Origin of the sequence: Pseudonocardia sp. N23, assembly GCF_002583555.1 — a bacterium.
Taxonomy (GTDB): domain Bacteria; phylum Actinomycetota; class Actinomycetes; order Mycobacteriales; family Pseudonocardiaceae; genus Pseudonocardia.
In genome coordinates, this window is sequence record NZ_BEGX01000052.1 from 321718 (window position 1) to 379388 (window position 57671).

Consider the following 57671-nt stretch of genomic DNA (forward strand, 5'->3'; position numbering starts at 1 on the left):
CCGCGCATCTTGGCGCGCGGGTTGGTGGCAAGCGGCAGCATGACGGTGCGGGCCGCGACCTCCCCGGCGTCGATCACACGCTGGCTGATGCCGACCGTCGCGATCTCGGGGCGGGTGAACACGTTGGCGGCCACGGTGCGCAGCTTGATGGGGGCGACGCCCTCGCCGAGGGCGTGCCACATCGCGATGCGGCCCTGCATGGCGGCGACCGAGGCCAGCATGAGCATGCCGGTGCAGTCTCCCGCGGCGTAGACGCCCGGCACGGACGTGCGCGACACCCGGTCGACGGTGACGAACCCGCCGCCGTCGGTGTGGACGCCGACCTTCTCGAGCCCCAGCCCCGCGGTGTTGGGGACGGAGCCGACGGTCATGAGTGCGTGCGAGCCGCGGACCTCGGTCCCGTCGGTGAGGATGACGACGACGCCGTCGCCCTCGCGCGTGACCGACTCGGCACGGGCGTTGGCGAGGATCTCGACGCCGCGCTCGGTGAAGACCTCCTGCAGCACCGCGGCGGCGTCGGCGTCCTCGCCGGGCAGCACGCGGTCGCGGCTGGAGACGAGCGTGACACGGCAGCCGAGCTCGACGTAGGCGGACACGAACTCCGCGCCCGTCACCCCGGACCCGACGACGATCAGGTGCTCCGGCAGCGCCGGCAGGTCGTAGAGCTGGCGCCAGGTCAGGACACGCTCGCCGTCGGGGACGGCGGAGTCGAGGATGCGCGGGGTCGCGCCGGTGGCGACGAGGACGATGTCGGCAGGCAGCGACTCCTCGATGCCGTCGGCGGTGGTGACGTCGACGACCTGCGGGGACCCGGGGATGGGCTCGCCGAAGCAGGCGGTGCCGTCGATGATCCGGACGCCCTCGCCCGCGACGCGGTCACGGATGTCGGCGGACTGGGCGCGGGCCAGGCTGAGCACGCGGCCGTGGACCTTGGGCAGGTCGACGCCGGCGGTGTTGCGGTCGAGCAGGACGCCGAGGTCCTCGGCCCGGTGCAGGTCGACGCGGACGGCGGCGGTGGAGATGAAGGTCTTGGACGGGACGCAGTCGTCGAGGACGCACGCGCCGCCCATGCCGTCACGTTCGACGACGGTGACCTCGCTCCCGTGCTGCGCGGCGACGAGTGCCGCCTCGTAGCCGGCAGGTCCGCCGCCCATGATCACGATCCGGGTCACGCAGGTTCGCCCTCCTCGGCGTCGAACGGGACGCCGCAGACAGTACGCCCGTCCTGTGAACGGGGTGTGGCCCCCGGGTGAGGTCGTCGATCGTGGCCCGGGGGCACATGACTAGTCTGTGCGGGTGCCGCTCTACGCCGCGTACGGGTCGAACATGGACCCCGCCCAGATGAAGGAGCGCGCCCCGTACTCGCCCATGGCGGGATCGGGGTGGCTGCAGGGCTGGCGGCTGACCTTCGGCGGTGAGGACTTCGCCTGGGAGGGCGCCCTCGCGACGGTCGTCGAACACCCGGGTTCGCAGGTCTTCGTCGTGCTCTACGACGTGCCCGACCAGGATGCGGCCACTCTCGACCGTTGGGAGGGTGGCGAGCTGGGGCTGCACAAGAAGCTCCGGCTGCGCGTGCACACCCTCGAGGGCGATGTCCTGGCCTGGATCTACGTGCTCGACGCCTACGAGGGCGGGATGCCCTCGGCGCGCTACCTCGGTGTCATCGCCGACGCGGCGGAGCTGGCCGGCGCCCCGGACGACTACGTCGCCGCCCTGCGCAGCCGGCCGTCGAGCAAGTCCGTCTGACCGTTCCGGCCGGGCTCGCCACGCCGAGCGACCGATAGTTGTCAGACATCTGACTGCTCGCCTAGGCTCGCGGGATGGGCCTTCCCTGCGACCAGCCACTGCTCGAACGGCTGGCCCGCTCCTTGTTCCCGCCGGGCAGCTTTCCCGAGGTCGTCTACGCGCGCGCCGCCGACGAGGTCGCACACCACAGCTGGGTGCGTCAGGTCCTGTGCCGCGAGGTCCCCGAGGAGCCCGGCACGGATCCCGTCGCCCGGCTCGTCGACTCCCCGCACGGGACGGCATTGCTGGACGTCATCTCCGACGCCGCGGTGCGGGCGGCCCTCGAGGCCGCCCGCACCGAACACGTCGCCGCGGGCCCCTTCACCGCGCCTGCCTGACCCGGCGGACCTCAGGCCACCGAGGCGCGGTACTCCCCCGCGATGTACTCGGCCTGCCGGATCGCCAGCGCCACGATCGTCAGCGTCGGGTTGGCACCGGCGCCCGTGGTGAACTGGCTCCCGTCGGAGACGAACAGGTTGGGCACGTCGTGCGCCCGGCCGAACCGGTCGACGACGCCGTCCTCCGGCCGCTCGCTCATCCGCGACGTGCCGAGGTTGTGCGTCGACGGGTACGGCGGCGTCTGGATGATCCGCTTCGCGCCGACGGCCTCGTAGACCGCAGCGCCCTGCCGCTGACCGTGCTCACGCATCGCGACGTCGTTGGCGTGGTCGTCGAAGTGCACGTCGGCGACGGGCAGCCCGTGGGCGTCGGTGACCGCGGGGTTCAGGGTGATCCGGTTGCCCTCCTGCGGCATGTCCTCCCCGATCACCCACATCCCCGCGGTGTTGCGATAGTCGTCGAGGTACATCGCGAGGTCGGGACCCCACGACCCGGGTGCGACGAACGAGGAGAAGAACGCCGGTCCGAGCGAGATCGTCTCCATGTAGTACCCACCGACGAACCCGCGGTCGGTGTCGAGCCGCGACTCGTCGGCGATCACCCCGGCCATCGTCTCGCCGCGGTGCATGTTGACCGGCTTGTCGTACTGCCCCCACACCGTCGCGGTGGTGTGGCGCATGTAGTTGCGGCCCACCTGACCCGACGAGTTGGCGAGACCGTCGGGGAACAGCGCGGACGCGGACAGCAGCAGCAGCCGCGGGGTCTCGATCGAGTTCCCGGCGACGCACACCACCGACGCGCGCTGCCGGCGCAGCACACCCTCCCCGTCGACGTAGAGCACACCGTCGGCGCGACCGCGGCCGTCGTGGAGGATCTGCACGACGTGGCTGTCGGGGCGCAGGTCGAGGTTGCCGGTCTTCTCGGCCTTCGGCAGTTCGGCGACCAGCGTCGACCACTTCGAGCCGTTCTTGTCGCCCTGGAAGTTGAACCCGTCCTGGACCGACGCGGGACGACCGTCGTACGGCTCGGCGTTGGTGGCATAGGGCCCGGTGGAGACCCGGCTGTACCCGACCTTGCGGGCACCGTTGGCGAAGACCTTGTAGTTGTTGTTGGCGGGCAGCGGCGGCCGGCCGTGGACGTGGGTGACGCCCATCTTGATCTCGGCCCGGTCATAGTAGGGCGCGAGATCGTCGAGGCCGATCGGCCAGTCGAGGAGGTTCGCGCCGGCGAGGTCGCCGTAGACCGACCGGGTGGTGAACTCGTGCGGTTTGAACCGCGGGCAGGCACCGGCCCAGTGGGTGCTGGTGCCGCCGACGGCCTTGACGATCCACGCAGGCAGCCCGGGGAAGTCCGTCGCGACCTGCCAGCTACCCGACGCCGTCCGCGGGTCGGTCCAGGCCATCTGCGCGAAGGCCTTCCACTCGTCGTTCTCGTAGTCGGCGCCGGTGAGGTGCGGGCCGGCCTCCAGCACGACGGTGCGGATCCCCTGCTGACACAGCTCGTTGGCGAGGGTGCCGCCGCCGGCGCCGGAGCCTACGATGACGACGACGTCGGAGTCGTCGTGGTCGAAACGGCTCATGCCGATTCCTCCTCGTACTCGATCTGGGGGTCGGGCAGCCAGTCGAGGTCGTCGAACCCCCGGTTCACGTAGCCACCCTGGTCGAACGACGGACCCTCGTAGCCGAGCAGGTCCCAGACCTCGTGGTCGTCGTAGAACCTCACGAGGGCGGTCGCCTTCACCGCGCCGAAGAAGGCGGTGGTCTCGATCTCGCGGAGCAGGGCGAGGGCCGCGGCGTCGTCGAGGTCGGCGAAGGGGCGGTCACGGAGCCGGTCGAGATCGGTGAGGCCCTGACAGACCTGGGCGCGCGTACGGGCGTCGCCGCCGACGACCGCCTCGGCGGTCCGTTCGTAGGGGCCGTCGGGGAACGTGGGGTGCGGGAACATCACCCGGAGCATCCGGACCAGCGTGGCGTGGTCCGCGGGGGCGACAAGTGACATGGATACCTCTCCGCGTCGAGAAGACTTCGAGCCCGGATCACAGCCCCTCGGTGGCCCCGGTCACAAGCCCCGGCTGATTCTCGCTGATCGAGACAACGGACCTTTCGGGCGCCGGTGGTGTCGCCCCGACGAGGACCCCGCGCGACCCCAGACGGACCGGGGACCAGCACGTCAGAGCCCCGTCGGCCGGGTCCGTCCAGCCCTGTCACCCTCCGCCGTCGTCTCCGGTCGGGTGGCAAGAGTTCAGACATCTGATGCCTGAACTTCCACCCGATCGGCGCAACGCCCGAGAAGAGGAGCTCAGGTCGTCCGGAACATCTCGAAGATCACGTCGAAGTTCGCGACCGTCGCCGCCGTCGCCGCCGCCGGGTCGCCGGACCGGATCGCGTCGAGGAGCGCCGCGTGCTCGTCGGCGGTGTCGGGCAGCGGCTCCTGGTCGACGAGCGCGGCCAGCGCGTGGGCCAGCGACTCCCGGAACCGGTCGAACAGGTCGAGCAGCAGGCCGTTGCCGGTCATGGCCACCACCCCACGGTGGAAGGCGGTGTCGGCCTCCACGAACGCGGCGGTGTCGCCCCCGACCAACGACTGACGCCGGGCCAGCACCTCTTCGAGGGCGTCGATGTCATCGGGCGAGGCCACCTCGGCCGCGATGCGTGCCGCCTCGACCTCCAGGGCCCGGCGCACCTGGTAGACCTCCAGGATCCGGGCCCGGCGGAGCAGCTGCGACGTGCCCGCGTCGGCGTCGGCGGTCAGCCCGACGGCCATCGGAACCGGCAGCCGGTCGGCGACGAACGTGCCGTTGCCGTGCTGCACGACGAGCAGGCCCTCGCGGGTCAGGAGCTTGATCGCCTCGCGCAGCGACGACCGCCCCACCCCCATCTCGCGAGCCAGGGCGGGTTCGGCCGGGAGCTTGTCCCCCGCCGCCCACCGGCCGTACGCGAGGTCGTCGCGCAGGGCGTTCTCGACCCGTGTGACGACGCTCGAGCTCCCGAGATGCCGCTGCTGCGGACCACCCGTCTGCATAGGACTCCTCGCGTCGGCGGAGCCGCAGTGTACGGCCGACGCGAGGAGTCCGAGACCTCCGCGCACGACCTGACGGTCGTCGCCCGGCCCGTCAGGCAGGGGCCGGGTCTGCGGCGGACACTTCCAGGCGGCACAGCAGCGCGTCCTGCGCGACGCTGTCGCCGATCTTCACCGGCAGCTCCGTCACCGTTCCGGACACCGTGGCGCGCACGGCGTTCTCCATCTTCATCGCCTCGACGACGGCGACGACGTCGCCGGCAGCCACCTGCTGACCCTCGCTCACCGCGAGCTGGACGACGGTGCCCTGCATGGGCGAGACGAGCTGCTCCGGCGACGCTGCGGCGCTGCCGCCGCGGTCGGCGCCCGCGAGCAGCCCCGCCCGGACGGCCTCGGCCGACGCCCCCGTCAGCTCGGCCATGCCCGGCAACGACACCCGCAGCGTGCGCCGGCCCAGCCGCAGCAGTCCGACGGTCGGGTCGGGCACGGGCGGCTCGCGGCGCGGGAGGTACTCCTCCTCGACCCAGCGCGTGTACACGCCGAGCGAGTCGGTGCCGGTGAAGGCCGGGTCGGCGAGGACGTCGCGGTGCACGTCGAGCACCGTGCGCACCCCCTCGACCCGGATCTCGGCGAGCACGCGCCGCGCCCGCGCGAGCGCCTGCGCCCGGTCGCGGCCGCTGACGATCACCTTGGCCAGCAACGAGTCGTACTCGGCACCGACCCGTCCGCCCGGCGCGATGCCGGAGTCGACGCGCACCCCGGGACCCGACGGCACGTCGAACCGGGTGACGGTGCCGGGTGCGGGCGCGAAGCCGCGGTCGGCGTCCTCGGCGTTGATCCGGAACTCGATCGCGTGCCCGCGGACGGGGACGTCGGCGGGCAGGTCCAGCGGTTCACCTGCGGCGATCCGCAGCTGCGCGCCGACGACGTCGACACCCGTGACCTCCTCGGTCGCCGGGTGCTCGACCTGCAGCCGGGTGTTGACCTCGAGGAACGTCGTGGTGCCGTCGTCGGCGACGAGGAACTCGACGGTGCCCGCGTTGGTGTAGCCGGCCTCCCGGCAGATCGCCGTCGCCGACTCGTGCAGCGTCGTGCGGAGGTCGTCGGACAGGAACGGCGCGGGCGCCTCCTCGATCAGCTTCTGGTTGCGGCGCTGCACCGTGCAGTCGCGGGTGCCCAGCACGGAGACGGCGCCGTGGCTGTCGGCGAGGATCTGCACCTCGACGTGGCGCGCCCGCGGCAGGAACCGTTCGACGAAGCACTCGCCGCGGCCGAACGCCGCGGTCGCCTCGCGGACGGCGGACTCGAACGCGCCCGCGATCTCCCCCGCCTCGTGGACCACCTTCAGCCCGCGGCCCCCACCCCCGAACGCCGCCTTGATCGCGACGGGGAAGCCGTGCTCGGCGGCGAAGGCCTCGACCTCGGCCGCCCCCTCGACCGGTCGCGTCGTGCCGGGCGCCATCGGGGCGCCCACGCGCCGGGCGATCGAGCGGGCGGACACCTTGTCCCCCAAGGCTCGCATCGACTCGGGCGACGGACCGACCCACACCAGTCCGGCGTCGATCACCGCCTGCGCGAACCCGGCATCCTCGGACAGGAAGCCGTAGCCGGGGTGGACCGCGTCGGCTCCGGCGAACGCGGCGGCGTCGAGGATAGCGGCGGCCGACAGGTAGCCACCCCCCGACAGCGCGACGGCCTCGTCCGCCAGCAGTGTGTGCGGCGCACCGGCATCGACGTCGGAGTACACGCCGACGGCGCGCAGCCCCGCGTCGTGACAGGCCCGCACGATGCGGACGGCGATCTCCCCGCGGTTGGCGACGAGAACGGTTCTCATGAGCTCTCCCCCGCGCGCGCCAGCACCTGGCGCGCGAGCTTCAGGTGCACGGCATCGACCATCTCCCCGTCGACGACGGCCACCCCGGCCGACTCGGCCTCCAGCACCCGCCTCGCGCGCGCGATCTCGTCCGGCGACGGTGTGAACACCTCGTGCGCCAGCGCCACCTGCGACGGATGGATGCAGATCTTCCCGGCGAACCCGAGGTCGCGGCCGGCAGCGGCGTCGGCGAGGAAGGCCTCGGCGTCGTCGATCGCGGTGACGACCTGGTCGAGCAGCGGGATGCCCGCGAGCCGCCCCGCGAGCACGGTCTGGCTGCGCGCGTAGAGCACCTCCAGGCTCCCGGGGCTGCGGCGCCCGCCGATGTCGGCGATGTAGTCCTCGGCGCCGAAGAACCCGGTGTCGGCGTGGGCGAACAGCTCCCGGGAGTTGACGACGCCGAGCGCGGACTCGATGCCCGCCATCAGGATCCGGCCCCGGGTGCGCTCCCGGACGTCGGCGAGCACCGCGGGGTCCTCCGCCTTGGGGACGATCACCCCGGCCGCGCCGCTGCTCAGCGCCGCGTCGAGGTCGTCGTCGAACCACGGGGTTCCGGGCGGGTTGACGCGCACCAGGACGGTGGCGCCCCCGGCGTCGAGCGGCGCGTCGCACAGACCGGCGCGCGCGGCGTCCTTGCCCGCGACGGCGACGGCATCCTCCAGGTCGACGGCGACCGCGTCGGGAGACCACCGGGGGACCTTGGCGAGCAGGTCGAGCTTGTCGGCCGGGACGAACAGCAGGCTTCTCATACCGGGCTCACGACGTGATGGCGCTGGTCGTGGGTCCGCTGCCAACCGTCGGCGGCGGCGACGCGGGCGATCAGCTCGGCCCGCAGGTCGCCGGGCTGGACGACGGCGTCGACGACCAGGTCGCTGCCCATCCGCAGCAGGTTGACCTCCGCCTCCTGCTCGGCGACCCGGCGGGCCACGAACGCAGCCCGCTCCCCCTCGTCCTCGATCTGGGCGATCCTGTTGGCGTACATGGCGTTCGCCGACGCCTCGGGAGCCATGGTGCCGATCGTCGCCGTCGGCAGGGCGAGAGTGGCGCGCGGCTCGAACCCGGGCGCGCACATCGCGTAGTAGCCCGCGGCGTAGGCCTTGCGCAGCACGACGGTGAACCGCGGCACCTCGGCCGAGGCCATCGCGACCAGCATCTTCGCCCCGTGCCGGATGATCCCCTGCCGCTCGACGGCGACCCCCACCATGAACCCGGGGACGTCCTGCAGGAACAGGATCGGGACGTTGAAGGCGTCGCACAGCGAGATGAAGCGGGCGGCCTTGTCGGCGGAGTCGACGAAGATCGCGCCGCTGCGCACCGACGGCTGGTTGGCGACGATGCCGACGACCCGCCCGTCGAGCCGGCCCAGCCCGCACACCATCTCCGTCGCCCAGCCCGACTTGATCTCGAAGAACGAGCCGGCGTCGACGATCCGGTCGATGACGTCGTTGACGTCGTAGGGCTGGTTGGGGTCGCTCGGCACGAGGTCCTCGGGCCAGTGCGGCAACGCGGGCGGGCAGGACTGCGTCGTCGCAGGCCGCTTCTCGAACGAGTCGGGCAGGTAGGTCAGCAGCAGCCGGGCCGCGGCGATGGCCTCACCGTCGGACCCGAAGACCTCGTCGCCGCAGCCGGAGACGGTGGCGTGCATGCGCGCGCCGCCCATCTCGTCGAGTGTCGTGATCTCGCCGGTGACCTTCTCCGCGACGCGCGGCGAGGCCAGGTACATCGACGCGTTGCCCTCGACCATGCCGACCCAGTCGGTGAACGCCGGCATGTACGCACCGCCCGCGGCCGACGGACCGAGCAGGCAACACACCTGCGGCACCCGGCCCGAGAGCCGGACCTGCAGGTGGAAGATGCGTGAGGCGCCTCGGCGGCCGGGGAAGAAGCCCATCTGGTCGTTGAGCCGCCCACCCGCGGAGTCGACGAGGTAGACGACGGGGAGCAGGTCGCGGTCGGCGCGTTCGAGGATGCGGATCTGCTTCTCGCAGCCCAGCTCACCCCACGAACCGGCCTTGACCGTGAAGTCGTGGGCGATGACGGCGACGAGCCGCCCCTCGATCCGGCCGACCCCGGTGAGGACGCCGTCGGCGGGCAGCCGTTCGCTGCGCGCGTTGGCGAGCAGCCCGTCCTCGACGAACGTGCCGGGGTCGAACAGCAGCGTGAGCCGGTCGCGGACCGGGAGCTTCGCGGGCCAGCGGGAGGTGTCGAGCCCGGCGAGCGCGGCGTCGCGGGCGGCGGCGACGTCGTCGGCGTCCGGGGCCGCGGGGACCGGCGTCCCCGTGTCGAGCGCGGTCACGACGACGCCTCCGGGGATCGACGGATCAGGCCGGTGCGACGGGCCTTGCAGACCAGCTCGTCACGCTGGTTGTGGGCGCGGTGCTCGAACACGACGATCCCCTGCGTCGGCCGGCTCTTCGACGCCCGCGCGGAGACCACCTCGGACTCGACGCGGATCGTGTCGCCGACGAACACCGGCTTCGGGAAGGTGACGTCGTCCATGCCGAGCTGGGCCAGGATCGTGCCGTGGGTCAGCTCCGGCACCGACAGCCCGACCACGAGCGCGACGGTGAACATGCTGTTGACCAGCACCTGCCCGAACTCGGTGCTCTTCGCGTAGTCCGCGTCGAGGTGCGCGGCGGCCGGGTTCATCGTCATCGTCGTGAACAGGACGTTGTCGGTCTCGGTGACGGTGCGCCGGATCGCGTGCTCGACGACGAGCCCTTCGGTGAGCTCCTCGAACCAGAGCCCGGACACGACCCGGCCCTGCGCGTCACGTTTCTGCTGGAAGGTCATCGGGCTCCCTGGAAGTTCGGTGCGCGCTTGCCGGCGAACGCGGCGAGACCCTCGCGGGCGTCGGGGTTGCCGGTGAGGTGGTCGACGACGGTGCGCTGCTCGGCCGCGAGCGCCTCGCGGTAGGGCGCGGCGAGCCCGTCGGCATACATGCGTTTGACGCCCGCGAGCGCGGACGGGCTGTGCCGCATCAGCCGCGCGACGATGCCGCCGACCGTCGACTCCAGCTCGCCGGGCTCCACGCACCAGCCGACGAGCCCCATCGCGGCCGCGGTCGCGCCGTCGACGATCTCGCCCGTGTAGAGCAGCCGCCGGGCCAGTGCGGCGGGCAGCGCGCGGGGCAGCCGGACCGAGCCGCCCGCGCCGGGGATCATCCCGTACTCCATGTGCCGGTCGCCGATCCTGGCCTCGGTGGAGGCGACGACGAGGTCGCACGCCAGCATCAGCTCGCAGCCACCCGCGACCCCGTACCCGTCGACGATGCAGACCGAGACGAACGGCGCTGCCTCGATGGCATCGAGCGCGGCGCCGATCTCCGCGATGTAGGCGGCGACAGCGTCGCGGTCGTCGCCGAGTCCGAGCAGGTGGGGCAGGTCGGCCCCGGCCGAGAGGGCCCTGCCGCGGCCGCGGACCGTCACGACCCGGCAGCCCGCGTCGGTCACCTTCTCCACCGCGGACTGCAGCCCCTCCACCAGGTCGGGGCTCATCGCGTTGTGCGCCTTCTCCCGGGTCAGGGTGATCGACGCCGATCCGCCGTCGATCACGACCTCGACCGCACTCATGCGTTCCTCCGCACCGTGATGCCCGCCTTCTCGCGGTCCCACAACTCGTCCCTGCCCTCCACCGCCGCCGCCTTCAACCTGAACTTCTCCACCTTCTGGCTCGGGGTCTTCGGCAGCTCGTCGATGAGCTGCCAGTACCGGGGCACCATGAAGTACGCCATGTTGTCGACGCAGTAGCCGACGAGCTCGGCGAAGTCCGGCGACGCACCCTCGGCCGGCACGACGTAGACCATGACGTCGTCCTCCGAGAGGTCCGACGGCACCGCAACGGCCGCCACCTCGTGCACGTCGGGGTGCTTGCAGAGGATGGTCTCCAGCTCGTATGCGGAGATGTTCTCCCCGCGCCGGCGGATGGCCTCCTTCTTGCGCTCGGAGAAGTACAGGTAGCCGTCCTCGTCGAGGCGCCCGCGGTCGCCGGTGAGGAACCACAGGTCGCGGATCGCGCCGACGGTCGCCTCCGGCATGTCGTGGTAGCCCAGCATGATCATCCCGGGGCCGTTGGGCCGGATGCAGATCTCGCCGACCTCCCCGACGGGCAACGGCACGCCGTCGTCGTCGGCGATCTGGACGTCGACGTGGTCGCGCACCCGCCCCGCCGACGCCGCCTTCTCCGGCGGGTCGTGCGGGCCGAGCACCGTCACCGCGCAGTTCTCGGTCATCGCGAACACCGAGGTGACGGTGATGCCGTAGCGCTGCTTGAAGCCGTCGACGAGCGGGCGTGTCGTCGGGACGACCATCGCGGAGCGCACCGAGTGGTCGCGGTCGCCGGGGCCCTCCGGGAGCTGCCAGATGATGTTGGCCATGGCGCCCAACGCGTTGAACTCGGTCGCGCCCGACTCGCGGATGTCGGTCCAGAACGAGCGCGCCGAGAACCGCGGGGCGAGCGCGATGCACGAGTCGCCCCACAGCGCCGCGTACACCGAGTACCAGATCGCGTTGCCGTGGAAGAGCGGCAGACAGGTGTAGAGCACGTCGTCGGGCCCGTACTCGCAGTGCCGGGCCATCAGCTCGCCGACGGCGTGGCCCTGCGAGTGCGGCGAGACCACGCCCTTGGACGGCCCCGTCGTCCCGGAGGTGTACATGATCAGCATCGGGTCGGAGGGCTTGACCTCCGTCGCCGGGGTCTCACCCCCGGTCGCGGCGACGTCGGCGAGATCGTGGACGTCGACGCCCGGCCGCACGGCGGTGTCCGTCCCGCCTCCGCCGGGCCCGTGCACGACGAGGCCGCTCACGGTGTCCGCTCCGCGCAACGCCTTGTCGAGCGTCGGGAGGAAGTCCGCCTCCGCGACCACCCACTCCGATCCCGACTGGCGCAGGTAGTACTCGAGCTGGTCGCCCTTCGCCGCGGTGTTGAGCGGGACCGAGACGGCACCGAGCTTGCCCAGCCCCCAGCACGTGTAGAGGAACTCCGGGCAGTTTCCCAGCATCACCGCGACCGTCGTCCCCTTGCCGACCCCGAGGGCGGCGAACCCGCGGGCGTAGTCGTCGGTGATCCGGTGCAGGTCGGCGTAGGTGACGTCGGTCCAGCGGCTCTCGGCGTCACGGAAACGCAGGAAGGGCCGGCCGCCGACGCGCTGCGCCTTCTCCGCCAGGACCCGGCCGATGGTGCGCTCCTCGCGCGGGTACACGTGCACGTCGCTCATCCCTCCGGCTTCCGGGCCACGAGCGCCTTCAGGTCGGCGACGCAGCGCTGCTCGTCGCGGTGGTTCAGCACGACGAACCGGTAGGTGACGACGCCGTCGCCGTCGGGGCGCTCCGCCACGTCGAGCACCTCGGTCTCGACGCGGACGGTGTCCCCGATGACGGTCGGCGCCACGAACCGCAGCCGGTCGAAGCCGTAGAAGGCCTTCATCGCCGGCGGCCAGAACTCCACCAGACCCAGCCCGAACGAGATCACCAGCGCGCCGTGCGCGATGCGCTGCCCGAACCTCGGGTCCGCGGCGGCGTACTCCTTGTCGGTGTGGATCGGGTGCCAGTCACCGGTGACCATCGCGAACTGCACGAGGTCGGTCTCGGTGATCGTCCTGGCCCGCGACACCGAGGTGTCGCCGACGCGGATGTCGTCCAGGTAGGTCGTGATCACGCGGCTCTCATCCCTGCTGTTTCTGGAGGTCGGCGGCGGACGGGTCGTCGAGGTCCGCACTCCCGCGGGCGATCGTCTTCGCGCTGATCGCCCAGACGCACACCAGCGAGATCAGCGACATCACGCACACGTAGACAGCCACCGAGAGCACCGTGCCCGTCGCTCGCACCAGCGCCGCGGCGATGATCGGCGCCAGCGCCCCACCGAGGAGCACGCCGATCTGGAAGCTCGTCGACGCCGCACTGAAGCGCACCCGGGCGTCGAACATCTCGACGATGTAGGTGGCCTGCGGGCCGTAGGAGATGCTGAAGAAGACCGCGCCCACGAGGTAGGCCCCGATGAGCAGCCCCAGGTTCCCGCTGTCGACGGCCAGCATCGTCGGATAGATCCAGACCGCCATCGCCGCCAGGCCGGCCAGGATCATCCGTCTGCGGCCGAAGCGCTCCGACAGCGCGCCGAACACCGGCAGCATCGCCGCCGCGACCGCCGCGGATATCAGGATCGCGACCAGCATCTCGTTGCGCGAGAACGTCTTCGCCGACGGCCCGTAGCTCAGCGCGTAGGTGTTCACGATGTAGAAGTACGAGCCCGTGCTGACGATCGAGCCGATGGCCAGCAGGATCTGCAGCGGGTACGTCCTGATGGCGAGCCACAGCGGCACGCGGGCCTCGGTCCGGGTCTCGCGGACCTTCTCGAACACCGGCGTCTCGGTGAGCTTCAGCCGGATGAACAGCCCGATCGCGACGAGCACGATGCTGATCAGGAACGGGATGCGCCAGCCCCAGCTGCGGAACTGGTCGTCGGGCAGGCCGCTGACCGCCAGGAACGCGAGGGTCGACAACAGCAGACCGGCGGGGACGCCGATCTGCGGGAGGCTGCCGTAGAGGCCGCGTTTGCCCTTCGACGAGTACTCGACTGCTGTGAGCACCGCGCCGCCCCACTCGCCGCCGACCCCGAAGCCCTGGAACAGCCGCAGCACCACCAGCAGGATCGGCGCCCAGATGCCGATGGTCGCGTACGTCGGCAGCAGGCCGATCAGGAACGTCGCGACCCCCATCATGGTCAGCGACATGACCAGAACCTTCTTGCGGCCGATGCGGTCGCCGAAGTGCCCGAACACGATCCCGCCGATGGGGCGGGCGCCGAAGCCGATCGCGAACGTCGAGAACGCGAGCAGCGTGCCCGCGAGGGGGTCGACGTTCGGGAAGTACAGCGGCGCGAACACCAGGGCGGCCGCCGCGCCGTAGAGCTGGAAGTCGTACCACTCGATCGTCGTGCCGATCAGCACCGACAGCGCCACCCGGCGCATCGGTGGCCGCACTTGCGTCCCCACGGGTGTCGAACCCGCCGGGGTCGATGCTGCAGGCGTCGCCATGTCGTCTCCTCGTCGGACCGCGCGGTCCGCCCGTGGTGGGCGGGCCGCGGACTTCGTCGTCGTCCACGGTCAGGGACTGGCGCGGGGGCCGCGTGGCAGGAGCGGCCGCTCGCGGGGCCCGGCGACTGGCCTCGCCGACGGGTCTCGTGCTGCGTTCCGGGTGGTTCCGGGTAGCGCTGTTCCGTACTGGGACACGCCCTGCCTGAATTAACGTTCATTCAGGGCGGAATCCACGATAGTGTGACCCGCGTGACGCGGTCAACGCCTGTCTCCTCGGAGACGGTCCACCAGGCGGCGCGCGACCTCTTCGCGGCGCAGGGCTACCGCGGCACGTCCATGAAGGACATCGCGCAGGTACTCGGCGTCTCCGCGCCGAACCTCTACAACCACGTCCCGTCCAAGCAGGACCTGCTGTTCTCGATCATGGACGTCGCCATGGACCGGGCGCTCGACGCGCTGGCCGCCGCACTGACCGGGGTCACCGACGTCGCCGAGCAGCTCCGCGCCGCAGCCGCCGCGACCGTGCTGGACTTCCTGGAGAACCCGGCCGAGGTGACGGTCTGCAACACCGAGATCCGCAGCCTCGTCGAGCCCTACCGGACCACGATCATCGGCAAGCGCGACGCCTACGGCGCTCGCATCCGCGGCATCGTCGAGCGCGGCTGCACCGAGGGCCGCTTCCACGTCGCCGACCCGCGCACCGCCAGCTACCTCATCCTCGAGATGGGCAACAGCGCCAAGGCCTGGTTCCGCCCCGCAGGCACCTACACCGCCCGCCAGGTCGCCGACCAGTACGCCGACTACGCACTCCGGATCGTCGGCACGGTGACTTAACGATCGTTCAGCGAAGGACGTCCTCACCGGCTCGCGTGCAAGTCTGCCGCAGCGCGAGTATCGCGGTCTCGGCGCGGCTCGAATGCAGTGCCCCGTCGGACATGGAGCCGCCCGGGGCTCCTGTGGGGGAGCCGCCGGGCGGCGGGAGGGGCCGTCGGGGGCCGGCCCTCTGTGGTTCGCAGTGGATCAGGCGGGCGGGACCTCGAAGGCCGCCAGCGCCGACTGCACCAGGACCCGGACGCCGACGGGCAGTGCGCGCTCGTCGAGGTCGAACGTCGGCTGGTGGATGTCGCGCATCGGGCCGACACCCGACCACACGCCGAGCCGTGCCATCGCGCCCGGCGCCTCCTCGAGGTACCAGGCGAAATCCTCGCCGCCGGAGGACTGCTCGGTGGTACTGGCCGCCTCGGGGCCGACCGAGGCGATCGTCGCCTCGCGCAGGATGCCCGCGCTCACGGCCTCGTTGACCACCGGCGGGACGCCCCGGATGTGGTCGAGGACGTAGCCGACACCCGTCGGCGCCAGTACCGACGCCACGAGCGAGCGCAGCTTGGCCTCGACCTCGTTCCACGTCGCGTGGTCGGCGGTGCGCAGCGTGCCGCGCAACGTGCCGCTGCGGGGGATGGCGTTGGCGGCGTGGCCGGCCTCGACCGCCCCCCACACCAGCACGGTTCCCGAACGCGGGTCGACCTGGCGGGTCAGCAGCAAGGGGAGCTGGGTGATGAGCAGGCCCATGGCCTGCACCAGGTCGGCCGTCAGATGAGGACGGGCCGTGTGGCCGCCGGGCGAGGTCAGCCGGATCTCGATGAGATCGCACGCCGAGGTGATCGGCCCGACGCGGGTGCCGACCTTGCCGACCTCCAGGCGCGGGTCGCAGTGCAGCGCGAAGATGCGCTCCACGCCCTCCATCGCGCCGTCGGCGACCATGTCGAGCGCGCCGCCGGGCTGGACCTCCTCGGCGTGCTGGAAGACCAGCCGCACGCGCCCCGGCAACGACGGCGCGGCCGCGAGCGCGAGCCCGGCACCGAGCACCATCGCGGTGTGCGCGTCGTGCCCGCAGGCGTGCATGACGCCCGGGACCGTCGACGCGAAGGGCAGCCCGGTGTCCTCCTGCAGCGGCAGCGCGTCGAGGTCGGCGCGCAGGCCGACACAACGGTCGCCGAACCCGACGTCGCACACGAGGCCGGTGCCGCCGGGGAGCGTGCGCGGCTCGAGCCCCGCGGCCATGAGCCGGCGGGCCACCATCTCGGTGGAGCGGCGCTCGGCGCGGCCGAGCTCCGGGAGTGAGTGCAGGGATCGGCGCCAGGCGACGACGTCGCCGCGGCGCGCGTCGAGCCACGCATCCAGCCAGTCAGGTCCGGTGCCGGCTCCGAGGTCGGTCACCGGGAGGTCACCGAGCGCCGCGAGTCCGGCGTCCGCCTCCAACAGCGTCACGCCTCATCACCGTCCCTCGGGTCCGTGTGCGCTCCGTGTGGAACGCCAGCCGTGTGAACCATCGACTCATAGTCCTCACCCGGTCGGCGGTTCACCAACGGAAAGTCGGCACGATGCCGAAATGCGCGGCGAGGGGTCGCCGGTCTGCTGCGGGCGGGCGAAGGGTCGCCGCTCGGCGACGCCGGCGACCGGATCCCGGGTGATCGTCCTCACCCACCACTGCATTCGGGCCGCTCACCGCGCCGCGACGGCCGCGCCGACAGTTCGTCGCACCACAGGGACCGGCCGCCTGCCCGACGACCGGTGGGCCGGATGGATCCCTCGCGTACCGTCAGACGGCTGTCACGGTGCGTCATCGGCCCGGCGGCCGATCGGGGGTTGCTCGTCCGGTGTCGGCGGGGTGCGGCGACAATGGGCGGGTGTCGAGCCCCGTAGAGGACGGCGAGCGTCGCGTCGGCGGCCGCTACACCCTGTCCGCGCAGCTCGGCAGTGGCGCGATGGGCACCGTGTGGCGCGGTTACGACGAGGTGCTGCGCCGTGCCGTCGCCATCAAGGAGCTCAAGGTCCCGCTCGGCATCCCCGAGCGTGAGGCGTTCGCGATGCGTGAGCGCATGCTGCGCGAGGCGCGCGCACTGGGCGGCCTGTCCAACCCGCACATCATCACCGTCTACGACGTGGTCGACGTCGACGGCGCGCCGCTCGTCGTGCTGGAGATGCTGCCGTCGCACAACCTGGCGACGATGATCGGCGAGCAGGGCCGGCTCAACGCCCAGCAGGCCGCAGTCGTCGGCTACGCCACCGCGGGCGCGCTGCGGGCCGCGCACCGGGCCGGCATCACGCACCGCGACGTCAAGCCCGGCAACGTCCTCGTCGCCGACGACGGCCGCGTCAAGCTCACCGACTTCGGCATCGCCCGCAACTCCGCCGACGCGCCGATGACCACCGCCGGGCTCGTCCTCGGCTCCCCCGCCTACATCGCGCCGGAGGTCGCCGCGGGCGCGCCCGTCACCCCGGCCGCCGACCTGTGGGGCCTGGGGGCGACGCTGTTCGCCTCCATCGAGGGCCGCCCACCCTACGACGTGCGGGGCGATCCCGTCTCGACGATCACCGAGGTCGTCGACGGCGACGTGCCGCGTCCCCGCGACGCCGGCCCGGTGTCCGAGGTCATCGCGGCCCTGATGGTCAAGGACCCCTTGCAGCGCATGCCGCTCGACGAGGTCCGCAACCGGCTGCGGCCGTTGATCGCCGACCCGGACGACCCGCTGTACCCGGGGTCGCCCGACTCGCCGACGGTCTCCGCGGTGCCGGCGCACATCCGCGGGCCGGAGCCTGCGGATGTGCCGGACCCCGCCCCGTCGACCGGGGTGCCGTTGCCCCGCCCGCGGGTGTCGGCGTCGGGTCCGATCCCGGCGGGGGGCTCCACGCCGCTCGCCGCGGCACCGGGCAGCTTCCCGGGCCTGCGACCGCCCCACGAGTCGGGCACGTTCGCCCGGCAGGGCGCCCTCGAGAGCAGTGGCCACGGGCCGGCCGCGCCGCCGCGGCCGGCCCCGGTCGCGACGACGGGCGTGCAGGCGTCACGCCGGCAGACGGCCGCGGTCGCCGCGACCCGCGAGATGCCGAGCTGGTGGGCGGCGCCGCTGGTCGTCGCCGGTGCCATCGTCGTCCTGCTCGGTGCCGCGGGCGGGTGGGCGGCGACGCGGTCGATCGCGGGGCAGTCGCCGATGTCGACGGTCACCGTCACGACCGACCGCGCGCCGATGGTGCCGCACACCGATCTGCTGGGCTTCTCCGTCGAGGTCCCGGAGACGTGGGCGCAGTACCGCTACGACGCCGCGGGGACCACCGGGGTCCGCTTCGTCAGCCCCGACGGCTCGGAGGAGCTGTCGGTGCAGCGCGGCTCGACCGCCGACGCGGTCCTCGGTGGGCTCACCGCCGACGGGCTGGGCGTCGACACCGTGAGTGCCGACCCCGCCGCCCCGGTCGCGGGGACGTCGGCCGGCGTGCAGCAGACGGTGTACCGCACGACGTCGGGATCTCAGGACCGTACGACGTGGCTGCGGATCGTCCCCGGCACCGACGGGGTGTGGGAGCTGCGGCTGAGCATCCCGGGCGACTCGGCACAGACCACGTCCGCCGACCTGTTCACCGCCATCGCGCGCGGGTTCACCGTCACCGGCGCCTGACGGGCCCCCGGCCCACGTTGATCTACCCTGCCTGCATGGGCACCCCGGGCGATCCCGCCGCGCAGGCGCAGGCCGCGGCCGCGGCGCTGGCGACGGCGACCGGGGTCGGGTCACACGACGTCGCGCTCGTCCTCGGGTCGGGCTGGCGGCCCGCGGCCGACCTCGTCGGCCCGCCGGACGCCGAGATCGGCATGGCCGACCTCCCCGGGTTCGTGCCACCGACGGCCGCGGGGCACGCCGGCACGGTCCGCTCGGTCGACGTCGACGGGCGCCGCGCGCTGGTGATGCTGGGCCGCACCCACCTCTACGAGGGCCACGGGGTCGACGCCGTCGTGCACGGTGTTCGGACGGCGGTCGCCGCCGGCTGCCGCACGGTGCTGCTCACCAACGCGGCGGGCGGGATCCGCGAGGGAATGGCCGTCGGCGACGCCGTCATCGTCTCCGACCACATCAACATGACGGCCCGGTCCCCGCTGGTCGGAGCCCGTTTCGTCGACCTGACGACGTTGTACTCACCGCGGCTGCGCGCGCTGGCCCGGGCATTGGCGCCCGGGGTGGGCGAAGGCGTCTACGCAGGCCTGCCGGGCCCGCACTTCGAGACGCCCGCCGAGATCCGGATGCTGCGCACGGTGGGCGCCGACCTCGTCGGGATGTCCACGGTGCTGGAGGCCATCGCCGCGACCGCGGAGGGCGCCGAGGTGTTCGCGCTGTCGCTGGTGACGAACCTGGCCGCCGGCATGTCCGGTGAGCCGCTGAACCACGAGGAGGTCCTCGCCGCGGGCGACGCGGCCGCCACCCGCACAGGCCCGTTGCTGCGCGAGCTGATCTCCCGCTCGTGACCCCGCGGGCCGTGCGCGACGCGGCGATGCGCTGGATCGCCGACGACCCCGACCCCGCCACCCGGGCGTCGCTGCAGCAGCTGGTCGCCTCGGCGATGGCCGGTGTGCCCGGCGCCGACGACGAGCTGGCCGACCTGATGCGGTCGCCGCTGCGGTTCGGCACCGCGGGGCTGCGCGGGCCGGTGCGCGCGGGGCCCGCGGGGATGAACGTGGCCGTCGTCGTACGCACCACGGCGGCGCTGGCCGAGTGGTTGCGGCGCAACGGCCACGGCGGTGGGACGGTCGTCGTGGGGCGGGACGCCCGGCACGGGTCGGTCGCGTTCGCGGCGGCGGTGGCCGGGGTGCTCGGCGCGGCGGGGTTCGACGCCGTCGCGCTGCCCGGCGCGAGCCCGACACCGCTGCTGGCGTTCGCGGTGCGGCACCTGGGAGCGGTGGCCGGGGTGCAGGTGACGGCGTCGCACAACCCGGCGTCGGACAACGGGTACAAGGTCTACCTCGGCGACGGCGCGCAGCTCGTCCCGCCCGTGGACACGCAGATCGAGGAGCTGGCCGCGGCGGCGGGCGCGGCCGTCGCGATCCGCGCCGACGGACCCGTCCGCTCGGCTGACCCGCTGCCCGAGTACCTGGAGCGCGTCGCCGCCCTGCCCAGGGGTGCTGCGCGGGGGCTGCGGATCGCGCTCACCCCGCTGCACGGCGTCGGCGGCGCGGCGGCCGTGCAGGCGCTCGCTCTGGCCGGGTTCACCGACGTCCACGTCGTCGCGGCGCAGGCCGTGCCCGACCCCGACTTCCCGACGGTCGGCTCCCCCAACCCCGAGCATCCCGGCACCACGGACGCGCTGCTCGCGCTGGCCGCCGACGTGGACGCCGACCTCGCCGTCGCGCTGGACCCGGACGCCGACAGGTGCGCGCTCGGCGTCGCGGAGCCGGCCGGGTGGCGGATGCTGAGCGGCGACGAGACCGGCGCCGTGCTGGGCGAGCATCTGCTGCGCACCGGCCGGCACCCCGACCCGCTGGTCGCCACGACGGTCGTGTCGTCGTCGATGCTGCGGGCCGTCGCGTCGGCGCGCGGGGCCCGGTTCGCCGAGACGCTCACCGGGTTCAAGTGGATCGTCCGCGCCGGTGCGGGGCTCGTCTACGGCTACGAGGAGGCGCTGGGGTACTGCGTCGACCCGGACGCGGTGCGCGACAAGGACGGGATCGCCACGACCGTCGTCGCCGCCGACCTGGCCGCGACGCTGCGGGCCACCGGGTCGTCGCTGCCCGCACGGCTCGACGAGCTGGCCGCCACGTACGGCGTGCACGCGACCGCGCAGGTCACGGTCCCGTTCACCGGTGGCGGGCTGCCTGCGGTGTTCTCCACGCCGCCCGGGGGCTGGGACGTCGAGCGGCCGGCTCCCGATGTACTGGTCCTCCGCCGGGGGGCAGCGCGGGTCGTCGTGCGGCCGTCGGGCACCGAGCCGATCCTGAAGACGTACCTGGAGGTCGTCGAGGAACCGGGTCCCGACGTCACCGCGGCCCGGGCGCGTGCGTCCGCGCAGCTGGAGGCGCTGGCGACCGAGACCCGTGAGTGGCGGTAGTCGCCCCGGCGACCATCGCCGCTCACAGCGGTCAGGCTGCGGCGCGGGTGTCCAGCCACTGCCGGATCTCGCCGTCGAACATCGCGGCGATCCGCACGTAGCCCGCGGTGTTGGGGTGCAGGCCGTCGTGGAGCTGGCCGGGCGCCAGGAGCGTCGAGGTGTCCAGGAAGTCGACCGAGTGGCCCTGGATCCGGTACTTCCCGACGATGACCGGCGTGAGCGCGGCGAGCCTGTCGCGGGCGGTGCGGGCCTTGGGCAGCGGCGCCCACACCCCGGCCACGATCACGTGCGCGTGCGGGGCTGCGGCGACGACCTTGCCGATCACGTCGTCGAGACGCCGTGCGGTGAGCTCGCCGGACACCCCCTGGCCGAGGTCGTTCGTGCCGGCGTGCAGGATGACGACGTCGGGCTGCGCGGCGCGCACCCAGGCGTCGACCTTCGGGGCGAGCATGGCCAACGTCCAGCCCGAGTGGCCCTCGTTGTCCCTGTCCTGCAGCCACGACGGGCCCGACCGCAGCGAGCCCACGTAGTCGACGTTGATCGCGTCGCGCTGCAGCATCCGGTACAGCGGGCCGCGATACCCCGCCGTCGACGGGCTGCCGATCCCCTCGGTGCTCGACGCCCCCAGCGGCATGACGCGCAGCGGGACGACAGGCTTGGCCGTGGCGATCCGGACCCCCACCGGTTCGTCGCCGGAGTGGTCGGCCGGCAGCAGGACCCCCACCACCAGGATCGCGATGAGCCCGAGCACCAGCCGGACCCTGTTCCTGACCTTCACCGCATCCCCCGATTCGCGGCAGCCGTCGCGCGGCTCCCGCGGGATCTCGCGCGCCGGGACGCATGCGTTACGCGCAGGTCACGCGGGGGGCGGCGTGCCAGGACGAGCGACAGGAAACGGTGGTGCGTAGCGTGGCGGGATGCCGCGTCCGAAGGTGCACGACGAGGCGCTCCGCGCCCGGCTGCTCGAACAGGCGGGCGAGACGCTGTCCACGCAGGGTCTCGACGCACTCAGCCTGCGCAGGCTGGCCGCCGACGCCGACACCTCCACCACGGCCGTCTACTCGCTCTTCGGCGGCAAGCCCGCGCTGCTCACCGCGCTGGTCGACGAGGCGTTCCGCCGCCTCGCCGCGCACCTGGAGCGGGTGCGCACCACCGACGACCCGGTCGAGGATCTCGTCGCCCTGGGGCTGGCGTACCGCGACAGCGCGCTGGCCGACCCACGCCTCTACGACGTCATGTTCGGCGCGCCGGTCGACGCGCCGGCGCCCGGCGTCCGGGAGGGCGACCGGTCGTCGGCGCAGGCGTTCGCGCCGCTGCGCCGGGCCGCCGACCGGGCCGCCGCCGCGGGCCGGCTGCGCCCGGGTGCCGAGCCGGAGACGGTCACGCTGGCGGTCTGGGCGACCCTGCACGGGCTCACGTCGGCGGAGCTGCGCGGCGTCGGCCCGGGGTGCGCCGACGACGTGAAGGTCGTCTTCGAGACGGTGTTGCGCGCCACCGTGGCCGGCTGGGGCGGTTGAGCGTCCGGCTCAGCCGCCGGTCCCGAACTGACGGTCCCCGGCGTCACCGAGGCCCGGGAGGATGAACGCGCGGTCGTCGAGACGCTCGTCGACGCATCCGACGACCAGCCGGATCGTCGGCGCCTCCGCCTCGAGCCGGGCGACCCCCTCCGGCGCCGCGAGCACGCAGACGACGGTCACGTCGGTGGCGCCGCGAGCGGTGAGCAGGCCCAGCACGTGGACGAGCGAGCCGCCCGTCGCGAGCATCGGGTCGAGCACCAGCACCGGTGTCGCGGCCAGCGACTCGGGCAGCGACGTCAGATACGGCAGCGGCTGGTGGGTCACCTCGTCGCGGGCCACGCCGACGTACCCGGTGGCCGACTCCGGCAGCAGCGTCCGGGCCGCCTCCGTCATGCCCAGCCCCGCGCGCAGCACCGGGACCACGAGCGGTGGCGCCGCCACGGTCCAGCCGGCCGTCTCCGTCAGCGGCGTCGACACCGTGCCGGTGCGCAACGGGAGGTCACGCGTCGCCTCGTAGACGAGCATCAGGCTCAGCTCGTGCAGGGCCGCGCGGAACGCGGCGTCGCCGGTGTCGCGGTCGCGCAGCACGGTGAGCCGCGCGGCGGCCAGCGGATGATCGACGACCCGGACGTCCATGACCGGGGAGGCTAGCGGTCGGCCGGCCACTCACAGGGTGCGCACCAGGTCCACGACGACCGCCGCGAGCGCGGGCCCGGCGTCCTCCTGCAGGAAGTGGCCGGCGCCGGTGATCGTCGGGTGCTCCCGGCCCGCCGCGCCCGGCATCGTCGCGCGCAGCACCGGTTCCATCGACGCGGTGATCGGGTCGCCGTCGCTGAAGGCGCAGACGAACGGCACGTCGAGGGTCCGCAGCACCTCCCAGGCCGCGCGGTTGGCCTCGGTCGCCGGGTCGTCGGGCCGGGTGGGGACGATCAGCGGCATCGCCCGCGGCCCGGCCATGTACGCCTGGTCGGGGAAGGGGGCGTCGTAGGCCGCGCGGACGTCGTCGGTGAACGGGGTGCGGCAGCCGGACTGCACGAGCCGCGCCACGTCGAGGCGCCCGGCCGCCCCCGACCTCTCGACGGCCCTGCGGAACTGCCACCAGACCTCGGGCATGTCGTGGTCGCCCGTCGGCATGCCGGTGTTGGCCGCGACGACGCCCGCGAAGCGGTCCGGGTCGGCCGCGAGCAGCCGCAGCCCGATCAGCCCACCCCAGTCCTGCCCGACGAGCGTGACGTCGCGGAGGTCGAGCACGTCCGCGACCAGCGCGCGGGTCCACTCGACGTGCCTGGCGTAGCTGTGGTCGGCGATCCCGGTGGGCTTGTCGGAGCGGCCGAACCCGACGAGGTCGGGCGCGACCGCCCGCAGGCCCGCGGCCGCGAGCACCGGGATCATCGTCCGGTACAGGAACGACCAGCTCGGCTCGCCGTGCAGCAGCAGGACGACAGGCCCGTCGGCGGGGCCGTCCTCGACCCACGCCATCCGCAGCGTGCCGCCGTCGCCGTCCGGGACGTCGGTGTGGTGCGGCGGGTACGGGAAGCCGGGGAGGTCGCCGAAACGGTCGTCGGGGGTGCGGAGGACGCGCATGGCCCGATCCTGCCCCCACCGGGGCCGCAGCGGGCCGTGGACGGGCTGCGAGGTCGTGGACCGTTCAAGCACCACGTGCCGTGATCACGACGGCACCCCGAGGATGGCGCCACGATCCCGGGCGGCCCTGCCGCCGCCGCACGGGGCGCCCGGACAGGACACGCTCCGTCGCCGCGCGAACCCCGGCGGGGCGTGACCGGCGCCACCGACGCGCACCGTGACCGACCGCGCCGTGGATTCCGGCGGGATCCACCGTCGATTCCGGTTCGTGAGCACTCCGTCCCCACTTCTGCACGATCCGTGTCCAAGCTGGGGAATCACCTGACCCGAACGGGTGGTAAGCCCGGAACGGTGTCACGCCAGAGCCTCCGCCGACGCTGTACTAGATGACTAGGAGGTGATCCGGTGCCGGAGAACTCGACTTCCGACGAGGCGACGTTGGTCGCTGCTGCCGAGAAGCTCACGCAGTGCGACGGATACGTCGTGCTCGCTGTGGACCCGCAGACAGGCGAGGTCGACGCGCACGGCCCGTTCGACGGGCTGACCGCGACGATCAAGGCCGACCAGCTCCGCCGCGACTTCGACCGCGGCGGTCTGGAGGACGTGACCGTGGGCGTCGTCCGTCTGCACAGCACCACCTGAGCCGTCCCCGCGGTTGCTCCACCCCGCTCCACCACCGGTTCGCACACGCGGGCCGCTCGGCGCACCAGGGACGCGCCGGGCGGCGGACCACCGGCCCCATCGGGCCGGCCGTCCTAGACTCGCCCGTGTGACCAGCACGGACTCCGCGCGACGGGCCCCGGTCCCGCCGCCGTACCCGCGGACCGTGCACCCGTCCTCCCTCGCGCGACAGCGCACCGTCGCACCGCACCTCACCCGCGGACGGCGGTGACCTCGTGCGCGCCGGGGAACCCACGACCACCGCGACGCCGCGGGTCCGTCGCCGCCTCCCAGTACCCAGGCGGCTCGGTGCGGTCGTGGCGGGGCTCGGCGCCGTCGGTGTCGCCGCCTGGGTGGCGGTGAGCCGGTGGACCACCGTCGCGGCGGGCAACCCCGCCTACACCTGGCTGCTCGTCGCCCTCGCCGTCGCGGGCGTGACGATGCTGGCCTGGTCGACGCGTGCCCGGCGACGGCGCGACAGGGGTGGCTGGAACCGTGCGGCACGGACCGTGCCGGCGATCGTGCTCGTCCTCGCGGCCGTCGCGGCCGGCTGGCTGCGCCCGTTCCCCGCGACGGCGGCCGACGCCGCCACGGGTCCCGACGTCGCGGACCTGACGTCGACGATCGAGCTGCGCCCACCCGGGCAGGCCACGGGCAGCGGGTTCGTCTTCTATCCCGGCGCCCGGGTCGATCCGCGCGCCTACGTGGGGATCCTGCGTCCGCTCGCGGCCGCAGGGCACCTCGTCGTCATCGTGAAGCCGCCGCTGGGGCTCGCCCTGCTGCAGCCGTCGCAGGCGGCCGCCGTCGTCTCGGCGCATCCCGAGATCGGGCGCTGGGTCGTCGGCGGGCACTCCATGGGCGGGGTGGCCGCGGCCGACTACGCCGCCGCGCCCGGCTCCCGCGCCGCCGGGCTCGTGCTGTGGGCGTCCTACCCGTCGGGAAGCCTGGCCGGGCGGACCGGTCTCGCCGTCACGTCCGTGTCGGGGACCGCCGACGGCCTCACCACACCCGCCGACGTCGACGAGTCGAAGGCGTCGCTGCCACCGTCCACGCGGTTCGTGGCCGTGCCCGGTGCGGTGCACGCAGACTTCGGCGACTACGGCCCGCAGCCCGGTGACGGCGCCCCCGGCATCGACCACGCCGACGCCCAGGAACGCATCCGCGCGGCCACCCTGACCGCACTCGGGTAACGACACGGCTCTGATCAGGAACGTCTCAGCCGTCGCGGCTATCCTCCGGCGCGTGGCAAGCGACATCGTCCCGGTCCGGCTGTCCCTCACCGCAGGTGACCTCGTGACGCTCTGGGCGCCGCAATGGCGCGAGGACGGCGAGGAGTGGGAGGCGTTCCTCGGCGACGAGGACAACCTGTTCGCGTTCCCCGAGGTCGCGCAGCTCGCCGCGTTCGTACGGACGGCCGAGGGACACGACCTCGTCGACCACCCGGCGTGGGGCGTCGTGCCCGAGCTGAGCGTGGCCGAGCTGACCCCCGAGGACACCCACGTCTACGACATCGTCGGCGTGCCCGAGGTCGTCGCGCAGGACCCCGACACGTGGACGATCGGCGACCTCGCCGAGACGATCACGATGATCACCTCGATCGCCGACGTCTGCGGGCTCGAGAAGGTCACCGCGATCCTCGACTCCACCCCCGGCTTCGCGATGCTGCAGCAGGGCACGCTGCCCTTCACCGGCCGTGAGGGCGACCGGCTCTGGAGCAAGCTCGTCGCGACCGTCGCCAAGCGCTGGGACGAGGTGATCGATGCGCTCGACGCCGTCGTCGCCACCCCGGAGGTCGACGAGAAGGCACTCGCAGCGGCGACCGTCGAGGCCGAGCGGCTCGCCGAGCGCGAGGCAGCGGCCGTCGCGACGGTCCGCTCGGAGCACCCCGGCTCGTCCGAGGACGACGAGGACGAGCGCGAGCTCGAGGACGACGCCGTCGAGGAGGCCATCGAGGACCAGGTCGACGACGACGAGGCCGAGCAGGAGGCCGAGCGCGAGCCCACCTTCTGGGAGAACGTCGGCATCGACCCGATCCGCATCGTGCTGGCCGATGTCGAGTACGTGACGCTGCGCTGCTACCTCGGCGACGATCCCGTGTTCCTCGGCTCCGAGGGCCGCATCGACGTCTTCACCAGCGAACGGGCGCTCGCCCGGCACCTCGCCGACGCCGACCGCAGCGACTCCGACAACGACATCGCCGGCGCGTCGACGTGGGACGAGGTCCTCGACAAGGCGTCCGTCGGCGAGCTCGAGGTGAAGGTCGACGAGCTCAACACCTACATCCTCGCCGGGATCGCCGACGACATCGCCGACGGCACCCTCACCGTCGACCCCACCCAGCTCGACCTGGCCGTCGAACTCATGATCGACATCGGCGACTGGGCGGGCGACCCGATCCCGCGCGAGGAGTTCGCGGAGTCGGAGAGCCTGGGCTGGCTGGTGTCGTTCGTGATCCGGCCCGACCCGACGCGGCTCGCGCCGAGCCCGCCGTTCGACGTGGAGTCCGCGCGGTTCGCGGCGCTGGTCGAGCGGGTGCGGTCGCGGCTGCGGCCGGTCTGACCCCTAACGCTGCAGGTCGGCGTACGCCGGCTTGATGACGTCGTTGATCAGGGCGAGGCGCTCGTCGAACCCGATGAACGCCGACTTCATGGCGTTGACGGTGAACCACTGGATGTCGGCCCAGTCGTAGCCGAAGGTGTCGACGAGCGTCGCCAGCTCCGAGGTCATCGTGCAGCCCGACATCAGCCGGTTGTCGGTGTTCACCGTGACCCGGAAGCGCAGCTTCGTGAGCAGGCCGATCGGGTGCTCGGCGATCGACTCCGCCGCCCCGGTCTGGATGTTCGACGTCGGGCACATCTCCAGCGGGATGCGGGTGTCCCGGACGAACGCGGCCAGCCGGCCCAGCGCAGGCAGGCCGTCGTTGCCGACGGAGATGTCGTCGACGATGCGCACCCCGTGACCCAGGCGGTGCGCCCCGCACCACTGGATGGCCTCCCAGATCGACGGCAGCCCGAACGCCTCGCCCGCGTGGATCGTGACGTGCGCGTTCTGCTGGCGGACGTACTCGAAGGCGTCGAGGTGACGGGTGGGCGGGAAGCCCTTCTCCGCGCCCGCGATGTCGAAGCCGACGACCCCGGCGTCGCGGTGGCGCACAGCCAGCTCGGCGATCTCCCGCGACCGCGCCGCGTGCCGCATCGCCGTCAGCAGGCAGCCGATGCGCGTCGACCGTCCCGCAGCGCCCGCCCGCGCCGTGCCCGCCGCGAAGCCCTCCAGCACCGCCGTCACGACCTGGTCGAGGTCGAGCCCCTGCTCGGTGTGCAGCTCCGGGGCGAAGCGCACCTCGGCGTAGACCACACCGTCGGCCGCCAGGTCCTCCGCGCACTCGGCCGCGACACGGTGCAGGGACTCCGCCGTCTGCATCACCGCGACGGTGTGGCCGAACGTCTCCAGGTAGCGCTCCAGGGAGCCGCTGTGAGCGGCGCCGAGGAACCACTCGGCGAGCTCGCCGGGATCACGCGTCGGCAGTGACCGGTAGCCGACGGCATCGGACAGCTCGACGATCGAGGATGGCCGCAAACCGCCATCCAGGTGATCGTGGAGCAGGACCTTAGGGGCGGTTCGGATGTTCTCCGGGCTCAGGGGCGCGGGCACGCCGGCCACGCTATACCCGGCGGTCCGCTCCCCGGAACGGGCGTGAGGAGACGCCCGAACGGCCCAACGGTGACTCCCTGTCGAGCTAAATGGGCCAGTCGCTACGCTCTGTTCAGCTCCCCCATCCGGCTCAGAGGAAGCACCATCGATGAGCGATAACACCACCCTGTCGTTCGACCGGATGCGCGGCATGCTCATGCGTGCTGCCGAGATCCGCGACAGCGAGCAGCAGCAGATCTTCGACTCCCTCGACGAGATCCACGCCCGGCTCACCGCACTCGACGCGATCGGCACCGTTCGCAAGCGGCTCACCGAGCTGCCCGACCGGACCGAGGTCAGCGTGCTGGCCGAGCGACTCGACGAGACCGTCGCCAAGCTCGACGCACAGGACGCCGCTCTCGCCACCGTGGTGCGCGCGATCGAGTCGCTCCCCGACAAGCTGGCCAAGCCGTTCGCCCAGCTCGACGGCCGTCTCGACGGGATGGCCGGGCGCCTCGAGGGTGTCTCGGGCCGCATGGACGGCCTCGACGACCGGCTCGGCGGCCTCCACAAGCGCCTCGACGACCTCGACAACCGGCTCGACCGGCACGAGATGCGTCTCGACGCGATGCCCAACGCCGTCGCCACCCCGATCAAGGAGCGCGTCGACGGCGTCGAGCGCATGGTGCGCGAGCAGCTCGACGGCGCACTGCGCTCGGTCGAGGAGAACAACGAGGGCGTCCGCAACCTCCTCGGCGACACCAGCGTTGGCCTGCACCGTCGTCTGGAGGACCTGGCCTCGCGGCCGCAGGTCGACCACACCCCGGCGCTGTCCGGCCTCACCGAGCGTCTGGAGACCCTCGCGGAGCGCCTCGAGGCCGTCGCCGGCCGCATCGACACCGTCGAGGACGCTCTCACCGGCGCGCTGTCGTCGCTGAGCAGCGGTGTCGAGAACAAGCTCGGTGCGCTCGAGTCGGCGCTGGGCGACCGGCCCGACACCGCCGCGGTCACCGAGCTCGTGGTGCGCGCCAACGGCGAGTCCGAGCGGCGCAACGCCGGTCAGCTCGACGAGGCCATGGCCACCTTCGCCGAGCTCATCCTCGGCCGGGGCAGCTCGCAGATGCAGACGCCCCCGCCGCCGCCGCGCCCGACCGCCCGGCGCAGCAACAACCACCGGGCCAAGGCCGCGGTGAAGTCGCCCAACGGCGCCTCGGCCGCCGACACGGTGACCGACGACCCGGACGACTGAGTCCCGCTGCGTCGTGATGACGGCCGGTACCCCAGCGGGGTGCCGGCCGTCGGCGTTCCGGGGCCGCACGACCGGGCGCAACCTCACTGCTGTCCGGCGCGCGTCCGACGACCGTGAGGTTGCGCTGGGGACCGTCGTCGACCGCTGATCAGGCCCGGCTGCGGCTGCGGGAGCCGCCGAGGCGCCGCCACACCGGTTCCAGCTCACGCTGCCGGAACACCCACAGCATCGCCAGCATCACCGGGGCCGCGACGACGAGCGCCAGCACCAGCTGCGCCCACGCGCTGCCCGCACCCGCGCCCCAGCCGCCGAGCAGGTGCCCGATCCCGAGCACCACCCCGTAGGCGACGATCGCGCCGACCACCGACGACAACGTCGTCGTCCCGACCGTGCGAAGCACCTCGCCCGTCGCGATGTGGCCGAGGCGCCGGGCCAGCAGCCACTGCCCCACGATCGCGCCGACCACGAACGACAGGCTGTTCGCCGCCGCCAGTCCCAGCACCACGTCCTGCGGCGGCAGCAGCACCGGGCACAGCAACAGCATCGGGATCTTCACGACGACGATCACCAGCTGGATCATCGTCGGCGTCCGGGAGTCGGTCAGCGCATAGAACACCCGCAGCTGCAGCAACGTCACCGCGTACGGCAGCAGCCCGAACGCCGACACCGCCAGCGCCGCACCGAGCGTCGACGCCCCGCCGTCGCGGTCGCCGTGCCCCAGCGAGAACAGTGCCACCCCGACCTCGGTGCCGAACACCGTCAGCAACGCCGAGATCGGCACCAGGAACACCGTCGACAGCCGGCTGCCCAACGACAGGTCGATCACCACGTCGTCGATGCGGCCCTCGGCGGCCGCCTTGCTCATCCTCGGCATCAACGCCGTCAGCAACGACACGCCCAGCACGCCGTACGGCACCTGCAGCAACAGCCACGCATTGCTGTAGATCGCGACGGCACCGCCGTCCGCGGCCGCGGCGACCCGCGTCGTCACGATGTAGCCGGCCTGGCCGATCAGCACGTAGCCGACGACCCAGATCGCGAGCCCGCCCGCCGAGCGCAACCGCGGGTCCCAGCCGAACAACGGCTTGAACGACACCCCGACGCGACGCAGCGCCGGCAGCAGGATCAACGCCTGAACCGCGATACCCAGCGTCGTCCCGATGCCGAGGACCAGCAGCTTCGTGTTGCCCATCTCGACGGGGTTCACGCTGATCTCGCCGGGCACCAGCACGAACACGCCCAGCACCACCAGCACCACGACGTTGTTCAGCACCGGGGCCCACGCGAACGGCCCGAACACGCCCTTGCTGTTGAGCACCGCGCCGAACAGGGCGCCGATTCCGTAGAAGAAGATCTGTGGCAGCAGCAGCCATGCGAACGCCGTCGCCAAGTCGGGGTTGGCCGTCGCCGTCGTCTCCCCACCCAGGTACAACCTGGTCAGCAAGCCCGCGGCGAGCATCGCGACGATCGTCGCCAGCAGCAGCGCGACGCCCGCAACCGTGAGCAGCTTGCGTGTGTAGGTGGCGCCCCCGTCGGGGTCGTCGCGTTGCGCGCGGACCAGCAGCGGGATCATCACGCTGCTCAGCACGCCGCCCAGCAGCAGCTCGTAGACGATGTTCGGCAGCGTGTTCGCGACCGTGTAGGAACTGTTGACGATGCCGAGCGACAGCACTGCGACCAGCACGATCTGCCGCAGGAAGCCCGTGACTCGGCTGACCAGGCTCGCGATCGCCATCATGCCCGTCGACCGGCCCAGCGACCGGCCCTTGGGCTGCGCCGGAGCGGGCGCCTCTGGCCGGGTGAGCAGCTCGGTGTCGTCGGTGATCGCGGGGATGAGCTCGGTCGGCGAGTCACCCAGCCACGGGTAGGCCTGGGTACCCGGCTCGGCACCGGCCCGCAATGCCGCACGCACACCTGTGCCGCTGACGATGCGCGTCTGCATCGCCGCCTCGTCCTGCGCCGCCGCTGCCCGCAGCTCCGCGCCCGAGAACAGCTGGGTCGGGGCCTGGTCCGGCGAGAGGCCGCCGGGCATGGGCTGGGGGCGCAGGGTCGGGAGGTCGGCGCCGCGGACGAGCGGGGTCGTCGGCAGGGCAGCGCCGGGCACCGAACCCGGGCCCCGCTGCCACGGCGGCGGGACGGGGCCGGGATCGGGAGGTGAGTCGGGGTCGCGGGGGTCGTATCGACGCGGGCGACCGCGGGTCACGGCCTGAGGGAACTGGCCCTGTCCGGGCCCGGGTCCCTGCCCCGGTCCCGATCCGGGCCCCGGTCCCGATCCGGGCCCCGGTCCGGGGTGACCCTGGCCGGGATGAGGCGCCGGACCGGGCTGGCCGGGGTGGCCTTGCCCTTGTCGGGCGGGAATCTGCCGGCCGGGCCCCGGCTGTCCCGGGCCTGGCCGGCCGGAGCCTGGCTGTAGGCCCGGGGCCGGGCCTGGGCCCGGCCGCCCGGGCGCGGGCCTGCCGGAGGTCGGCTGTGCGGGGTCGGCGTTGCCCGCGGTGGGTTGGCCGAGGCCCGGCTGCGCGTGGCCGGGCTGTCCCGGACCCGGCTGTCCCGGACCTGACTGACCGGGGTTCTGCTGAACGTCGTACCGCTGGTTCGGGTTCTGCTCCGCGAAACGCGAGTGCCCGAGGCTCGGGCGGTCAGGGCCCGGCTGCCCAGGGCCCGGGTGTCCAGGTCCCGGGTGTCCAGGTCCCGGCTGCGCGGGGCCCTGCGCCTGCTCACGCCGGACCGGTACCGGCTGCCCGGCACCTCCGGGCCACAGCGCGCGGCGGGGATCACCGGGCGGGTACGGCCCGAGAGGGGCGTCGCGGCGGCGTGCTTCCGGTGGCGTCTCGTGCCGTCCCGGATCCCGGCTCTCCTGCTCGTGACGGCCCTGCTCGCGCGGATCGGCACCGTGCCGACCAGAGTCCGGCGTGTGCGGGCCCTCGATCTCGGGACCGGCGGGCGGGCGGGGCGCCGGCGCGACCTCGGGCAGCCGCGCCGACGAGCGGCCGACCGGTGACGGCACGTTCGGGGGCTGGACGTTCGGGGGCTGGACGTTCGGGGGCTGGACGTTCGGGAGCTGGGCACTCGGGGGCTGGGCACGAGCAGCCTGCGCATGGGCGGCCTGCGCTCGGGCTGCCTGCGGGTTCAGCGGTGTGGCGCCCGGCGGGAGGCCCTGGGGTGCGGCGGGCCGTGGGGCGTCGGCGGGCCCGACCACTGCGGTCGGCGGGCCGTCGTCGCGGGGGCGACCCACGGGGTCGTGCAGGACGGTCGGCGGTCCCGGGTCGGGCGGCGCGTCGCGGTGGGCGTGCGGGCCGGAGAAGATCTGCCCCGGCTCGACCCGGCCCCGCTCGGGCAGAGGGCGAGGCACCTCGGGCTCGTCGGGCCGGGCGTCGGCGACGTCGGTCGCGGCGGCGCGTGGGTCGCGACAAGGGGGCGCGTCGTCGTCCGCGACCGGCCCCCCGGCGTGGGGGTCGCTCGCGGGAACAGGGCTCGGCTCGTCACGCATCACCGGCAATGGTGCCGGACCGGGCGTCGGGCGGCACCGTCGCCCGACGGTGTGGCGTGTCCGTCACACCGTGGGAGTCCGTCGCGGGGAGGACGGGCGGCAGGCGAGAGGAGCGTCCCCGTGGACGAACGCAGCAACGACGTCGCGGCCCCCGCGGAGGTCGTGCGGGACCTAGTGAGCGACGCAGGAGACCCAGGCCGCGGTGAAGGCCCGCGCCGAACGCGACGCCACCCCCTGACCTCTCCGCGGGACGCGGCCCGCCCAAGGACCCGCGCCCCCGTCCCTCGGCGCCTCGTCCGCGGGGGCACCCGGGCGGCCGGATCCGCAGCGCGGCGGAGCCGGGGACGGCGGTGCGGCGGCTAGTGTCGATCGTCGTGCGGGGGCGGATCAGGGCGGTGGCCGTCGGGGCGGCGGTCGCGGCGATGCTGTCGGTGGCGACCGTGGCGGCGGGACCGGCGCGTGCACAGGCTCCCCCGGTCTGCCACGAGCATGCGGCACCACCCGGACCACCCGCGGTCGAGGAGGGACCGACCCCGGTCGCACCGCTGCCCGTGCAGGACCCGGCCGTCGGCGGGCCCGCGTTGGGCACGTGCGACCTCGCGCTGCCGGCCGGCGCACCACCGCTGCCGACGGGGATCGACGCGGCGGGGTGGGTGGTCGCCGACCTCGACTCGGGTGCGGTGCTGGCGGCGCGGGACGCGCACGGGAGGCAGCGCCCGGCGTCGACACTCAAGCTGTTGACGACGCTCGTGGTGCTCGACCGGCTGCCGATGGACCAGGTCGTGAGCGGCGACATGTCGGATGTGCAGGTCGACGGCAGCCGCGCGGGGATCGGGCCGGGCGGGACGTACACGGTGCAGCAGCTGTTGTCGGGGTTGCTGCTGAACTCGGGCAACGACACCGCGCACGCGCTCGCCCGCACTCTGGGCGGGGTGCCGCAGACGCTCGACCTGATGCAGCAGCGGGCCGCGGCGCTGGGGGCCCTCGACACCCGCCCGGCGACGCCGTCGGGGCTCGACGGTCCGGGTATGTCGACGTCGGCCTACGACCTGGCGCTGCTGTTCCGCGCGGCGATGCGCAACCCGACGTTCGCGGAGCTGACCCAGACGCGGTTGGTGCAGTTCCCGGGGTTCGGCACGCACGCGGGCTTCATGCTGTCCAACGACGACCCGCTGCTGCGCTCCTACGACGGCGCGCTCGGCGGGAAGACAGGTTTCACCGACGCGGCGCGGCACACGTTCGTCGGCGCCGCACGCCGGGACGGGCGTCGGATCGTGGTGGCGCTGGTGCGCGGGGAGCAGCACCCTGTGCGGATGGTGGCCCAGGCGAGCACGTTGCTGGACTACGGCTTCGCGCTGCCCGCAGGCCTCGCTCCGGTCGGGACGCTGGTGGATCAGGCGCCGGTCACGTCGGCACCCGCGACGCCCGGGGCCCCCGCACCGCAGGGGTCGTTGCCGGAGTCGTCGAGCCCGGTGGGATGGATCGTCGCGGGACTGGTTCTGCTCGTCGGGCTGTCGGCGGCCGTCGGGTACGTGGTCCGCCGGGTGCGCGCCGGCGCGGACGACTCCGACGGCTACCTCGACGGCCCGGCCCGGCCGCGCCGTCCCGCCGGTCCGCACACCCCGCCCTCGGCGGCGCCGCCCGAGCCGCGGGCCGACGAGAGCTGAGTCAGCGGCGCTTCCCGGACAGGGCGCGCAGGCCCAGCAACCCGGTCAGCACCCCGACACCGACGAGCCCTGCGGCGGCGGCCGGCGTCGGCCCCGACCTCACGACGACCTCGGACCGGATGACCGCCGGCGCGGGCACGTCGACGGGCTCCTCCTGCTCGTTCTCCTTCGACGTCGCTGCCCAGGCCGTCACGAAGAGGATGAAGCGCGAGGTGAAGAAGACGAAGATCAGCAGACCGATGATCGACCCGAACGCCGCCCCTGCGGGCGAGCTGGTGATGCCGCGCAGGTAGATCGTCATGACCTGCTTGAGGATCTCGAACCCGACGGCGCCCAGCAGGGCGGCCTTGAGCGCACTGCGGGTGGCGACGGGAGCGCGCGGCAGCCTGGCGATCACCCAGACGAACACGAGCCAGTTGGCGGCGAGGCCGAGCAGCACCCCGACGACGCCGAGCAGGAACAGCGCCCAGCCCTGGTCGCCGAGGCCGACGAGGTCGAGCAGGAACCGTCCGAGCCCGGTACCGACGGCCGTCACCGCGAACGACACGACCAGCGCGAGCCCCAGCCCGAGGAGCGCGAGCAGGTCGAACAGCAGCTTCTTGATGGCGTTGGGCGTCTCCGGCGGCTGCGCCCACTGCTCCGACAGTGCCTCGCGCAGGTTGCTCATCCAGCCGATCCCGGAGTACAGGGCACCGACGAGGCCCAGCGCACCGACGGCGCCGGCCTGGTCGATGGACTTCTGGATGATGTCGTTGAGGGTGTCGCCCAGCCCGCCGGGGACGGCGGTGGTGATGCCGGCGCGGAGCTGGTCGAGCAGCTCGGGCTGGGCGCGCAGCACGAACCCGGCGGCGGCGAACGCGATCATCAGCAGCGGCACGAGCGCCAGCACGCTGAAGTAGGTGATGGCAGCGGCGTAGTGATCGCCGTGCCGGTCGGTGTAGCGGGCACCGGCGCGGACGACGTGGTCGAGCCACGGATACCTCTCGCGGAGCTGTTCGAACTTCGTCGGCCCGGTGGGCGCGTCGTCGGCGTCCTCGTCGGCCGGCCTGTCTGTCGGCTTGGCGTCGACGGCCACGGCAGTCACCTCACGTCGTCTGGCGGTTCGGAGATCTTCTCGCGAGCCGGACACCACTGTCGCGGCGATCGGGTCACCGTTCGGGCTCTTTCCGTCGTCTACCCGTTCCCACGACGGGACGAACGGGCAGCGCCCGACCCGATCGGGTTGTGACCGGCGACACCGCGGCCTAGCGTCGGGATGGTCCAGGTCTCGGTACGGGAGGTCAGCGGTGACCACATTCGACGAGCCCGCGGCCGTCGCGGTCGAGCAGGCCGACGAGGAGAACCCGTACCTGCTCGGGATCTTCGCGCCGGTCCGCGACGAACTGACGGCCGACGAGCTCACGGTGATCGGTGAGATCCCGCGCGACCTCAACGGCGTCTACCTGCGCAACGGCCCGAACCGCCGGTTCGACGCGCCCGGCCGCTACCACTGGTTCGACGGCGACGGCATGGTCCACGCGATGGCCTTCGAGAACGGGACGGCCCGCTACCGCAACCGGTTCGTCCGCACCCGGGCACTGGAGGCGGAGGAGGCCGCGGGCTCGGCGTTGTGGTCGGGCGTCATGGAGTCGCCACGCGGGAACCCCGTCGGCTCGGCGCGGGGGCTGCCGTTCAAGGACTCCGCCAACACCGACCTGATCCATCACCGCGGCCGGGTCCTCGCGACGTGGTACCTGTGCGGCCAGCCGATGAGCATGGACCCGCTGTCGCTGGAGACGCTGGGCGTCGAGACCTTCCTGGGGACGCTGAAGGGCGACGTGATGGCCCATCCCAAGGTCGACGAGCACACCGGCGAGCTGATGTGGTTCGACTACGGCGCCCGCAGCCCGCTGCTGCGCTACGGCGTCGTGAACGCGGCGGGGGCGATCGACCACGAGGTGGAGATCGACCTGCCCGGCCCGCGGCTGCCCCACGACATGGCGATCACCGAGAACTGTTCGATCCTCATGGACCTGCCGCTGACCCAGGACCCCGCGGCGGCGGCGCAGGGCCGCTACAAGATCGCGTTCGACCGCGGCACGCCGTCCCGCTTCGCCGTCATCCCGCGCCGCGGCCAGGCGCGCGACGTGCGCTGGTTCGAGGCCGAGCCCTGCTACATCTACCACGTCGTCAACGCGTGGGAGGAGGGCCGGACCATCGTCATGGACGTCTGCCGGGTGACCCGCCCGGAGCCCGTCCCGACCCGCCCGGGACCGCTGGGCAAGCTGCTCGGCTACCTGCGCCTGGACGCCCGGCTGCACCGCTACGTCTTCGACCTCGACTCCGGCACCACCACCGAGGCGCAGCTCGACGACGTCAACACCGAGTTCCCGTCGATCGACGCCCGCGCCTGCGGCCGTCCCACCCGCTACGCCTACAACGTCCACATCGCCGACGCCGAGACCGTCCGCTTCGACGGCCTGCTGCGCTACGACCGCGTCACCGGGCAGCGTCAGCACCACTGGTTCGGCGAGGGCCGGTTCGGCAGCGAGGCCCCGTTCGCGCCGCGCGACGGCAGCACCGGCGAGGACGACGGCTACCTCGTGACCTTCGTGACCGACGAGCGCGACGACCGCTCCGAGGTGCAGATCCTCGACGCGTCGGACCTGGGGGCGGGCCCGGTCGCCCGTGTCCTGCTCCCGCAACGCGTCCCGCTGGGATTCCACGCCACGTGGGTCCGCGCCGACCAGCTCCTGTGAGTGGCAATGGTCGCTGTGGCGACCATTGCCACTCACGACCTCTCGTCGCGCTTCGGAGGCTCTGGTGAGGCTGCATCCGCAGACCCGTATCGACGAGTACGTCGCCGCCGGGTGGTGGCGTGACGACCCGGCGTGGACCTGGGACGCGCTGTTCCGGGCGCGGGTCGCCGAGCGCGGGGACGCGACGGCCGTCGTCGACCCCGCCAACCGCGAGGCGTTGCTCGGCACCCCGCCACGTCGGCTGAGCTGGACCGGGCTGGACGCGGAGGTCGACCGGTTCGCCGGCGTGCTGCACCGGGCCGGGGTCGGCGTCGACGACGTCGTCGGGACACAGCTGGCCAACACCGTCGAACTGGTCGTCGCCTATCTCGCGTGTGTCCGGCTCGGCGCGATCGTGTCGCCGTTCCCGATGCAGTACCGCGAACACGAGCTGTCGACGCTGGCGCCGGTCGCGGGGCTGCGCGCGTTCGTGACCGTGACGCGGTTCGGCGACCGCCCTCTCGCCGAGGAGGCCGGGTCCGTCGGCGGATTCCCGGTGATCACGCTCGACGGCCCCGTCGCAGAGCCCGCCGGGGAGCTGCCGAGCGTGGAAGGGCATCCCTCCGACGTCGTGACCCTGTGCTGGACCTCCGGCACCGAGGCCACGCCCAAGGGTGTGCCGCGCTGCGCGAACGGCTGGAACGTCATCGGCGAGGGCTGCGCCGCGGCGCCCGCGCTCACCGCAGACGACGTCATCCTCAGCCCGTTCCCGCTGGTCAACATGGCCGGCTTCGGCGGCGTCCTCGTGCCGTGGCTGCTGACGGGCGCGACGCTGGTGCAGCACCATCCCTTCGACCTGCCGACGTTCCTCGGCCAGATCGCGCGCGAACGCGTCACCTACACGCTCGCCACGCCCGCGCTGCTGACCGGCATGCTGCGCGCACCCGGGCTGCTCGACTCCGCCGACCTGTCGAGCCTGCGGGTGATCGGGTCCGGCTCGGCGCCGCTGTCCGGGTGGCTGATCAGGGAGTGGCGTGACCGCTTCGGCATCGAGGTCACCAACTTCTTCGGGTCCAACGAGGGCGTCCCGCTGATCTCCGACCAGCACACCGTCCCGGACCCCGACGCCCGCGCCGCGTACTTCCCGTGGTTCGGCGGACCGGGCCTGACCTGGCCGAACCCGACGAGCGCCGGGGTGCGCACGAGGCTCGTCGACAGGGAGTCCGGGGACGACGTCACGGAGCCGGGCCGACCCGGTGAGCTGCGCGTCACCGGGCCGACGATCTTCTCCGGGTACTGGGGTTCGCCGGGGGGCGAGCCGTTCGACGAGCGGGGCTACTACCGCAGCGGCGACGTCTTCGAGATCGCCGCCGAGGACCCGACGATGCTGCGCTACGTCGACCGGGCCCGCGACCTCGTCGTCCGCGGGGGCATGAACATCTCCCCAGCCGAGGTCGAGGCGCTGATCGTCGCGCACCCGGCCGTGGCCGAGGCGGCGGTCGTCGGCTACCCGGACGAGGTGCTGGGCGAGCGGGCGGCAGCGGTGGTCGTGCCCGCCCCGGGAGTCCCGCCGCCCACACTCGAGGACCTCGTGGACGCCCTGCGCGCGCAGCGCATCGCCTCCTACAAGCTGCCGGAACGCCTCGAGGTCGTGGAGGCGTTGCCGCGCAACCCCGTCGGCAAGATCCTCAAGCGCGAGCTGCGGGAGCGACTGCGGGAGTCGTCGGGTGGTTGAGCTGTCGGTGTCGCTCGGGCTGTGGCAGGACCGGCCGTCGATAGAGGCGGTCGGGACGGCCCGCGCCGCCGACGAGCTGGGCTACGCGCGGCTGTGGATCGGCGAGATGGCGACGTACGACGCCTTCGCCCTCGCCGCGGCCCTCCCGGGGACGATCCCGCTGGTCCTGGGCCCGTTCGCGGTGGCCGTGCGCACCCCGGTGCAGATCGCGATCGGCGCCGCGACCGTCGCCGAGCTGACCGGGCGGACCGTGGAGGTGGCGATCGGGTCGTCGAGCCCCGTCGTCGTGTCGGGATGGCACGGCAGGGCGGCACCCTCGCCCGCGCGGGCGCTGGCCGAGACCGCGCAGGCGCTGCGGACATTGCTCGACGGCGGGCGTGCCGACGTCGACGGGAAGGTCGTGCGCACCCGCGGCTACCGGCTGCGCGCCCCGGCGCCAGGCGGGGCGTTGACGGTCGCGGCGTTCGGTCCGCAGGCGGTGCGGGTGGCGGGCCGGTACGCCGACCGGATGGTGCTGAACCTGTTGCCGCCGAGGGTCGCGGCGCGACTGGTCGAGGCGGTGCGCGTCGCCGCGCGGGAGGCGGGCCGGGAGCCACCGCGCGTCGCCGTGTGGGTGACCGCCGCCGTCGACCCCGACGAGGAGGCGCGCGCCCGGCTCGCGCGTGCGGTCGTCGGCTACCTGGGCGCGCCGGGGTACGGCGAGGTGTTCGCCGAGGCCGGGTTCGGCGAGCTCGTCGCGTTCGCGCGGACCCGGCCGCCGCCGCGCGAGCTGCTGGCCGCGGTCCCCGACGGGCTGGCCGGGGCGGTGGGCGCGATCGGCCCGGTCGACGACGTCAGGTCACGCATCGCGGAGTACGCCGCGGCCGGGGTCGACGAGGTGTGCCTGGTGCCCGTCGCGACCGACGCCGACCCCGCGGGCCGCCGCACGGTGACCGCACTCGCACAGCGGTCGTGAGTGGTCAGTCGCTGTCGCCCGCGTCGCCGCCGACGTCGACGGTCTCGGTCGCCTCGAACCCACCCTCGGTCGCGGAGCCGGGGCGGTGCAGCACGACGGTGTTGGAGTCGAGGTCGATCGGCCCGAGCTGCCACTTCTGGCCGTCGCCTGCCTCGCTGCTCTCGTCGCGGATCTTCGGCGTCGGGAACATCTCTCCGAGAACACCCATGAGGCCATCGTACGTGCGCCCTGCCCGCGGCGACCCTGCTCGCGTCCGCGCGATGCGCCGCCGCGGACCGGTCAGACCACCCTCACAGTCAGGCCAGGGTCAGCGGGATGCCCCGGCGGGCCGGGGTGAGGCGCTCGGGGATGCCGCGGTAGGTCGTCGTCCGCTGCCGGACAGGGCGGCCGGCGGCCGCGGCGATCGCGGTCAGCTCCGCGACCGAGCGGGCCGAGCCGTTCTCCGACCCCGCCATCCGCGAGATGGTCTCCTCCATCAGCGTGCCGCCCATGTCGTCGGCGCCGCCGCGCAGGATCTCCGCGGAGAGGGCGTCGCCGAGCTTCACCCAGGAGCACTGGATGTGGTCGATCCGCCCGTGCAGGGCGAGCCGGGCGAAGGCGTGCACGGCACGGTTGTCGCGCTCGGTCGGGCCTGGGCGGGCGATGCCGGCCAGGTAGATCGGGGCGTTGTGGTGTACGAACGGCAGTGGCACGAACTCGGTGAACCCGCCGGTGCGGTCCTGGATCCCGGCCAGCGTGCGCAGGTGCCCGAGCCAGTGCGACGGGGTGTCGACGTGCCCGTACATCATCGTCGAGCTCGACGCGATGCCCAGCTCGTGCGCGGTGGAGACGACCTCGACCCACTGTGCCGCAGGCAGTTTGCCCTTGGTGAGGACCCAGCGGACCTCGTCGTCGAGGATCTCCGCGGCGGTGCCCGGGATGGAGCCGAGCCCGGCGTCACGCAGCTCGGTGATCCACTCCTTGATCGAGACGCCCGCCTTCGCCGCCGCCGACACGATCTCCATGGGTGAGAAGGCGTGCACGTGCATGCCCGGCACGGCCGCGTGCACCGCGCGGACGAGGTCGGCGTAGAAGGTGACGGGCAGCTGCGGGTCGATCCCGCCCTGCATGCAGACCTCGGTGGCGCCGTCGGCCGCGGCGTCCGCGGCGCGGGCCGCGACCTCGTCCAGGGACAGCCTGAAGGCGTCGGTGTCGCGCTCACGCTGGGCGAACGCGCAGAACCGGCAGCCGACGTAGCAGACGTTGGAGAAGTTGATGTTGCGGTTGACGACGAAGGAGACCTCGTCGCCGACCGTGTCCCGGCGGACGTCGTCGGCGAGGCGGGCCAGTTCCTCCAGCGCCGCACCGTCGGCGGTGAGGACGGCCATCGCCGCGGCCTCGTTCTCCGGGCGCAGCAGCGCGGCGGGGTTCCAGGAAGCCAGCCGGAGCCCGGCGCGGACGTCGGAGTCGAGCCGCTCCGGCGCTCCCGCCGCCGACACCGCGGCGGCGGACACGCTGTCGCGCAGCGACTCCCAGTCGCCGTACACCGAGTCGAAGTCGCCGCGGCGGTCCTCGGTGCGGCCCGTCGTGTCGATGGAGGCGTTGAGGTCGATGCGACCCGTCGAGGCGAACCCGCCGTCGGGTTCCTGCCACGGCCTGCCCACCACGCCCGCGTCCTCGTTGGCGAGCCCGTCCGGCCCGGCCAGTGCGGCGACATGGGAGTGCAGCCGGGTGTCGATCCACGGCGAGCCCGCCTGGACGTAGCGCGGATAGACGGTCAGCCGCTCGCGCAACGTGAACCCGGCCTCGGCGGAGCGGGCGGCCAGCTCGTCGATCGCGGGCCACGGCCGCTCGGGGTTGACGTGGTCGGCGGTGACGGGTGAGACGCCGCCCCAGTCGTCGATGCCCGCGCGCAGCATCAGCGCGAACTCCTCGCCGACCAGGTTGGGCGGGGCCTGCACGCGCATCTTCGAGCCGAGGACGATCCGGGTGACGGCGATCGTCGCCGCCAGGTCCTCCAGCGAGGCGTCGGGGTCGTCGCGCATCGCGGTGTCGGGCTTGGCCCGGAAGTTCTGGACGATCGTCTCCTGCACGTGGCCGTGCGCACGCGACGCGGCGCGGATCGCGAAGATCGACTCCGCGCGCTCGGTGCGGGTCTCGCCGATGCCGATCAGGATGCCGGTGGTGAACGGGACGCCGACGCGCCCGGCGTCGGTGAGTGCCCGCAGCCGGACGGCGGGCTCCTTGTCGGGGCTGCCGTGGTGCGGGCCGGACTTCTCCGACCACAGTCGGGTCGCGGTCGTCTCCAGCATCATGCCCATGCTCGGTGCGACGGGCTTGAGCCGCGTCAGCTCCTCCCACGACATGACGCCCGGGTTGAGGTGGGGCAGCAGGCCCGTCTCCTCCAGGACCGCGATCGCGCAGGCGCGCACGTAGTCCAACGTGGAGTCGTAGCCACGGGCGTCGAGCCACTCCCGGGCCGCGGGCCAACGCTCCTCCGGCCGGTCGCCGAGGGTGAACAGCGCTTCCTTGCAGCCCGCCGCCGCGCCCGCGCGGGCGATCTCGAGGACCTCGTCGCGTTCCAGGTACAGCGACTCGAGGCGGTGCGGGACCGTCACGAAGGTGCAGTAGTGGCACCGGTCGCGGCACAGCCGGGTCAGCGGGATGAACACCTTGCGCGAGTACGTGACGACGCCGGGGCGACCGGCATCGACCAGCCCCGCGTCGCGGACACGCGCAGCGGCGTCGAGGAGCTCGTCGAGCTGCTCCCCACGGGCGGCGAGGAGCACAGCGGCCTCGGTGACGTCGAGGGCGGCGCCGTCGCGGGCGCGCCGCAACGCCCGCCGCACCGCGGACGAGGAGGGCTCTGGCTCAGCGGCGCGCGGATCGGGCAGGACGTCGACCATGACGGCCACACTAGGTCGCCCCCGCGCGGGGGTCGACCGACCGGCCGGTCCCGTAGTGCTCTCGTCACACGACCCGTCGTTCGCGGAACATCCCGGACCCCCTCCGCGGTTGTACCCGCCCTCGTCCAGGGCCCGGTTCGTCCGGGCAGGAGGGCGGGGACCTCAGGAGCCCGCGATCCGTGTCTCGGTCAGCTGCGCGCCGTCGGTGCGGCCCAGCACGCAGAGCACGCTCCGGGAACCGGCGCTGCTGCCCGCGTTGGCCGCGTCGAAGGTCTGTTGTCCGGGAACCAGCACCGTCAACGTCAGCGTGGCCTTGTCCGTCCCGGTGACGCGGGCCGAGTCGAAGATCAGCGAGCAGGCGGACCGGCCGTAGTCCGTGAGATCTTTGACGGCCGGGTAGGGCACCTTCGTGCTGCTGTCGAACGGCGTGAGCGACTCGAAGATCTCCAGGTCGTGCCGGTCGGTGCAGCTGGTCGACGCATTGGAGGTGATGAACCGGCCGGGGACGAGCTGGGCGTTCAGACAGGTCGGGTACGTGTAGTCGAACTGCGGGATCTGGCCGCCCGGGCCGTAGGTGAACGACTGCACGACCGATGCGGTCGTCCCACCGCCCCCGCCGCTGCCGCCCCCGAGCAGGCTCGCGCCACCCCAGGCGCCCAGGCCGAGCCCGGCCAGCAGCGCGACGACGGCGGCGATCACGATCGGCAGGGTGCGCCCCTTCGGGGCGGGCGCGGTGCCGGTGCCGAACGGCGGGCCCGGGTGGGTCGGGGCGACGATACGGCTGGTCGGGCTCGTCCCCATCGTGCCGGTGACGTCGCCGGGACGGGCCAGCATGACCTCGGCCTGCTCCGCGGTGAGCCGGGTCGCCGGGTTGCGGATGAGCAGGCCCGCGATGACGGCACCGAGGGGGCCGGTGCACCGCGGCGGCGGCGGGTCCTCGTTCATCACCGCGTAGATCGTCTGCGGGGTGGTCTCCCGGTTGAACGGGCCGGCCGCCTCGACGGCGTAGTAGAGGGTCGCGCCGAGGGCCCAGAGGTCGGCGGGCGGCGCCGCGTCGGCGCCCTCCAGCCGCTCGGGCGCCATGTAGCCGGGTGACCCGACGAGCAGGCCCGTCGTCGTCAGGCGGGGGTCGTCGGCGGCGTGGGCGATGCCGAAGTCGGTGAGGGTGACGCGGCCGTCGTTGCCGAGCATGACGTTGCTGGGCTTGACGTCGCGGTGCACCACCCCTCCCGCGTGGGCCCGGCGCAGCGCGGCCAGGACCTGGCGGGCGATCTCGGTGGCGGACCGCTCGTCGAGGGGGCCGCCGTTGCGCGACACCACATCGGTCAGGGTGTCGGCCTCGATCAGCTCCATCACGATGTGGTCGACGCCCTCGTCGGCGACGACGTCGTGCACCGTGACGATGCCCGGGTGGTTGAGCCGGCCGGCGGTGCGCGCCTCGCGCAGCAGCCGCTCGCGGAACCGGGCGTGCTCCTCGGGCGAGAGGCCGTCGGGCAGCCGCAGCTCCTTGACCGCGACCTGACGGCCGATCACCCGGTCCTCCGCCCGCCACACCACGCCCATGCCGCCGCGGCCCAGCTCGCCGAGGACGACGTAGCGGCCGCCGATGACCCTGCTCGGGTTCACGACGCGTACCGGACGGTGACGGGCGCGTGGTCGGACCAGCGTTCCTGGTGAGAGGGTGCCCGCTCGACGACGGCGGTCTGCGCGCGCGCCGCCAGCCCTGCCGTGGCCACCTGCAGGTCGATGCGCCAGCCTGTGTCGTTGTCGAACGCGCGGCCGCGGTAGGACCACCACGAGTACGGGCCGTCGACACCCGGGTGCAGGCCGCGGACGACATCGGCCCAGCCGCCGGCGTACAGCTCCGACAGCCAGGCGCGCTCGTGGGGCAGGAACCCGGAGTTCTTCACGTTGCCGCGCCAGTTGCGGATGTCGGCCTCGGTGTGGGCGATGTTCCAGTCGCCGCAGACCAGCACCTCACGGTCCTCCGCGGCCGCCTTGTCCCGGCGCAGCGCCAGGTAGGGCGCGAACGTCGCCAGGAACCGGTCCTTCTCCTCCTGGCGCGGGGTGCCGACGGTGCCGTTGGGCAGGTACAGCGACGCCACCGTGACGCCCGGGAGGTCGACCTCCACGTAGCGCCCGGCGTCGGCCCACTCCGCCGCGTCGACCCCGACGCGCACCGCCTCCGGTTCGGTCCTGCTCAGCACCGCGACACCGGCCCGGCCCTGCGCCGCCGCACTCGGGGCGAGGGTCAGGTTCCAGCCGTCGCGGACGAGGACGTCCAGCAGCTCGGCCGGGAGATCCTCGTGGCGGGCGCGTGTCTCCTGCAGGCAGACGACATCGGCGTCGGTAGCGGCCAGCCACGCCGTGAGGCCCTTGGGGCCCGCTGCGCGGACGCCGTTGACGTTGACGGAGCTGACCGTGAGCACGGGAGGAGACTGACAGATCGGTCGCAGGCGCCGTAACGCCGGGTCAGCAGCTCGATCCGGCCTTCGCGGAGAGGCTGGAGTCGAGCGCCCAACGGTTCTCCCCCGACAGCTGCCGGTACCCGTTGACGACGTTGCGCTGCGCGTCGACCTCCTGCCCCTTCGTCAGCTCCCCGACGGGACCGAGCTCGACGCCGGGGTTGCCCCGCACGTTGACCGTGTCGGAGCCGACGACCATCACGCACCCCGTCGACCCGGTGGCGCCCTTGGAGAACTGGCCGGCGTCGATCAGCGCGAGGATCGTCAGGACGGTCCCGGCGACGAGGACGAACGCCCACCCCTTGAAGGTGGACGAGTCGAGCTTCGGGACCGTGATCTTGGACGCCATGAGCGGTCTGCGGCCTTTCGGGTGCGCGGGACCCGTCCACCGTAGCCGAGAGCGACACCCCGATGACGCCCCGAAACGCCACACGGCGCGCACCCCGTCGTGGGATGCGCGCCGCGTGGACGGACCGCTGCGTCAGGCGCGGGCCTTCTGCAGGTTCGCGTCCAGCGTCTCGAGGAACTCCTCGGTGGTCTGGAACGGCGCGTCCTTGGAGATGAGCAGCGCCAGGTCCTTGGTCATGCTGCCGCTCTCGACCGTCTTGATGACGACGTCCTCGAGCGCCTCGCTGAAGCCGATCAGCTCCTGGTTGCTGTCGAGCTTGCCCCGGTGGGCCAGGCCCCGCGTCCAGGCGTAGATCGACGCGATCGGGTTCGTCGACGTCGGCTTGCCCGCCTGGTGCTGGCGGTAGTGCCGGGTGACGGTGCCGTGCGCGGCCTCCGCCTCGACGGTCCTGCCGTCCGGGGTCGCGAGGACCGACGTCATGAGGCCGAGCGAGCCGAAGCCCTGGGCCACGGTGTCGGACTGCACGTCACCGTCGTAGTTCTTGGCAGCCCAGACGTAGCCGCCCTCCCACTTCAGCGCCGCCGCGACCATGTCGTCGATCAGGCGGTGCTCGTAGGTGAGGCCCGCGGCGTCGAACTGCTCCTTGAACTCCGACTCGAAGACCTCGGCGAACAGGTCCTTGAAGCGGCCGTCGTAGGCCTTCAGGATCGTGTTCTTGGTCGACAGGTAGACCGGGTAGTTCCGGGCCAGGCCGTAGTTCAACGACGCGCGCGCGAAGTCGCGGATCGAGTCGTCGAGGTTGTACATCGCCATCGCGACGCCGGAGCCCGGCGCCTGGAACACCTCGTGCTCGATCGGCTCGGAGCCGTCGGCCGGGGTGAACGTGACCGTCAGGGTGCCCTCGCCGGGGAACCGGAAGTCGGTCGCGCGGTACTGGTCACCGAACGCGTGACGGCCGACGATGATCGGCTTGGTCCAGCCCGGGACGAGCCGCGGGATGTTCGAGATGATGATCGGCTCGCGGAAGATCACGCCGCCGAGGATGTTGCGGATCGTCCCGTTCGGGGACCGCCACATCTTCTTCAGGCCGAACTCCTCGACGCGGGCCTCGTCAGGGGTGATCGTCGCGCACTTGACGCCGACGCCGTACTTCTTGATGGCGTTGGCCGCGTCGATCGTGATCTGGTCGTCGGTCTTGTCGCGCGCCTCGATGCCGAGGTCGTAGTACTCGAGGTCGACGTCCAGATACGGGTGGATCAGCTTGTCCTTGATGAACTGCCAGATGATCCGGGTCATCTCGTCGCCGTCGAGCTCGACGACCTTGCCCTCGACCTTGATCTTCGCCATGTCGGCGGGCTCTCCTCTCGGGACGCGTCTCTTCTCCGGACAAGCGTACTGGTAAAGCTCGGGGCCACCCGGGTGACGTCCGCCCCGTTCACCCCGCCCGGTCAGGCCGCACTGGTCACACCCGGTATGCGGCCCTCCCGGAACGCGTCCACGAACAGCGCGTGGTCGGCCCGAACCCGCGCCGCATACGTGTGCGCGAACTCCGTCACCCACCTCGTGAACTCCCGCTCGCGGCCGTCGGTCACCGCGAGGATCGCGTCCTCGGTCTGGAACGGCACCAGCGAGTGGTCGGCGTCCGCGTCGGCCACGCAGTGCACCTTCGCCGTCGCCAGCCCCAGGTACTCCACCACCGGCGCGATGTCGTCGGGTTCCGACAGGTTCGACCAGTCGAGGTCCGCCGCGTACGGCGACACCTCGCTCACGACGTACCCCACCCCGTCGAGCTCCGTCCAGCCGAGCAGAGGGTCCGCGTGCGCCTGCAACGCCCGCTGCGAGACGGCCGTCCGGTGCCCGTGGTGGGTGAAGTACCCCGACACCGACGCGTCGGCCACCACCCGCGACGGCGCCGCCACGTTGCCCTGCTTCATCGACAGCACGACGTCGTTGTCCAGCGCCTGGTTGTAGCCCTCCACCAGCAGCGTGTACGCGGGCAGCCCCGCGCTGCCGATGCCGAAACCCGACCTGCCCGCCACGTCCTTCACCGTGTACGTCACCGGGCGCGAACGCTTCGCCTCCGGGATCGTCTCCAGGTAGCGGTCGAACGCGGCCAGCACCGACGCGCGCTCGGCGTCGTCGAGCCGGCGCAGGCCCGCGACCTCTCGCAGCACCCGCTCCGTCCCCTCGATCTCGGTGATCTCGTCGAGCAGGTCGACGCGGGTGTGCAGCTTCGCCTCCTGCAGCACCCGGTGTACCGGACCGTCGGTCGTGTCCAGGCGCAGCGCGAACCGGCGGTCGCCCTCGTGCTCGGCGAACCAGCGCACCTGGTCCAGGTAGGCGTGGCAGTAGCGGGCGACCAGCGCCGAGATCGCCTCGTCCGACAGCGCCTTGCGCCACCCCAGCAGCGCGAGGCTCGCCGCGAACCGCGTCACGTCCCACGTGAAGTGCCCGACGTAGGCCTCGTCGAAGTCGTTGACGTCGAAGATCAGGACGCCGTCGCCGTCCATGTACGTGCCGAAGTTCTCCGCGTGCAGGTCGCCCTGGATCCACACCCGGCCCGTCCGGCCGTCGGCCCACGGGTCCTCGCGGCCCGCCACGTCGGCGTAGAACAGGCACGCGCTGCCCCGGTAGAACGCGAACGGGTCCGCCGCCATCTTGCGGAACTTCGTGCGGAACGCGGCCGGGTCGGCGCGCATCAGATCGGAGAACGCGTCGACCAGGGTGTCGACGATCACCCCGGCCCTCGTCGCCTCGGTCGTGGCAGGGTCGCTCATGGCGGTGATCGTGCCCGGATCCGCCGACGATGTCCTACCTCGCCCGGGGGGTCCGCCCGGGGCGGGGCACGTGGCGAGGTCGGCGACAACGGGGTCGGGAACAATGGGACCGTGACCGCGACGGTGATGGACGGCAAGGCGACCCTGGCAGAGATGCTCGTCGAGCTCTCGGCGCGCGTGGAGAAGCTCACGGCGGCGGGAGCGACGCCCGGGCTCGGGACCGTGCTCGTCGGCGACGACCCCGGCTCGCACTCCTACGTCCGGGCCAAGCACCGCGACTGCGAGAAGGTCGGCATCCGCTCGATCCGCCGCGACCTGCCCGCCGACGCCTCCCAGGCCGACGTCGAACGTGCCATCGACGAGCTCAACGCCGACCCGGAGTGCACCGGCTACATCGTCCAGCTGCCGCTGCCCAAGGGGCTCGACTCCGGCGCCGCGCTCGAGCGCATCGACCCCGCCAAGGACGCCGACGGCCTGCACCCCTCCAACCTCGGACGGCTCGTCCTCGGCGAGCCCGGCCCGCTGCCCTGCACCCCGCGCGGCATCGTCGAGCTGTGCCGGCGCTACGGCGTCGAGCTCGCCGGGGCCCGGGTCACGGTGATCGGCCGCGGGGTGACCGTCGGCAGGCCACTGGGGCTGCTGCTCACCCGGCGCTCCGAGAACGCGACCGTCACCCTCTGCCACACCGGCACCCGCGACCTCGCCGAGGAGGTCCGGCGCGCCGACGTCGTCGTCGCGGCCGCCGGTGTGCGCGGGCTGATCACCGCCGACATGGTCCGGCCGGGCGCCACGGTGCTCGACGTCGGCGTCAGCCGCACCGACCTCGGGCTCGTCGGCGACGTCGACCCCGAGGTCACCGAGGTCGCCGGACTGATCGCCCCGATGCCCGGGGGCGTCGGGCCGATGACCCGCGGCATGCTGCTGACCAACGTCGTGGAGGCCGCCGAGCGGGCCCTCGGATGACCGACGTCGACAGCACCCGCCGCGGCTGGCGGGCCGTGCTCGCCGACCACGGCGCGCTGCTGCTGGTGCTGGCCATCGCGCTCGCCGGGATGCAACGGGTGCTGACGGCGCACTGGCGCGAGGGCGCCGTGCTGCTGGGCGGGGCGATGATCGTCGCCGCCGTGCTGCGGGTGATGCTGCCCCTGGAGCGGACGGGGCTGCTCGCGATCCGCAGCAAGGTCGTCGATGCGCTGCTGTACTCGGGCTTCGGCCTGGTCATGATGATCCTCGCGATCACGATCACCCGCGTGCGCCTGTCGGCCCCCTGACCTGATCCGACCCGTCCCGACCCTCACGCGAGTTCGGCGCGGCTCTCGGCGGGGCGTGGTGCGCGGCGCGGGGCTCAGCCGATGACCAGGCCGTGCGCGACCGCGAACCGGACCGCCGTCCCGGCGTCGACGGTGGCGCCGGTGAGCCGTGCCTGGACGAGCCCGTCGGCATCGATCCGCGCGCCGCGCAGGTCGGCGCCCTCGAGCCGGGTGTCGCGCAGCCGGGCCCCGGAGAGGTCCGCCCCCGACAGGTCGGCCTCGCGCAGGTCGGTCTCCACGAGGTTCGCCTCCCGCAGGCGCAGGCCCGACAGGTCGGTCTTGCGGAGATCGGCTCGGCCCAGCGCGACGAGCGTCAGGTCGCAGTCGGCGAAGGTGATCGGCCGTAGCCGCGCGCCGAGCAGGCTGCTGCCCATCAGCGAGCACCCGCGGAACTCCGCGCCGAGCAGCGTCACCCCCGTGAACGAGCACGTGCGCAGCGCCGTGCCGCGGTGCTGCGAGTCGCCGAGGTCGGCGCGGGAGAAGTCGCACTCGTCGAATGTGCAGGCCTCGGTCCGCAGTCCGCGCAGGTCCGATCCAGTGAACGAGCAGCGGACAAAGCGCCGCCGGACCCAGTGCTCACCGGCCGCGACGATCTCGGAGAAGTCCTCGTCCTCGTGGACCGGCTCCTCCGCCGGGTCGACCCCGCGGACCTCCTCGTCCCCGTCGACCGTTCCCGGCGCCTCCACCACTCCGCTCCTCCGAATTCCTCGACCGTCCCCGTCGGAAAGCACAGTCCCACACCCTCCGGCCGTTCTGTCGTACTACCCGGCCCACTAGGTGCCGGCCGCATCCGTCATTCGATTCGGATTCGCCCCGAACAGCCCTCCCGTCACCCTGGGTTCACCCGATCCGTTGACGGCACTGCCCGTTCGCAGGGGTGTATTCCGCCGTGCCGGGGCGCACAATCGGACCACCGATGGCGTTGGACGCCACCCGGTGACCGTCTCGACGAGGAGTGTGGTCATGAGCGTTGAAAGCGACGTGCAGTCCGGGGCGCATGCCGCTGCGGAAACAGCTGCCCCGGCACCCGTTGGAAATCCCCTGCTGCTCGGCCTGGCGACCTTTCTGCCCGGTGGTATCACCCTTGGACTGTGGTTCGTCGGATATCTCGACACAGCGACGCTCCCCGGCGGGATGATCCCCGTCGTATCGATCTGTACGGGCATCTTCATGCTGGTCGCCACGGTCTGGGCCGGCCGCCTCGGGATGAGCACGGTCGCCGCCGTGCTCGGGACGTTCGCAGGCTTCTGGGCGAGCTTCGGAGTGCTGCTGGTCGGCCTGACCAGCGGTTGGTGGGGTGTCACGCAGGCCCCCCAGGTCGCGTCGGTGCAGCAGACCTACCTGTTGTCGTTCCTGATCGTGTTCCTGATCCTGACGCTGGCGACGCTTCGGCTGCCGATCGTCTTCACGTTGGGACTCCTGTTCGTCGTGGTGACGTTCGCGCTCGCATTCATCGCCGTGAGCGCGGGCAATGCCGGTCTGTTCCCCATCGCCGGCATCACGACGTTCATCTTCTGCGCGATCTTCGCCTACATCTTGATCGACGGCATCGGTCAGGATCTCGGTGGTCGGCCCATGCCCATGGGTAACCCGATGGTCAAGTAGGTCCGTTTTACCCACCGGACACCCCGCCTTTCGGGCGGGGTGTCCGGTCGCGTTTCCGAAATGTAATGCAATTCGTGCTCCCCCTCGTGGTCATCGGAAGTCCCGCGACGGGACGGCGATGGCCAACGCCAACTTCTGCACGCGATCGGCCACCAGGTTGAGGACACCCTCGGGGCTGCGTTCCAGCCGCCCGCGCACCAGCAGCGCGCTGCTGCCCAGCGCCACCGACCGGTAGCGGGCCCAGAGCCCTTCCGAACAGGTCACGTTGAGCATGCCGGTCTCGTCCTCGAGGTTGATGAACGTGACCCCGCCCGCGGTGGCCGGCCGTTGCCGGTGCGTCACCAGGCCGCCGACCAGCACCCGGGGAGGGCGCACGTCGGGGTCGTAGGGGTCGAGGGTCTCGACGACCGCGTCGCCCCCCTCCGAACCGCCCAGCCCTCCCCTGCCGGTGCGGCGCGCGGTCCCGGCCATGGCCCGCCTCCCCACCTCGTCGAGCATGTCGATACGCACCGCGCCCAGACCGTCGAGCGTCGGGCGCAGGTGCTCGATCGGATGGCTGTCGGGCGAGACGCCCGTGGCCCACACGTCGGAGACGGTGAGCTCGACGTCGGTCATCCCCGGCAGGGCGGGCGCCTCCATCCCGACAGCGGCCCCCGGCAGGTGCTCCGGCCGGACCGCCGCGACCACCCCCGCCGCCCACAGCGCCGACCGGCGGTCGATCCCGAAGCAGCCGAACGCCCCGGCCGTGGCCAGCGCCTCGGCCTGCGGCGCGGTCAGCCGCACCCGGCGGGCCAGGTCGGCCAGGTCGCGGTAGCGCCCGTTGCGGACGCGGTCGGCCTCGATCTCCTCGGCCTTGTCGATCCCGACGCTGCGTACCTCGCCCATCCCGAGCCGGATCGCCACCCCGCCCTCGCTGCGCGGCTCCTGTTCCAGCGTCGCCTCCGCGCCGCCCTCGCAGACATCGGGACCACGGACGAGGACCCCGTGCCTGCGCGCGTCGGCCACCAGCGACTGCGGGGAGTAGAACCCCATCGGCTGGGAGTTCAGCAGAGCCGCGCAGAACGCCGCGGGGTGGTATCTCTTGAACCAGGCGCTCTGGTAGACCAGCGACGCGAAGCTGATCGAGTGGCTCTCGGGGAAACCGAAGTTCGCGAAGGCCAGCATCTTGGTGAAGATGCCGTCGGCCACCTCGCCGGTGATCCCGTTGGCGGCCATGCCGTCGAAGAAGCGGCCGCGCAGCCGCTCCATCTTCTCGGTGGAACGCTTGGAGCCCATGGCACGGCGCAGCTCGTCGGCGTCGGCCGCGGAGAACCCCGCCACGTCGACCGCGACCTGCATGAGCTGCTCCTGGAACAGCGGCACCCCGAGGGTCTTCTGGAGTGCGCCCGCGAGCAACGGGTGCTCGTGCTGCCAGGTCTCCAGGCCGCGGCGGCGGCGGATGTAGGGGTGCACCGAGCCGCCCTGGATGGGACCCGGCCGGATCAGCGCCACCTCGACGACGAGATCGTAGAAGCGCTCGGGCTTCAGCCGCGGCAGCGTGGCCATCTGCGCACGCGACTCCACCTGGAACACCCCGACCGAGTCGGCGCGCTGCAGCATCGCGTAGACCTCGGGATCGACCGGTTGCAGCTCGTGCAGCTCGATCCGCCTGCCGTGGTGCTCGGCGACCAGGTCGATCATGATGTGCAGGGCCGTGAGCATCCCCAGGCCGAGCAGGTCGAACTTCACCAGGCCCGCCGCCGCACAGTCGTCCTTGTCCCACTGCACGACCGAGCGGTCCGCCATCCGCGCCCACTCGACGGGGACGACCTCCGACACCGGCCGGTCGCAGATGACCATGCCCCCGGAGTGGATGCCCAGGTGCCTGGGGAACCCGAGCAGCTGCTCGGCGAGCGCGAGCACCGCGGGCGGCATGCCCTCGGGCGCGGGTGGGCCGTCGGGACCGCCGATGCCGTGCCAACGCTCGATCTGCGTGCTCCACGCGTCCTGCTGGCCGGGCGAGAAGCCCAGCGCCTTCGCCATGTCGCGCACCGCGGACCGCGGCCGGTAGGTGATGACGTTGGCGACCTGCGCGGCACAGCCCCGGCCGTAGCGTCCGTAGACGTACTGGATGACCTCCTCGCGGCGGCCCGACTCGATGTCGAGGTCGATGTCGGGGTAGCCGTCGCGGGCCGGGGAGAGGAACCGCTCGAACAGCAGCCCGCTGGCCACCGCGTCGACGTTGGTGATGCCCAGGGCGAAGCAGACCGCGGAGTTGGCCGCCGATCCCCGCCCCTGGCACAGGATGTCGTTGTCCCGGCAGAACTCGACGATGTCGTGGACGATCAGGAAGTACCCCGGGAAGTTCTTCTCGACGATGATCGTCATCTCGTGCTGGATCATCTCGGCGGCCTCGGGGTTCTCCGCCTGGCTCCCGTAGCGGCGCATCGCCCCGATGTGCACCCGCTCCCGGAGCAGGGACGCCTCGTCGTGCCCCTCGGGGACCTCGAACGGGGGCAGGTCGGGCGCGACGAGATCGAGGGTGAAGGCGCACTCCCCACCCATTGCCGCGGCCCGGCCCACCGCCCCCGGGTACCGGGACTCGAAACGCGCTGCCATCTCCGCCCCGGAACGCAGGTGCGCCGTGGCCGCGGGCGGGAGCCAGCCGTCGGCCTCGTCGAGGCTGCGCCGCGCCCGGACCGCCGCCAGTGCCCCGGCCAGCGGGTACCGGCCCGGCGTGGCGTAGTGGGCCGCGGTGGTGGCCACCGTGGGCAGGCCGGCGTCGGCCGCGAGGGCGGCCAGCGCGTCGTTGCGTTCGGTGTCACCCGGCAGCCCGTGCTGTGTGAGCTCGACCACGACGTGCTCCCGGCCGAACCGGTCGACCAGCCAGGTCAGCGCCTCCACGGCCGCCGCGGGCCCGCCCGACCGCAACGCCCGGCGGACCGCGCCCTTCCGGCACCCGGTGAGCGCGACGACCCGCCCGGCCGTCTCCCCCACGACGTGGTCCAGGTCGTACACCGGGCGGCCCTTCTCCTCGCCCTCGATCTGAGCCTTGCTGATGACCCGGCACAGCGCGCGGTAGCCCTCCGGGTCGCGGGCCAGCAGCAACAGGTGGCTGCCCTCGGGATCGGGCACCCCGTTCTGCGGCGCGGACAGGCCCAGGCTCAGCTCGGCCCCGAAGACCGTGGCCACCCCCAGCTCCGCCGCCGCCTCGGCGAACCGGACCACCCCGTACATCCCGTCGTGGTCGGTGAGCGCGACCGCGCCGAGCCCCAGCCGGGCGGCCTCCTCGACCAGCTCCTCGGGATGGCTCGCACCGTCGAGGAAGCTGAAGTTCGAATGGCAGTGCAGCTCGGCGTAGGGCACCCGCCCGCCCCCACCGTCCGCCAACGGCGGGGCCCGGTAGGGCTCACGCTTGCGTGACCAGGCAGGACTGTCACCCCCGTCGCCTTCGGGGGGACCGCCGGTGAGGCTCGCGCCGTCACGCGGCCGGCCGGAGAGCACCGACTCCAGCTCGGCCCAGCTGACGTCCGGATTGTTGAAACCCACGCGCCGAGTCTACTCGAACACCTGTTCGATCAGGTCGGGTCGGGTCGTCCACAGGGTCACGCGGACCCGCCGCGACGGTGCCGCCGGCGCGGCGAGCCGCTGCGCCGCGACGTCGTGGTCGCGCTCGGTCCGCCGCGCGACGGCGAGTCCGCAGCCGATCATGAGCACCACGCAGACAGCATGAACGTCCATCCGCGCCGGAACGCCGTGACCGTGGTCGGCAACATCCGCGCCGACCGCATCGGCCTCGTCGTCGAGGGCCTTCACGGGCAGCGCTCAGGATCCGCGCCGCGCCCGGCTCGGCGAAGCCGCAGTCGGCATTCAGCCGCGGTCCGGGCGCTCAGCCGCAGGTCCAGGACTCGACCACCGATCCCGGACTCAGGCGTGGGTCCGGGTGGGAAGGTGCTCGTCGAGCATCGCATCGAGCACCGACTTCGCCCGCGCGCCGACCACCCGCGTCACCCGCTCACCGCCGATGTAGAGGTCGAGTGTCGGCATCGCCATGACACCGGTGTCCCGGCAGACCCGCGAGTTGGCGTCGGCATCGACCGACACGACCCGCAGCCGTCCCTCCCGCTCCCGCCCGATCTGCGCGAGCACCGGGGCGACCATCCTGCAGGGCGGGCACCAGGCGGCCCAGAAGTCGACGAGCACCGGCACATCGGACCCGAGCACCTCCGTCGCGAAGGTGGCGTCGGTGACGGCGGGCAGGTCGGGTGCGGACATGGTTCCTCCCGGGAACGTCGTGCGGGTGAGATGGATGGACCGCGGGACGCGGCGACGCGCTACGGCTCGATGCCGGAGAACTGACAGCGGGCGCGCGAGGCCTCGGTGAGCTGGCGGGCGAGCTCGCCGCGGACCTCCTGCAGGCGGTCGACGTAGTCGTCGACCTCGGCGATCTTGCGGCGCAGCACGGCCAGCGAGTCGGGGCAGCTCGCCGCCCGCTCGTGGCCCGACCGCAGGCACTCGACGAACGGCCGTGTGTCCTCCAACGCGAACCCGAGCGCCACGAGCATGCGGATCTCGCGGACCGCACGAAGGTCGGCGTCGTCGTAGACGCGGTACCCGTTCGCGCTGCGGCGCCCGGTGAGCAGGCCGAGTGCGCCGTAGTGCCGCAACGTCCGCGTGCTCACGTCCGTGAGTTGCGCCAGCTCACCGATCCGCATCGCCGCCCCCTCAGGTCGAGGTCGACGCTAGACCTTGACACCGACGTCAACGCCAGCCCGAGCGACCGCGCCCGCCGACGATCCCTCCCGAGGACCCCGCTCACCGCCCGAACGTGTCTCCAGCGCACCCCACCGGCTCACGTGACACGCTCGACGTCCGAGCCCGCCGCCGGCGTGTTCTCTGCGCGCCCGCACGACCGTGACGACACGCTGAACGGCGTGGCTCCGGACCCGCCGGGCCGGCCGGCCGAGCCCGAACGTGTCGTCAGCGCAGGCGTCCGCACCGCACGACACGCTCGACGATCCGGTCGACGCCGCCGCCCGTCGCACCGAGCGTGTCACCGGCGCACCCGGATCACTCTCACGGCACGGCGGGACGCGACCCCCACGACGGCGCCGGTCGGGAGCGGCGGGTCAGCGTCGGGTGTCGACCAGAGAAGCGTCGATGTCGGCGACGGAGGCGGCACCGAGCTGCGACATCACCCGCACGACCTCGTTGCGCAGCAGCTCAAGCACCCGGTCGACGCCGGCCTCGCCCGCGGCGGCGAGCGCGAACATGTAAGGGCGGCCGACGAGCACGGCCTGGGCGCCGAGCGCGACGGCCTTGACGACGTCGGAGCCCCGGCGGACCCCGCTGTCGAGGAACACCTCGGCCCGGCCGGCGGCGGCGTCGACGACCTCGCCGAGGACGTCGATCGTCGCGGGTGCGCCGTCCATGTTCCGGCCGCCGTGGTTGGAGACGACGATGCCGTCGACACCCAGGTCGACCAGCATGGGGACCTCGTCCCCGCGCAGGACGCCCTTGACGACGAGGGGGCCGTCCCAGCGCTCCCGCAGCCAGCGGATGTCCTCCGGCGTCACCGACTTCACGTGGCTGATGGCGTCGGCCAGGTTGTCGTAGGCGCGCTTCGCGGCCATGACGTCGACGGCGGGCCCGGCGCTCTCGCCCGGGGCCGGTGCCGGTGCGCCGGCGCCACGGCCCGCGAGCGGGTTGAGCTTGGCGGCGACCCGGCCGAGCCCGGCGCTGCCGAGGAGGTAGTCACGCGCCCAGAGCGGCCGGGAGGCCCCGGCGAGCACGAGCTGCGGGGTGATCTTGAGAGGGATGCCGACGCGGTTGCGCAGGTCCTTCTCGCGGTACGGCTTGATCGCACTGTCCAGCGTTACGCACAGGACGCGGTAGCCGGCGCCCTCGACGCGGTCGATCAGCTCGACGTTCGCCCGGTGTTCGGGCTTCATGTACAGCTGGTACCAGAGCGGGCCGGTGGCCGAGCGGGCGATGACCTCGGGCTTCTCGCTGGCCCCGCCGGCGACGGCGAACGCCGTGCCCAGCCGGCCGGCGGCGCGCGCGACGGCGGGCTCGGAGTCGCTGTGGCACATGCGCGCGGAGCTGCACGGGGCGAGCATGAACGGCACCGACACCTGGTCGCCCAGGATCGTCGTGGCGGTGTCGACCTTCGTGACGTCGGCCAGCGC

51 protein-coding genes (2 of these 51 only partly in view) are annotated in these 57671 nt (G+C 73.0%); 19 read left to right on the plus strand and 32 right to left on the minus strand.

The features are described 5' to 3' along the window. Nucleotides 1-1172 carry the 5' portion of an NAD(P)H-quinone dehydrogenase gene (locus tag TOK_RS15050; RefSeq protein WP_098958466.1) on the minus strand. 229 nt of this gene lie to the left of the window's left edge, so 1172 of the gene's 1401 nt are visible here — the first part of the coding sequence; its start codon is at nucleotides 1170-1172; its stop codon lies beyond the left edge, outside the window. A gap of 124 nt (nucleotides 1173-1296) precedes the next feature. Between TOK_RS15050 and TOK_RS15055 the strand changes: the two genes are divergently transcribed. Both TOK_RS15055 and TOK_RS15060 read left to right on the plus strand, forming a co-directional pair. After that, nucleotides 1297-1746, plus strand: a complete 450-nt coding sequence (locus TOK_RS15055; protein ID WP_098958467.1) for a gamma-glutamylcyclotransferase — start codon at nucleotides 1297-1299, stop codon at nucleotides 1744-1746. 74 nt (nucleotides 1747-1820) lie between these two features. After that, nucleotides 1821-2123 carry a hypothetical protein gene (locus TOK_RS15060; protein ID WP_098958468.1) on the plus strand — a complete coding sequence of 101 codons (303 nt, stop codon included), beginning with the start codon at nucleotides 1821-1823 and terminating at the stop codon, nucleotides 2121-2123. Nucleotides 2124-2134: 11 nt separating this feature from the next. Here TOK_RS15060 and TOK_RS15065 read toward each other — a convergent pair whose 3' ends face one another. The 11 genes from TOK_RS15065 to TOK_RS15115 all read right to left on the minus strand — a co-directional run bounded on the left by TOK_RS15065 (nucleotide 2135) and on the right by TOK_RS15115 (nucleotide 13991). Further along, nucleotides 2135-3703, minus strand: coding sequence for a GMC family oxidoreductase (locus TOK_RS15065; protein ID WP_098958469.1), 1569 nt, complete (start codon nucleotides 3701-3703; stop codon nucleotides 2135-2137). Continuing rightward, nucleotides 3700-4122, minus strand: a complete 423-nt coding sequence (locus TOK_RS15070) for a hypothetical protein (protein ID WP_253258393.1) — start codon at nucleotides 4120-4122, stop codon at nucleotides 3700-3702. Before TOK_RS15070 ends, TOK_RS15065 begins: the two co-directional genes overlap by 4 nt. A 300-nt stretch (nucleotides 4123-4422) precedes the next feature. Then, nucleotides 4423-5145 carry a FadR/GntR family transcriptional regulator gene (locus TOK_RS15075; protein WP_098958470.1) on the minus strand — a complete coding sequence of 241 codons (723 nt, stop codon included), beginning with the start codon at nucleotides 5143-5145 and terminating at the stop codon, nucleotides 4423-4425. 91 nt (nucleotides 5146-5236) lie between these two features. Further along, nucleotides 5237-6976, minus strand: coding sequence for a biotin carboxylase N-terminal domain-containing protein (locus tag TOK_RS15080; protein WP_098958471.1), 1740 nt, complete (start codon nucleotides 6974-6976; stop codon nucleotides 5237-5239). Next, the gene (locus TOK_RS15085; protein WP_098958472.1) at nucleotides 6973-7764 is read right to left on the minus strand and encodes a CoA ester lyase; all 792 of its coding nucleotides are present in this window, start codon (nucleotides 7762-7764) and stop codon (nucleotides 6973-6975) included. Before TOK_RS15085 ends, TOK_RS15080 begins: the two co-directional genes overlap by 4 nt. Continuing rightward, nucleotides 7761-9311, minus strand: coding sequence for an acyl-CoA carboxylase subunit beta (locus tag TOK_RS15090; RefSeq protein ID WP_098958473.1), 1551 nt, complete (start codon nucleotides 9309-9311; stop codon nucleotides 7761-7763). Before TOK_RS15090 ends, TOK_RS15085 begins: the two co-directional genes overlap by 4 nt. Then, the gene (locus tag TOK_RS15095; RefSeq protein WP_253258394.1) at nucleotides 9308-9808 is read right to left on the minus strand and encodes a MaoC family dehydratase; all 501 of its coding nucleotides are present in this window, start codon (nucleotides 9806-9808) and stop codon (nucleotides 9308-9310) included. The genes TOK_RS15090 and TOK_RS15095 overlap by 4 nt, the downstream gene beginning before the upstream one ends. Continuing rightward, complete coding sequence (locus TOK_RS15100; RefSeq protein ID WP_098958474.1) at nucleotides 9805-10587, minus strand: enoyl-CoA hydratase/isomerase family protein; 783 nt, start codon at nucleotides 10585-10587, stop codon at nucleotides 9805-9807. Before TOK_RS15100 ends, TOK_RS15095 begins: the two co-directional genes overlap by 4 nt. Next, nucleotides 10584-12230 (minus strand): AMP-binding protein, encoded by a 1647-nt coding sequence (locus tag TOK_RS15105; protein ID WP_253258395.1) that lies wholly within the window; start codon nucleotides 12228-12230, stop codon nucleotides 10584-10586. Before TOK_RS15105 ends, TOK_RS15100 begins: the two co-directional genes overlap by 4 nt. After that, nucleotides 12227-12670, minus strand: coding sequence for a MaoC/PaaZ C-terminal domain-containing protein (locus tag TOK_RS15110; RefSeq protein WP_098958475.1), 444 nt, complete (start codon nucleotides 12668-12670; stop codon nucleotides 12227-12229). Before TOK_RS15110 ends, TOK_RS15105 begins: the two co-directional genes overlap by 4 nt. Before the next feature lie 7 nt (nucleotides 12671-12677). After that, nucleotides 12678-13991, minus strand: a complete 1314-nt coding sequence (locus TOK_RS15115; RefSeq protein WP_253258396.1) for an MFS transporter — start codon at nucleotides 13989-13991, stop codon at nucleotides 12678-12680. A gap of 303 nt (nucleotides 13992-14294) precedes the next feature. Between TOK_RS15115 and TOK_RS15120 the strand changes: the two genes are divergently transcribed. Then, complete coding sequence (locus tag TOK_RS15120) at nucleotides 14295-14879, plus strand: TetR/AcrR family transcriptional regulator (protein WP_172457577.1); 585 nt, start codon at nucleotides 14295-14297, stop codon at nucleotides 14877-14879. A 186-nt stretch (nucleotides 14880-15065) separates the two neighbouring features. Here the strand turns inward: TOK_RS15120 and TOK_RS15125 are convergent, their stop codons facing one another. Next, complete coding sequence (locus tag TOK_RS15125) at nucleotides 15066-16313, minus strand: amidohydrolase (protein WP_098958478.1); 1248 nt, start codon at nucleotides 16311-16313, stop codon at nucleotides 15066-15068. Between the two features lie 419 nt (nucleotides 16314-16732). Here TOK_RS15125 and TOK_RS15130 point away from each other — a divergent pair, with 419 nt between their 5' ends. The 3 genes from TOK_RS15130 to TOK_RS15140 are packed head-to-tail and all read left to right on the plus strand — an operon-like array spanning nucleotide 16733 to nucleotide 20912. Beyond that, nucleotides 16733-18496 (plus strand): serine/threonine-protein kinase, encoded by a 1764-nt coding sequence (locus TOK_RS15130; RefSeq protein ID WP_098958479.1) that lies wholly within the window; start codon nucleotides 16733-16735, stop codon nucleotides 18494-18496. 35 nt (nucleotides 18497-18531) lie between these two features. Beyond that, entirely contained in the window at nucleotides 18532-19335 is an 804-nt protein-coding gene (locus tag TOK_RS15135) for a purine-nucleoside phosphorylase (protein ID WP_098958480.1), read from the plus strand. A gap of 26 nt (nucleotides 19336-19361) precedes the next feature. Then, nucleotides 19362-20912, plus strand: coding sequence for a phospho-sugar mutase (locus TOK_RS15140; protein WP_098958716.1), 1551 nt, complete (start codon nucleotides 19362-19364; stop codon nucleotides 20910-20912). A gap of 31 nt (nucleotides 20913-20943) precedes the next feature. Here the strand turns inward: TOK_RS15140 and TOK_RS15145 are convergent, their stop codons facing one another. Continuing rightward, the gene (locus TOK_RS15145; RefSeq protein ID WP_098958481.1) at nucleotides 20944-21690 is read right to left on the minus strand and encodes a GDSL-type esterase/lipase family protein; all 747 of its coding nucleotides are present in this window, start codon (nucleotides 21688-21690) and stop codon (nucleotides 20944-20946) included. 139 nt (nucleotides 21691-21829) lie between these two features. Between TOK_RS15145 and TOK_RS15150 the strand changes: the two genes are divergently transcribed. Beyond that, nucleotides 21830-22429 carry a TetR/AcrR family transcriptional regulator gene (locus TOK_RS15150; protein WP_098958482.1) on the plus strand — a complete coding sequence of 200 codons (600 nt, stop codon included), beginning with the start codon at nucleotides 21830-21832 and terminating at the stop codon, nucleotides 22427-22429. 9 nt (nucleotides 22430-22438) lie between these two features. On the opposite strand, the gene upp is transcribed toward TOK_RS15150, so the two are convergent. Then, nucleotides 22439-23065, minus strand: coding sequence for a uracil phosphoribosyltransferase (upp, locus tag TOK_RS15155; RefSeq protein ID WP_098958483.1), 627 nt, complete (start codon nucleotides 23063-23065; stop codon nucleotides 22439-22441). 30 nt (nucleotides 23066-23095) lie between these two features. Continuing rightward, the gene (locus TOK_RS15160) at nucleotides 23096-24013 is read right to left on the minus strand and encodes a haloalkane dehalogenase (protein ID WP_098958484.1); all 918 of its coding nucleotides are present in this window, start codon (nucleotides 24011-24013) and stop codon (nucleotides 23096-23098) included. A gap of 405 nt (nucleotides 24014-24418) precedes the next feature. On the opposite strand from TOK_RS15160, the gene TOK_RS15165 reads away from it, so the two are divergent. The 3 genes from TOK_RS15165 to TOK_RS15175 all read left to right on the plus strand — a co-directional run bounded on the left by TOK_RS15165 (nucleotide 24419) and on the right by TOK_RS15175 (nucleotide 27232). After that, a complete protein-coding gene (locus TOK_RS15165) occupies nucleotides 24419-24655 on the plus strand; it encodes a hypothetical protein (RefSeq protein WP_098958485.1) in 237 nt (78 codons plus the stop codon). Between the two features lie 335 nt (nucleotides 24656-24990). Beyond that, nucleotides 24991-25863: an alpha/beta hydrolase gene (locus TOK_RS15170; RefSeq protein ID WP_098958486.1), complete on the plus strand. Its 873-nt coding sequence runs from the start codon at nucleotides 24991-24993 to the stop codon at nucleotides 25861-25863. 52 nt (nucleotides 25864-25915) lie between these two features. Continuing rightward, the gene (locus TOK_RS15175) at nucleotides 25916-27232 is read left to right on the plus strand and encodes a primosomal protein (RefSeq protein ID WP_098958487.1); all 1317 of its coding nucleotides are present in this window, start codon (nucleotides 25916-25918) and stop codon (nucleotides 27230-27232) included. A 3-nt stretch (nucleotides 27233-27235) separates the two neighbouring features. On the opposite strand, the gene TOK_RS15180 is transcribed toward TOK_RS15175, so the two are convergent. Beyond that, nucleotides 27236-28324 (minus strand): adenosine deaminase, encoded by a 1089-nt coding sequence (locus TOK_RS15180; protein ID WP_098958717.1) that lies wholly within the window; start codon nucleotides 28322-28324, stop codon nucleotides 27236-27238. Between the two features lie 148 nt (nucleotides 28325-28472). Between TOK_RS15180 and TOK_RS15185 the strand changes: the two genes are divergently transcribed. After that, complete coding sequence (locus TOK_RS15185) at nucleotides 28473-29552, plus strand: PA containing protein (RefSeq protein ID WP_098958488.1); 1080 nt, start codon at nucleotides 28473-28475, stop codon at nucleotides 29550-29552. A 148-nt stretch (nucleotides 29553-29700) separates the two neighbouring features. Here the strand turns inward: TOK_RS15185 and murJ are convergent, their stop codons facing one another. After that, nucleotides 29701-31755, minus strand: a complete 2055-nt coding sequence (gene murJ, locus TOK_RS15190; RefSeq protein WP_098958489.1) for a murein biosynthesis integral membrane protein MurJ — start codon at nucleotides 31753-31755, stop codon at nucleotides 29701-29703. A gap of 474 nt (nucleotides 31756-32229) precedes the next feature. Here murJ and TOK_RS15200 point away from each other — a divergent pair, with 474 nt between their 5' ends. Together TOK_RS15200 and TOK_RS15205 are read left to right on the plus strand one after the other, a co-directional pair. Continuing rightward, on the plus strand, nucleotides 32230-32550 hold the full coding sequence (locus TOK_RS15200) for a hypothetical protein (RefSeq protein WP_098958490.1): 321 nt from the start codon (nucleotides 32230-32232) through the stop codon (nucleotides 32548-32550). 863 nt (nucleotides 32551-33413) lie between these two features. Next, on the plus strand, nucleotides 33414-34706 hold the full coding sequence (locus TOK_RS15205; protein WP_253258397.1) for a D-alanyl-D-alanine carboxypeptidase family protein: 1293 nt from the start codon (nucleotides 33414-33416) through the stop codon (nucleotides 34704-34706). A 1-nt stretch (nucleotide 34707) separates the two neighbouring features. Here the strand turns inward: TOK_RS15205 and yhjD are convergent, their stop codons facing one another. Then, nucleotides 34708-35781, minus strand: coding sequence for an inner membrane protein YhjD (gene yhjD, locus TOK_RS15210; RefSeq protein ID WP_098958491.1), 1074 nt, complete (start codon nucleotides 35779-35781; stop codon nucleotides 34708-34710). A 211-nt stretch (nucleotides 35782-35992) separates the two neighbouring features. Here yhjD and TOK_RS15215 point away from each other — a divergent pair, with 211 nt between their 5' ends. From TOK_RS15215 to TOK_RS15225, 3 genes are all read left to right on the plus strand, one after another. Beyond that, nucleotides 35993-37444, plus strand: coding sequence for a carotenoid oxygenase family protein (locus tag TOK_RS15215; protein ID WP_098958492.1), 1452 nt, complete (start codon nucleotides 35993-35995; stop codon nucleotides 37442-37444). Nucleotides 37445-37508: 64 nt separating this feature from the next. Continuing rightward, nucleotides 37509-39158, plus strand: coding sequence for a class I adenylate-forming enzyme family protein (locus TOK_RS15220; protein WP_098958493.1), 1650 nt, complete (start codon nucleotides 37509-37511; stop codon nucleotides 39156-39158). Further along, on the plus strand, nucleotides 39151-40113 hold the full coding sequence (locus tag TOK_RS15225; RefSeq protein ID WP_098958494.1) for an LLM class F420-dependent oxidoreductase: 963 nt from the start codon (nucleotides 39151-39153) through the stop codon (nucleotides 40111-40113). Before TOK_RS15220 ends, TOK_RS15225 begins: the two co-directional genes overlap by 8 nt. A gap of 4 nt (nucleotides 40114-40117) precedes the next feature. On the opposite strand, the gene TOK_RS15230 is transcribed toward TOK_RS15225, so the two are convergent. The 7 genes from TOK_RS15230 to TOK_RS15260 all read right to left on the minus strand — a co-directional run bounded on the left by TOK_RS15230 (nucleotide 40118) and on the right by TOK_RS15260 (nucleotide 48589). Further along, nucleotides 40118-40321: a hypothetical protein gene (locus TOK_RS15230; protein ID WP_098958495.1), complete on the minus strand. Its 204-nt coding sequence runs from the start codon at nucleotides 40319-40321 to the stop codon at nucleotides 40118-40120. A gap of 88 nt (nucleotides 40322-40409) precedes the next feature. Further along, nucleotides 40410-42998 (minus strand): bifunctional FO biosynthesis protein CofGH, encoded by a 2589-nt coding sequence (locus TOK_RS15235; protein ID WP_098958719.1) that lies wholly within the window; start codon nucleotides 42996-42998, stop codon nucleotides 40410-40412. A gap of 162 nt (nucleotides 42999-43160) precedes the next feature. Continuing rightward, nucleotides 43161-44624 (minus strand): serine/threonine-protein kinase, encoded by a 1464-nt coding sequence (locus tag TOK_RS15240; RefSeq protein WP_253258398.1) that lies wholly within the window; start codon nucleotides 44622-44624, stop codon nucleotides 43161-43163. Beyond that, nucleotides 44621-45427, minus strand: coding sequence for an exodeoxyribonuclease III (locus TOK_RS15245; RefSeq protein ID WP_098958496.1), 807 nt, complete (start codon nucleotides 45425-45427; stop codon nucleotides 44621-44623). The genes TOK_RS15240 and TOK_RS15245 overlap by 4 nt, the downstream gene beginning before the upstream one ends. Nucleotides 45428-45470: 43 nt before the next feature. Continuing rightward, nucleotides 45471-45812, minus strand: a complete 342-nt coding sequence (locus TOK_RS15250; protein WP_098958497.1) for a hypothetical protein — start codon at nucleotides 45810-45812, stop codon at nucleotides 45471-45473. A gap of 132 nt (nucleotides 45813-45944) precedes the next feature. Then, a complete protein-coding gene (locus TOK_RS15255; RefSeq protein WP_098958498.1) occupies nucleotides 45945-47159 on the minus strand; it encodes an NADP-dependent isocitrate dehydrogenase in 1215 nt (404 codons plus the stop codon). 101 nt (nucleotides 47160-47260) lie between these two features. Further along, nucleotides 47261-48589 carry a DUF2252 domain-containing protein gene (locus TOK_RS15260; RefSeq protein WP_098958499.1) on the minus strand — a complete coding sequence of 443 codons (1329 nt, stop codon included), beginning with the start codon at nucleotides 48587-48589 and terminating at the stop codon, nucleotides 47261-47263. A gap of 111 nt (nucleotides 48590-48700) precedes the next feature. On the opposite strand from TOK_RS15260, the gene TOK_RS15265 reads away from it, so the two are divergent. Both TOK_RS15265 and TOK_RS15270 read left to right on the plus strand, forming a co-directional pair. Beyond that, nucleotides 48701-49552, plus strand: coding sequence for a bifunctional methylenetetrahydrofolate dehydrogenase/methenyltetrahydrofolate cyclohydrolase (locus TOK_RS15265; RefSeq protein WP_098958500.1), 852 nt, complete (start codon nucleotides 48701-48703; stop codon nucleotides 49550-49552). Beyond that, nucleotides 49549-49860: a DUF3017 domain-containing protein gene (locus tag TOK_RS15270; RefSeq protein WP_098958501.1), complete on the plus strand. Its 312-nt coding sequence runs from the start codon at nucleotides 49549-49551 to the stop codon at nucleotides 49858-49860. Before TOK_RS15265 ends, TOK_RS15270 begins: the two co-directional genes overlap by 4 nt. A gap of 74 nt (nucleotides 49861-49934) precedes the next feature. On the opposite strand, the gene TOK_RS15275 is transcribed toward TOK_RS15270, so the two are convergent. Next, nucleotides 49935-50492, minus strand: coding sequence for a pentapeptide repeat-containing protein (locus TOK_RS15275; RefSeq protein WP_253258415.1), 558 nt, complete (start codon nucleotides 50490-50492; stop codon nucleotides 49935-49937). 370 nt (nucleotides 50493-50862) lie between these two features. On the opposite strand from TOK_RS15275, the gene TOK_RS15280 reads away from it, so the two are divergent. Beyond that, nucleotides 50863-51504 (plus strand): acetate uptake transporter family protein, encoded by a 642-nt coding sequence (locus TOK_RS15280; RefSeq protein WP_098958721.1) that lies wholly within the window; start codon nucleotides 50863-50865, stop codon nucleotides 51502-51504. A gap of 90 nt (nucleotides 51505-51594) precedes the next feature. Here TOK_RS15280 and TOK_RS15285 read toward each other — a convergent pair whose 3' ends face one another. From TOK_RS15285 to TOK_RS15305, 5 genes are all read right to left on the minus strand, one after another. After that, a complete protein-coding gene (locus TOK_RS15285; protein WP_098958503.1) occupies nucleotides 51595-55032 on the minus strand; it encodes an error-prone DNA polymerase in 3438 nt (1145 codons plus the stop codon). Between the two features lie 9 nt (nucleotides 55033-55041). Beyond that, complete coding sequence (locus tag TOK_RS32640) at nucleotides 55042-55203, minus strand: hypothetical protein (protein WP_172457578.1); 162 nt, start codon at nucleotides 55201-55203, stop codon at nucleotides 55042-55044. A gap of 207 nt (nucleotides 55204-55410) precedes the next feature. Further along, nucleotides 55411-55758, minus strand: coding sequence for a co-chaperone YbbN (locus TOK_RS15295; RefSeq protein ID WP_098958505.1), 348 nt, complete (start codon nucleotides 55756-55758; stop codon nucleotides 55411-55413). A gap of 59 nt (nucleotides 55759-55817) precedes the next feature. Further along, complete coding sequence (locus TOK_RS15300; protein ID WP_098958506.1) at nucleotides 55818-56198, minus strand: MerR family transcriptional regulator; 381 nt, start codon at nucleotides 56196-56198, stop codon at nucleotides 55818-55820. Nucleotides 56199-56612: 414 nt separating this feature from the next. Continuing rightward, nucleotides 56613-57671, minus strand: partial view of an alpha-hydroxy acid oxidase gene (locus TOK_RS15305; RefSeq protein WP_098958507.1) — the 3' portion only. The gene runs 168 nt beyond the window's last position; 1059 of the gene's 1227 nt are visible here — the last part of the coding sequence; its start codon lies beyond the right edge, outside the window — the gene reads right to left on this strand; it ends in the stop codon at nucleotides 56613-56615.

What these genes read in the sequence shown, in the direction of transcription:
- TOK_RS15230 (WP_098958495.1), bottom strand. Translation starts at nt 40,321, where the DNA reads ATGGGTGTTCTCGGAGAGATGTTCCCGACGCCGAAGATCCGCGACGAG.
- TOK_RS15070 (WP_253258393.1), bottom strand. Translation starts at nt 4,122, where the DNA reads ATGTCACTTGTCGCCCCCGCGGACCACGCCACGCTGGTCCGGATGCTC.
- upp (WP_098958483.1), bottom strand. Translation starts at nt 23,065, where the DNA reads ATGGACGTCCGGGTCGTCGATCATCCGCTGGCCGCCGCGCGGCTCACC.
- TOK_RS15095 (WP_253258394.1), bottom strand. Translation starts at nt 9,808, where the DNA reads ATGACCTTCCAGCAGAAACGTGACGCGCAGGGCCGGGTCGTGTCCGGG.
- TOK_RS15075 (WP_098958470.1), bottom strand. Translation starts at nt 5,145, where the DNA reads ATGCAGACGGGTGGTCCGCAGCAGCGGCATCTCGGGAGCTCGAGCGTC.
- TOK_RS15085 (WP_098958472.1), bottom strand. Translation starts at nt 7,764, where the DNA reads ATGAGAAGCCTGCTGTTCGTCCCGGCCGACAAGCTCGACCTGCTCGCC.
- TOK_RS15065 (WP_098958469.1), bottom strand. Translation starts at nt 3,703, where the DNA reads ATGAGCCGTTTCGACCACGACGACTCCGACGTCGTCGTCATCGTAGGC.
- TOK_RS15105 (WP_253258395.1), bottom strand. Translation starts at nt 12,230, where the DNA reads ATGAGCGACGTGCACGTGTACCCGCGCGAGGAGCGCACCATCGGCCGG.
- TOK_RS15235 (WP_098958719.1), bottom strand. Translation starts at nt 42,998, where the DNA reads ATGGTCGACGTCCTGCCCGATCCGCGCGCCGCTGAGCCAGAGCCCTCC.
- TOK_RS15140 (WP_098958716.1), top strand. Translation starts at nt 19,362, where the DNA reads ATGCGCTGGATCGCCGACGACCCCGACCCCGCCACCCGGGCGTCGCTG.
- TOK_RS15280 (WP_098958721.1), top strand. Translation starts at nt 50,863, where the DNA reads ATGAGCGTTGAAAGCGACGTGCAGTCCGGGGCGCATGCCGCTGCGGAA.
- TOK_RS15135 (WP_098958480.1), top strand. Translation starts at nt 18,532, where the DNA reads ATGGGCACCCCGGGCGATCCCGCCGCGCAGGCGCAGGCCGCGGCCGCG.
- TOK_RS15100 (WP_098958474.1), bottom strand. Translation starts at nt 10,587, where the DNA reads ATGAGTGCGGTCGAGGTCGTGATCGACGGCGGATCGGCGTCGATCACC.
- TOK_RS15295 (WP_098958505.1), bottom strand. Translation starts at nt 55,758, where the DNA reads ATGTCCGCACCCGACCTGCCCGCCGTCACCGACGCCACCTTCGCGACG.
- TOK_RS15250 (WP_098958497.1), bottom strand. Translation starts at nt 45,812, where the DNA reads ATGGCGTCCAAGATCACGGTCCCGAAGCTCGACTCGTCCACCTTCAAG.
- TOK_RS15080 (WP_098958471.1), bottom strand. Translation starts at nt 6,976, where the DNA reads ATGAGAACCGTTCTCGTCGCCAACCGCGGGGAGATCGCCGTCCGCATC.
- TOK_RS15185 (WP_098958488.1), top strand. Translation starts at nt 28,473, where the DNA reads ATGAGCGATAACACCACCCTGTCGTTCGACCGGATGCGCGGCATGCTC.
- TOK_RS15160 (WP_098958484.1), bottom strand. Translation starts at nt 24,013, where the DNA reads ATGCGCGTCCTCCGCACCCCCGACGACCGTTTCGGCGACCTCCCCGGC.
- TOK_RS15300 (WP_098958506.1), bottom strand. Translation starts at nt 56,198, where the DNA reads ATGCGGATCGGTGAGCTGGCGCAACTCACGGACGTGAGCACGCGGACG.
- TOK_RS15150 (WP_098958482.1), top strand. Translation starts at nt 21,830, where the DNA reads ATGCCGCGTCCGAAGGTGCACGACGAGGCGCTCCGCGCCCGGCTGCTC.
- TOK_RS15060 (WP_098958468.1), top strand. Translation starts at nt 1,821, where the DNA reads ATGGGCCTTCCCTGCGACCAGCCACTGCTCGAACGGCTGGCCCGCTCC.
- TOK_RS15255 (WP_098958498.1), bottom strand. Translation starts at nt 47,159, where the DNA reads ATGGCGAAGATCAAGGTCGAGGGCAAGGTCGTCGAGCTCGACGGCGAC.
- TOK_RS15270 (WP_098958501.1), top strand. Translation starts at nt 49,549, where the DNA reads ATGACCGACGTCGACAGCACCCGCCGCGGCTGGCGGGCCGTGCTCGCC.
- TOK_RS15260 (WP_098958499.1), bottom strand. Translation starts at nt 48,589, where the DNA reads ATGAGCGACCCTGCCACGACCGAGGCGACGAGGGCCGGGGTGATCGTC.